This is a genomic window from Streptomyces soli, from assembly GCF_003999195.1.
Lineage (GTDB): Bacteria > Actinomycetota > Actinomycetes > Streptomycetales > Streptomycetaceae > Actinacidiphila > Actinacidiphila soli.
Genome location: NZ_RJVR01000274.1, coordinates 1 through 51,778, shown reverse-complemented (window position 1 = coordinate 51,778; position 51,778 = coordinate 1). Strand labels below are relative to the sequence as shown.

Annotated in this window: 44 protein-coding genes, 3 tRNA genes and 1 pseudogene; 28 read left to right on the top strand and 20 right to left on the bottom strand. The window is 70.7% G+C overall.

Annotated features, from left to right (window positions below; genetic code table 11):
- Positions 1-921, bottom strand: a 921-nt coding sequence (locus EFK10_RS29905; protein ID WP_127358776.1) for a tetratricopeptide repeat protein, incomplete at its 3' end; no start/stop codon positions are given.
- A 217-nt stretch (positions 922-1,138) separates the two neighbouring features.
- Here EFK10_RS29905 and EFK10_RS29900 point away from each other — a divergent pair.
- Together EFK10_RS29900 and EFK10_RS29895 are read left to right on the top strand one after the other, a co-directional pair.
- The gene (locus EFK10_RS29900) at positions 1,139-1,561 is read left to right on the top strand and encodes a hypothetical protein (protein WP_407647175.1); all 423 of its coding nucleotides are present in this window, start codon (positions 1,139-1,141) and stop codon (positions 1,559-1,561) included.
- A gap of 319 nt (positions 1,562-1,880) precedes the next feature.
- Positions 1,881-2,735, top strand: coding sequence for a spermidine synthase (locus EFK10_RS29895; RefSeq protein ID WP_127358774.1), 855 nt, complete (start codon positions 1,881-1,883; stop codon positions 2,733-2,735).
- Here EFK10_RS29895 and EFK10_RS29890 read toward each other — a convergent pair.
- A complete protein-coding gene (locus EFK10_RS29890; RefSeq protein WP_127358773.1) occupies positions 2,732-3,253 on the bottom strand; it encodes a hypothetical protein in 522 nt (173 codons plus the stop codon). The genes EFK10_RS29895 and EFK10_RS29890 overlap by 4 nt on opposite strands.
- A 61-nt stretch (positions 3,254-3,314) precedes the next feature.
- Here EFK10_RS29890 and EFK10_RS29885 point away from each other — a divergent pair, with 61 nt between their 5' ends.
- The 3 genes from EFK10_RS29885 to EFK10_RS29875 all read left to right on the top strand — a co-directional run bounded on the left by EFK10_RS29885 (position 3,315) and on the right by EFK10_RS29875 (position 7,282).
- Positions 3,315-4,001: a response regulator transcription factor gene (locus tag EFK10_RS29885; protein WP_127358772.1), complete on the top strand. Its 687-nt coding sequence runs from the start codon at positions 3,315-3,317 to the stop codon at positions 3,999-4,001.
- Positions 3,998-5,377, top strand: a complete 1,380-nt coding sequence (locus EFK10_RS29880) for a HAMP domain-containing sensor histidine kinase (protein WP_127358771.1) — start codon at positions 3,998-4,000, stop codon at positions 5,375-5,377. Before EFK10_RS29885 ends, EFK10_RS29880 begins: the two co-directional genes overlap by 4 nt.
- Positions 5,378-5,788: 411 nt before the next feature.
- On the top strand, positions 5,789-7,282 hold the full coding sequence (locus EFK10_RS29875; RefSeq protein WP_127358770.1) for a cellulose binding domain-containing protein: 1,494 nt from the start codon (positions 5,789-5,791) through the stop codon (positions 7,280-7,282).
- Positions 7,283-7,415: 133 nt separating this feature from the next.
- Here the strand turns inward: EFK10_RS29875 and EFK10_RS29870 are convergent, their stop codons facing one another.
- Together EFK10_RS29870 and EFK10_RS29865 are read right to left on the bottom strand one after the other, a co-directional pair.
- Positions 7,416-8,015, bottom strand: a complete 600-nt coding sequence (locus EFK10_RS29870) for a histidine phosphatase family protein (protein ID WP_127358769.1) — start codon at positions 8,013-8,015, stop codon at positions 7,416-7,418.
- A 47-nt stretch (positions 8,016-8,062) separates the two neighbouring features.
- A complete protein-coding gene (locus EFK10_RS29865) occupies positions 8,063-8,755 on the bottom strand; it encodes a TetR/AcrR family transcriptional regulator (protein WP_127358768.1) in 693 nt (230 codons plus the stop codon).
- Positions 8,756-9,047: 292 nt separating this feature from the next.
- Between EFK10_RS29865 and EFK10_RS29860 the strand changes: the two genes are divergently transcribed.
- The gene (locus EFK10_RS29860) at positions 9,048-9,926 is read left to right on the top strand and encodes a phosphatase PAP2 family protein (RefSeq protein ID WP_127358767.1); all 879 of its coding nucleotides are present in this window, start codon (positions 9,048-9,050) and stop codon (positions 9,924-9,926) included.
- 31 nt (positions 9,927-9,957) lie between these two features.
- Here EFK10_RS29860 and EFK10_RS29855 read toward each other — a convergent pair whose 3' ends face one another.
- From EFK10_RS29855 to EFK10_RS29845, 3 genes are read right to left on the bottom strand one after another with little or no spacing between them, the layout of a single operon-like run.
- Complete coding sequence (locus EFK10_RS29855) at positions 9,958-11,277, bottom strand: AAA domain-containing protein (protein ID WP_127358766.1); 1,320 nt, start codon at positions 11,275-11,277, stop codon at positions 9,958-9,960.
- The gene (locus EFK10_RS29850) at positions 11,274-12,905 is read right to left on the bottom strand and encodes a hypothetical protein (protein ID WP_127358765.1); all 1,632 of its coding nucleotides are present in this window, start codon (positions 12,903-12,905) and stop codon (positions 11,274-11,276) included. Before EFK10_RS29850 ends, EFK10_RS29855 begins: the two co-directional genes overlap by 4 nt.
- Positions 12,896-14,008 carry a hypothetical protein gene (locus tag EFK10_RS29845; RefSeq protein WP_407647172.1) on the bottom strand — a complete coding sequence of 371 codons (1,113 nt, stop codon included), beginning with the start codon at positions 14,006-14,008 and terminating at the stop codon, positions 12,896-12,898. Before EFK10_RS29845 ends, EFK10_RS29850 begins: the two co-directional genes overlap by 10 nt.
- 250 nt (positions 14,009-14,258) lie before the next feature.
- On the opposite strand from EFK10_RS29845, the gene EFK10_RS29835 reads away from it, so the two are divergent.
- The 3 genes from EFK10_RS29835 (at position 14,259) to EFK10_RS29825 (ending at position 15,398) form a co-directional block, all read left to right on the top strand.
- Positions 14,259-14,576, top strand: coding sequence for a hypothetical protein (locus EFK10_RS29835; protein WP_127358763.1), 318 nt, complete (start codon positions 14,259-14,261; stop codon positions 14,574-14,576).
- A gap of 170 nt (positions 14,577-14,746) precedes the next feature.
- A complete protein-coding gene (locus EFK10_RS29830; protein WP_127358762.1) occupies positions 14,747-15,307 on the top strand; it encodes a bifunctional DNA primase/polymerase in 561 nt (186 codons plus the stop codon).
- 18 nt (positions 15,308-15,325) lie between these two features.
- Positions 15,326-15,398, top strand: a tRNA-Lys gene (locus tag EFK10_RS29825).
- 87 nt (positions 15,399-15,485) lie between these two features.
- Here the strand turns inward: EFK10_RS29825 and EFK10_RS29820 are convergent.
- The 3 genes from EFK10_RS29820 to EFK10_RS29810 all read right to left on the bottom strand — a co-directional run bounded on the left by EFK10_RS29820 (position 15,486) and on the right by EFK10_RS29810 (position 18,389).
- Entirely contained in the window at positions 15,486-15,857 is a 372-nt protein-coding gene (locus EFK10_RS29820) for an STAS domain-containing protein (protein ID WP_127358761.1), read from the bottom strand.
- A gap of 106 nt (positions 15,858-15,963) precedes the next feature.
- Positions 15,964-17,184 carry a M6 family metalloprotease domain-containing protein gene (locus EFK10_RS29815; protein ID WP_127358760.1) on the bottom strand — a complete coding sequence of 407 codons (1,221 nt, stop codon included), beginning with the start codon at positions 17,182-17,184 and terminating at the stop codon, positions 15,964-15,966.
- 2 nt (positions 17,185-17,186) lie between these two features.
- Complete coding sequence (locus EFK10_RS29810; RefSeq protein ID WP_407647171.1) at positions 17,187-18,389, bottom strand: M6 family metalloprotease domain-containing protein; 1,203 nt, start codon at positions 18,387-18,389, stop codon at positions 17,187-17,189.
- A gap of 386 nt (positions 18,390-18,775) precedes the next feature.
- Between EFK10_RS29810 and EFK10_RS29805 the strand changes: the two genes are divergently transcribed.
- Positions 18,776-20,560, top strand: coding sequence for a putative bifunctional diguanylate cyclase/phosphodiesterase (locus EFK10_RS29805; protein ID WP_127358759.1), 1,785 nt, complete (start codon positions 18,776-18,778; stop codon positions 20,558-20,560).
- Here the strand turns inward: EFK10_RS29805 and EFK10_RS29800 are convergent.
- The 3 genes from EFK10_RS29800 to EFK10_RS29790 form a co-directional block, all read right to left on the bottom strand.
- Positions 20,557-22,239, bottom strand: coding sequence for a glycosyl hydrolase family 18 protein (locus EFK10_RS29800; RefSeq protein WP_127358758.1), 1,683 nt, complete (start codon positions 22,237-22,239; stop codon positions 20,557-20,559). The two genes, EFK10_RS29805 and EFK10_RS29800, sit on opposite strands and share 4 nt — an antisense overlap.
- Positions 22,240-22,457: 218 nt before the next feature.
- On the bottom strand, positions 22,458-23,522 hold the full coding sequence (locus EFK10_RS29795; RefSeq protein WP_127358757.1) for an LLM class flavin-dependent oxidoreductase: 1,065 nt from the start codon (positions 23,520-23,522) through the stop codon (positions 22,458-22,460).
- 400 nt (positions 23,523-23,922) lie between these two features.
- Positions 23,923-25,398: an NAD-dependent succinate-semialdehyde dehydrogenase gene (locus EFK10_RS29790; protein ID WP_127358756.1), complete on the bottom strand. Its 1,476-nt coding sequence runs from the start codon at positions 25,396-25,398 to the stop codon at positions 23,923-23,925.
- A gap of 115 nt (positions 25,399-25,513) precedes the next feature.
- Here EFK10_RS29790 and ehuB point away from each other — a divergent pair, with 115 nt between their 5' ends.
- From ehuB to EFK10_RS29765, 5 genes are all read left to right on the top strand, one after another.
- Positions 25,514-26,398: an ectoine/hydroxyectoine ABC transporter substrate-binding protein EhuB gene (gene ehuB / locus EFK10_RS29785; RefSeq protein WP_127358755.1), complete on the top strand. Its 885-nt coding sequence runs from the start codon at positions 25,514-25,516 to the stop codon at positions 26,396-26,398.
- Positions 26,399-26,402: 4 nt separating this feature from the next.
- The gene (gene ehuC / locus EFK10_RS29780; protein ID WP_127358754.1) at positions 26,403-27,071 is read left to right on the top strand and encodes an ectoine/hydroxyectoine ABC transporter permease subunit EhuC; all 669 of its coding nucleotides are present in this window, start codon (positions 26,403-26,405) and stop codon (positions 27,069-27,071) included.
- The gene (gene ehuD, locus EFK10_RS29775) at positions 27,071-27,706 is read left to right on the top strand and encodes an ectoine/hydroxyectoine ABC transporter permease subunit EhuD (RefSeq protein WP_127358753.1); all 636 of its coding nucleotides are present in this window, start codon (positions 27,071-27,073) and stop codon (positions 27,704-27,706) included. Before ehuC ends, ehuD begins: the two co-directional genes overlap by 1 nt.
- Positions 27,696-28,475 (top strand): ectoine/hydroxyectoine ABC transporter ATP-binding protein EhuA, encoded by a 780-nt coding sequence (gene ehuA, locus EFK10_RS29770; protein ID WP_127358752.1) that lies wholly within the window; start codon positions 27,696-27,698, stop codon positions 28,473-28,475. Before ehuD ends, ehuA begins: the two co-directional genes overlap by 11 nt.
- 216 nt (positions 28,476-28,691) lie before the next feature.
- Entirely contained in the window at positions 28,692-29,447 is a 756-nt protein-coding gene (locus EFK10_RS29765) for an IclR family transcriptional regulator (protein WP_127358751.1), read from the top strand.
- Positions 29,448-29,533: 86 nt separating this feature from the next.
- Here the strand turns inward: EFK10_RS29765 and EFK10_RS29760 are convergent.
- Together EFK10_RS29760 and EFK10_RS51065 are read right to left on the bottom strand one after the other, a co-directional pair.
- Positions 29,534-29,606 (bottom strand) — tRNA-Lys (locus EFK10_RS29760).
- Positions 29,569-29,949, bottom strand: a complete 381-nt coding sequence (locus EFK10_RS51065; RefSeq protein ID WP_240677556.1) for a helix-turn-helix domain-containing protein — start codon at positions 29,947-29,949, stop codon at positions 29,569-29,571. Before EFK10_RS51065 ends, EFK10_RS29760 begins: the two co-directional genes overlap by 38 nt.
- Here EFK10_RS51065 and EFK10_RS51060 point away from each other — a divergent pair.
- The 4 genes from EFK10_RS51060 (at position 29,917) to EFK10_RS29740 (ending at position 34,640) form a co-directional block, all read left to right on the top strand.
- The gene (locus tag EFK10_RS51060; protein ID WP_240677554.1) at positions 29,917-30,483 is read left to right on the top strand and encodes a hypothetical protein; all 567 of its coding nucleotides are present in this window, start codon (positions 29,917-29,919) and stop codon (positions 30,481-30,483) included. The two genes, EFK10_RS51065 and EFK10_RS51060, sit on opposite strands and share 33 nt — an antisense overlap.
- A gap of 1,556 nt (positions 30,484-32,039) precedes the next feature.
- Positions 32,040-32,255, top strand: a complete 216-nt coding sequence (locus EFK10_RS29750) for a hypothetical protein (RefSeq protein ID WP_127358750.1) — start codon at positions 32,040-32,042, stop codon at positions 32,253-32,255.
- 70 nt (positions 32,256-32,325) lie between these two features.
- Positions 32,326-32,398 (top strand) — tRNA-Lys (locus EFK10_RS29745).
- A 178-nt stretch (positions 32,399-32,576) separates the two neighbouring features.
- On the top strand, positions 32,577-34,640 hold the full coding sequence (locus EFK10_RS29740) for a SpoIIE family protein phosphatase (protein ID WP_127358749.1): 2,064 nt from the start codon (positions 32,577-32,579) through the stop codon (positions 34,638-34,640).
- Here EFK10_RS29740 and EFK10_RS29735 read toward each other — a convergent pair.
- From EFK10_RS29735 to EFK10_RS29725, 3 genes are all read right to left on the bottom strand, one after another.
- Positions 34,637-37,078: a beta-glucosidase family protein gene (locus tag EFK10_RS29735; RefSeq protein WP_127358748.1), complete on the bottom strand. Its 2,442-nt coding sequence runs from the start codon at positions 37,076-37,078 to the stop codon at positions 34,637-34,639. The genes EFK10_RS29740 and EFK10_RS29735 overlap by 4 nt on opposite strands.
- A gap of 89 nt (positions 37,079-37,167) precedes the next feature.
- Positions 37,168-38,649 carry a M1 family metallopeptidase gene (locus EFK10_RS29730; RefSeq protein WP_127358747.1) on the bottom strand — a complete coding sequence of 494 codons (1,482 nt, stop codon included), beginning with the start codon at positions 38,647-38,649 and terminating at the stop codon, positions 37,168-37,170.
- 134 nt (positions 38,650-38,783) lie between these two features.
- Positions 38,784-40,241 (bottom strand): peptidoglycan D,D-transpeptidase FtsI family protein, encoded by a 1,458-nt coding sequence (locus tag EFK10_RS29725; RefSeq protein WP_127358746.1) that lies wholly within the window; start codon positions 40,239-40,241, stop codon positions 38,784-38,786.
- 464 nt (positions 40,242-40,705) lie between these two features.
- Between EFK10_RS29725 and EFK10_RS29720 the strand changes: the two genes are divergently transcribed.
- The 7 genes and pseudogenes from EFK10_RS29720 to EFK10_RS29690 all read left to right on the top strand — a co-directional run.
- A complete protein-coding gene (locus tag EFK10_RS29720; RefSeq protein ID WP_127358745.1) occupies positions 40,706-42,487 on the top strand; it encodes a glycosyltransferase family 2 protein in 1,782 nt (593 codons plus the stop codon).
- Positions 42,484-44,412 (top strand): radical copper oxidase GlxA, encoded by a 1,929-nt coding sequence (gene glxA, locus EFK10_RS29715; protein WP_127358744.1) that lies wholly within the window; start codon positions 42,484-42,486, stop codon positions 44,410-44,412. The genes EFK10_RS29720 and glxA overlap by 4 nt, the downstream gene beginning before the upstream one ends.
- Positions 44,413-44,465: 53 nt before the next feature.
- On the top strand, positions 44,466-45,539 hold the full coding sequence (locus tag EFK10_RS29710; RefSeq protein ID WP_127358743.1) for a Gfo/Idh/MocA family oxidoreductase: 1,074 nt from the start codon (positions 44,466-44,468) through the stop codon (positions 45,537-45,539).
- Positions 45,536-46,003, top strand: coding sequence for a heme-degrading domain-containing protein (locus EFK10_RS29705; protein WP_127358742.1), 468 nt, complete (start codon positions 45,536-45,538; stop codon positions 46,001-46,003). Before EFK10_RS29710 ends, EFK10_RS29705 begins: the two co-directional genes overlap by 4 nt.
- Positions 46,004-46,407: 404 nt before the next feature.
- Positions 46,408-47,427, top strand: a complete 1,020-nt coding sequence (locus EFK10_RS29700) for a glycoside hydrolase family 6 protein (protein WP_127358741.1) — start codon at positions 46,408-46,410, stop codon at positions 47,425-47,427.
- A gap of 273 nt (positions 47,428-47,700) precedes the next feature.
- Positions 47,701-48,540 (top strand): LPXTG cell wall anchor domain-containing protein, encoded by an 840-nt coding sequence (locus tag EFK10_RS29695; RefSeq protein WP_127358740.1) that lies wholly within the window; start codon positions 47,701-47,703, stop codon positions 48,538-48,540.
- Between the two features lie 9 nt (positions 48,541-48,549).
- Positions 48,550-48,927 (top strand): annotated as a pseudogene (locus tag EFK10_RS29690) (TIGR01457 family HAD-type hydrolase); the annotation flags it as partial.
- Positions 48,928-49,050: 123 nt separating this feature from the next.
- Here EFK10_RS29690 and EFK10_RS29685 read toward each other — a convergent pair.
- A complete protein-coding gene (locus tag EFK10_RS29685) occupies positions 49,051-49,830 on the bottom strand; it encodes an HAD-IIA family hydrolase (RefSeq protein WP_127358739.1) in 780 nt (259 codons plus the stop codon).
- A 213-nt stretch (positions 49,831-50,043) separates the two neighbouring features.
- Between EFK10_RS29685 and EFK10_RS47875 the strand changes: the two genes are divergently transcribed.
- Both EFK10_RS47875 and EFK10_RS29675 read left to right on the top strand, forming a co-directional pair.
- The gene (locus tag EFK10_RS47875; protein ID WP_164836198.1) at positions 50,044-50,700 is read left to right on the top strand and encodes a site-specific integrase; all 657 of its coding nucleotides are present in this window, start codon (positions 50,044-50,046) and stop codon (positions 50,698-50,700) included.
- 132 nt (positions 50,701-50,832) lie between these two features.
- Entirely contained in the window at positions 50,833-51,174 is a 342-nt protein-coding gene (locus EFK10_RS29675; RefSeq protein ID WP_127358738.1) for a hypothetical protein, read from the top strand.
- A 120-nt stretch (positions 51,175-51,294) separates the two neighbouring features.
- Here the strand turns inward: EFK10_RS29675 and EFK10_RS29670 are convergent.
- The coding region (locus EFK10_RS29670) for a maleylpyruvate isomerase mycothiol-dependent enzyme family protein (protein ID WP_127358737.1) at positions 51,295-51,778 on the bottom strand (484 nt) is incomplete at its 5' end.

Here is a 51,778-nt window from a genome sequence, read left to right as displayed (position 1 = left end):
GCGCAACGCGAGCAGCGACAGCAACCGGGGCGATCCCAGCCGCCGGGCGGCCTGCTGGGCGGCCTGCGCCGCGCGCACCGCCTCGCGGGGGCGGCCGGCGTCGCGGGCGAGGAAGGCGGCGTTGCAGAAGGCGTGGGCCTCCAGCGCCGGGTCGCCCGCCATGCGGGCGGTGGCCAACGCCTCGGCGTAGTACGAACGGGCGTCGGCGAAGCGGCCCGAGTCGTGCGCCAGCCAGCCGACGGAGATGGCCAGTTCGCCCGCCCCTCCCTGTAGGTCGTCGGCGACGGACTGGCTGTAGGAGCCCTCGTCCAGCAGCCGGTAGGCGGTGCGCAGGGACTGGCCGGCCTGCTGGTAGAGGCCGTCGGCGCCGTGCCGGTCGTCGTGCAGCCGGATCGTGCGGACCGCCTCCTCGACGGCCCGCACCTCGGTCCTGCCCACCCGGTGCGCGGGCGCGGCCTGAGCGAGCGTGGGCGCCCCCAGGGCCAGGGTCGTTGCCACGGCGGCGGCCGGGCCGCCGGTCATGAACGCGCGACGCAGCACGTCGCTCTCCTCGTCGGTCGTGTCATCGGTCTGGTAAGTCTGGTACGTCAGCGGCGCACTGCTTGCACTGCTTGCACTGCTTGCACTGCTTGCACTGCTTGCACTGCTTGCGCCGCGCCGCCCCCGGACCGTCTCGCGGGGCTCGAAGCCCAGGTCGCCGAGCGAGTACCCGGGGAACATGTGCCGGAACACCCGCTCGTAGGCGTAGTTGGGACACCTGATCTCCCCGGACTCCACGCGCCCGATGTAACGGGCGTCGCAGCTGACCTGTTCGCCGATCTCGCGGGCCGCCCGGCGCACCGCGGCGGCGAACTCTCCGGGCGAGAGGCCGTCGCGCAGCTGCCGGAAGGCCGCGTTGGGAATGGAGGGTGGCGACGCCATGGCCGAACTCCCGGTGCACGGTGCGGTGGTGCGGTTGGTTCGGAGACCGTACTCGCTGTCATCGGGCCATCACCGGGAGTTTGGCTACAAAAGGGATATATCACCCTGCATTCGCCATGAAACGCCACCCATTGCGGCGTTAGGAGGGCGTAGCCGTTGACGCGGCGGCGCGTTGAACAACGTATCCGTGGTCCGGCTCCGAGGAGGACGTGCCGTGTTGGACACCAGTGGGACGCAGAGGTCGGCTTCCACCGGCCGGCACAGCCCCGGCGAGGATCGAAGCGCGCTCCCGCCGGGCGAACCCGAGCCCTGCGACCTCGTCACCGTCCCCTCCCGCCAGGGCCTCGAGGCCGTCGACATCCTCCGCCTCCGCACCGGCGTCGGCCCCGTCCTTCACGACTCCTCCGCCGACAGCCTCGGCTTCCTCGTCCCCCCCGGCACCGCCGACGCCTGGGACATGCCCGGCAGCGCCTGTACGCAGACCAACGCCCGCGGCCTCTCCCTGGCCGGCGAGCCCCCCGTCGACGGCACCGGCTGGCTCGTCCCCCCGCACACGGACACCCCGGTCACCGACCCCGCGGTGCTGCGCGCTGCGCTGGGCGAGGCCGCGCGCACCATCGAGCTGGTCGACGGGCTCTAGCCGGGGCCTGCGGCCCCGAACCCCGCTGGTGGGTTGGGCCGCTGTCCCCGCCGGTGGGTTGGGGGCAGTCGTCCCGCTGGGGCGAGCGAAGCGAGGTGGGGGTGCCCCCACGCGAAGCTGTGGGTGCGGGTGGGCCCAACCCACCCGCACCCGGCAACGGGCACGCACCCCCACGGCGCGTGGCCGGCGGTGCGTTGGCGGCCTCACGTCTGTGGCCGGGTTGGGCCAGCTTTCTCCCCCAAAACTTCCTTTGGGTGGGGGTCCCCCGGCCGAAGGCTGGGGGAGGACGGCCTACCCCCAACCCGGCGATACTTGTCGCATGGGCAAGCGACAAAGCAAAGCGCCGGAACCAGTGCGGCACACGATCGGTGGCGGCGTTGCCGAACTCGTGCCGGACCGGGAGCGGGCGCGGGCGTGGTCGCTGTTGATCGACGGGGCACCGCAGTCGCATGTGGACCTGGAGGACCCGGAGTATCTGGACTTCGCGTACCAGCGCAGGCTCGGCCACATCATCGACCTGGCCGCGCCCCCGGGCCGCCCACTGCAAGTGCTGCACCTCGGCGGAGGCGCGCTGACGCTCGCGCGGTACGTGGCGGCGACCCGGCCGCGGTCGACGCAGCAGGTCGTGGAGCTGGACACGGCGCTGGTGGAGCTGGTCCGGCGGGAGCTGCCGTGGGACCGTACGTGGCGGATCAAGGTGCGCGACGGTGACGCCCGGGCGGGGCTGGCGAAGGTGCCGGACGGCTGGGCGGACCTGGTGATCGCGGACGTCTTCAGTGGCGCCCGGACGCCGGCCCACCTGACCAGCACCGAATTCCTGGCCGAGGTACGGCGGGCGCTGCGCCCCGGCGGGCTCTACGCGGCGAACGCGGCAGACGGCGCACCGCTGGCGTTCCTGCGGTCGCAAATAGCCACGGTGCGGTCGGCCTTCCCGTACGCCTGCGTCGCCGCCGACCCGGCCATGCTGCGTGGTCGCCGCTTCGGCAACGCGATCCTGCTGGCCGGGGACACCGAGCTCCCGGTGGCCGAGCTGACCCGGCGGGTGGCCTCCGACCCGCACCCGGGGAGGGTCGAGCACGGGCGGGCGCTGGACGACTTCGCGGGCGGCGCGGCGCCGGTCACGGACGCGACGGCGGCGGCGTCCCCGGCGCCGCCGGAGTCGGTGTTCCGTTAGCCCCCGGCGACGTACGTCTGGACCGCCGGCGAGTGGCCGTTCCAGGTGCAGAAGACCGAGGACACAGTGGTGCCCGTGGGCGAGGTGAAGTCGACCCGGATCCACTCGGTCTGGGTCCAGACCTTCATCTGCCAGCCGGCCTCCGGGGTCGCCGACACCAGCGCGGCCGAGGTCTCGCCGAGGTCCAGGGTGACCCGGCCGCCCTGTACCGGGTAGCTGTGAACGTTGCCCGTGGTGCCGGTCGACGCCGTCGCCGGTGAGCTGCTGCCCTTCGGCGGCTCCGGCGTGCTCGACACGGTGGCCGAGGCGGACGGCGAGGCCTTCTTCCGTTGCGCCGGGCGGCTCGTGGACGACGCCGAGGGGGATGCCGAGGCCGCCGCCTGCTCGGTTATGGGCAGGGCTCGGGGCGGGTCGTACGCGGTGCCGGCCAGCACGTGGTGCACGCCGAACCACGACATCGCCACGGCGGCGCTCGTCGCCATGGTCCACGCGCCGGCGTGCGCCAGTCCCTTCAACACTTGGCCTATGGTGCCTTACGCGCCCCCGTGCGTGTCGGCCGAATGGGCTACCGTGCGGGCCATGGCAAGTGTGCTCGTCGTCGAGGACGACCAGTTCGTGCGGTCTGCGCTGATTCGTCATCTCTCAGAGGCCGCACACTCCGTACGCAGTGTGGGAACGGCGCTGGAGGCACTGCGCGAGGTGGCCCAAGTCGGCTTCGACGTCGTGATCCTGGACCTGGGGCTGCCCGACCTCGACGGGGCCGAGGCCCTGAAGATGCTGCGGGGCATCACGGACGTGCCGGTGATCATCGCCACCGCGCGGGACGACGAGACCGAAGTCGTACGGCTCCTGAACGCGGGCGCCGACGACTACCTGATCAAACCCTTCTCCGTGGAGCACCTTTCCGCGCGCATGTCGGCCGTACTGCGCCGGTCGCGGGCCCGAGAGGAGACCCAGGTGATGCGGGTCGGGGGGCTGCAGATCGACGTACTGCGGCGACAGGCCGCGCTGGACGGGGCCCGGCTGGACCTGACCCGGCGGGAGTTCGACCTGCTGTCCTTCCTCGCGGCCCGCCCCGGTGTGGTGGTGGCGCGGCGCGAACTGCTGTCAGAGGTCTGGCAGCAGTCGTACGGGGACGACCAGACGATAGACGTCCACCTGTCCTGGCTGCGCCGGAAGCTGGGCGAGACGGCCGCAAGACCCCGCTATCTGCACACTCTGCGGGGCGTGGGCGTGAAGCTGGAGCCACCGGAGCCGCAAGCATGAGATGGGCACTGGTCAAGGTGTGTGTGGCCGTGACCGCGATGGTCGTGGTGGCCTTCGCGGTGCCGCTGGCCCTGGTCGTGAAGGAGATGGCCCGTGACCGCGCCCTCACCAACGCCGAGCGTCAGGCGGCCGCGGTCGGCCCGGCGCTGGCGATCACCACGGACCGTACGGAGTTGGAGAGGGCCGTCGCGTCCACCCAGGCGGGGGCCGACGGGCAGCTCGCCGTCCGCATCCCCGCCACCGAGGGCTCCGCCGGGGTCGAGATCGGCAAACCGCACGCCACGGACGCCGCGATGGACACCGCGTCCGCTCTCGGCCGGGCCTCGACCGTCTCCGTACCCGGCGGATACGCGCTGCTGCAGCCGACCGCCGTCAGCTCGGGGTCGGTGGCCGTGGTCGAGGTCTTCGTGCCCGACGCGGACGTCACCCGCGGCGTCACCGCCTCCTGGCTCGTCCTGGGCGCGGTCGGCATCGGGCTCATCGTCGGCTCGGTGGCCGTCGCCGACCGGCTCGGTACGCGGATGGTCCGCCCGGCGAAGCGGCTCGCGGGCGCGGCCCACGACCTGGGGCGCGGCGACCTCGCGGTCCGCGTACCCGAGGAAGGGCCCACCGAACTGCGGTCCGCCGCCGTCGCCTTCAACGCCATGGCCGCCCAGGTCAACCAACTCCTCGCGAACGAGAGGGAGCTGGCTGCCGACCTCTCCCACCGGCTGCGTACGCCCCTGACCGTGCTCCGGCTCAACGCGGCCTCGCTCGGCGACGGCCCTGCGGGCGAGCAGACCCGGCAAGCGGTCGCCCAACTCGAGCGCGAGGTCGACCAGATCATCCGCACCGCGCGCGCCCAGCAGTCCGCGACCGGCGGGCCCCTGGCCGTTGGCTGCGACGCCGCCGAGGTCATCCGCGAGCGCATGGCCTTCTGGTCCGCCCTCGCGGAGGACCAGGGCCGCACGGCTCGGACGGCGGGCGTCGAGCGTCCGGTCCGCGTACCGGTCGCTCGCGCGGAGCTGGTCGCCGCGCTGGACGCCATGCTCGGCAACGTCTTCCGCCACACCCCGGAAGGCTCCGCCTTCGCGGTCGACGTCCACAGCAGCGACGACGCCGTCATCGTCCTCGTCTCCGACGCCGGCCCCGGCATCCGCGACCCTGCCACCGCTCTCCGCCGCGGCCAGGGCGACGGCGGCATCGGCTCCACCGGCCTCGGCCTCGACATCGTCCGCCGCGTCGCCGAATCCACCGGCGGCGACGTCCGCGTCGGCCCCTCCGTCCTCGGCGGCGCCGAAATCCGCGTCTGGCTAGCCCTCCGCGCCCCCTCCGGCGCCGGCCGCCGCGGCCACAAACTCGTCCGCGGCCGCCGAGCCCGCCTCGTCCGGGCCTGACGCAACTTCCGCCGTCGCGCTCCTGCTGGGTGAGTGGTCGTCTTGTGGGCCATTGGCGGCTGCGGGCCCGTGGGCGGGGTGGGCTTCCCCCACCCCGCCCCTTCCCGAAACCCGGGGGCTCCCACCCAAACCTTCGTTTGGGTGGGGGTCCTCCCCCAGCCTGGCGGCTGGGTGGGGGAGGCCGGCACAACCCGGCCACGGCCCCGCACCCGACAACGCACCCGCCCGGGGTCCAGGGGCAACGCCCCTGGTTTCGGGAAGGGGCGGGGTGGGGGAGAACAGGCCGGGAACCCCGGGAGTGGTCTGAACCTTTAAACGGTTCCGATGGGTTCCTTAAGCGCGGCATAAGGAGTTCGGGGCCCGCCCTGAACAGGACGTTTGTCCGAATCGGGGGCGCTAGCGTCCCGCTCCATGAGGAATTCACACCGTCACCGCACGGCCAGCCGTAAGACAAAGCTCATCGCCGGCCTCACCGCCGGCGCGGCCGTTGTCGGTGGCGGGTTCGCGCTCGCGGGCACCGCGCAGGCCGCGTCGGTCGGAGCCGCGTACAGCAAGACGAGTGACTGGACGAGCGGTTACACGGGCCAGTACGAGATCACGAACTCCACGGGTTCGGCCCTGTCCGGCTGGACGTTGAAGTTCGAGCTGCCGGCGGGTACGACACTGAGCTCGCTGTGGAACGGGACGTACACGACCTCCGGTCAGCAGGTCACCGTGAAGGCGGAGAGCTGGAACAAGGACATCGCCGCCGGGAAGTCGGTGAACGTCGGGTTTGTGACGTCCGCGTCCACGAAGGCGGCCGATCCGGTCAACTGCCTGATCAACGACGTGAAGTGCTCGGTGGACAGCGGCCCGACCGCGACGCCGAGCAGCCGCCCGACCGCCAGCGCGACGCCGACCGCGTCCACGACGCCGACCGCCAGCGCCACCCCCACCGCTTCAGCCACCCCCACCGCGTCGGCGACCCCCACCGCCACCGCGACCTCCACCCCGGGCTCGGGCTCCGCCTCCAACGCCGGGTTCGCCCCGTACGTGGACACGTCCCTGTACCCCGCCTTCGACCTGGTCGCCAACTCCAAGGCCACCGGCGTGAAGCAGTACAACCTGGCCTTCATCGTGGACGGCGGCAGCTGTACGCCGAAGTGGGGCGGGGTCACCGACCTGGGCAGCGACGCGGTGGCGGCGCAGATCGGGACGCTGCGAGCGGCCGGCGGTGATGTGCGGGTGTCGTTCGGCGGGGCGTCGGGCTCGGAGCTGGCGACGACGTGCTCGTCGGCCTCGGCGCTGGCCACGGCGTACGGCAAGGTGATCGACACGTACGGCCTGAAGAAGGTGGACTTCGACGTCGAGGGCGGCGCGATCGCGAACACCGCCGCCAACACGCTCCGCGCCAAGGCCATCGCGCAGCTCCAGGCGAGCCACAGCGGGCTCGATGTGTCGTACACGCTCCCGGCGATGCCGACCGGCCTGACGCAGGACGGCATCAACATCCTCTCCAACGCCAAGTCGAACGGCGTCGCCATCTCGGCCGTCAACATCATGGCGATGGACTACGGGGCCTCGTTCAGCGGGGACATGGGCGGCTACGCGATCGACGCCGCCACCGCGACGCAGGCACAGGTGAAGAGCGTGCTCGGACTGTCGGACTCGGCGGCGTGGAGGGCCGTGGCGGTGACGCCGATGCTCGGCGTCAATGACGTGAGCAGCGAGATCTTCACGGTGAGCGACGCGACGCAGCTGGTGGACTTCGCCAAGTCGAAGGGCCTGGGCTGGCTTTCGATGTGGTCCGCGACCCGCGACAAGCAGTGCTCCGGCGGCGCGAAGAACTACGCCGACGCGACCTGCAGCTCGATCGTCCAGGACGCGAACGCATTCTCGAAGGCCTTTGCCGCCTACACCGGCTGACCTGTCCGACCCGCTGCTGAGCTGGTACGCAATCAACGGGCACCTCACACTCGGGGGCCCTCCCGTTCCGTGCTCTACCTGCGTGAAATCTGCGCGTGAAGACCGTCATCACGTCGGACTCCGGTCGTAGCGCTCAGTCCAGGTGCCCCGTGTCGTTCCAGCGCTCCACGGCCGGGGCACCGTACGCCCACCCCAGCACCGACAGCGACGCCGGCTCGAGCCTGAACAGGGCGCCGGAGGCGGCCGGGAGGCCGAGCCAGCGGGCGGCGAGCATCCGCAGGAAATGGCCGTGGGCGAAGACGAGGACGTCGCGGTCGGCGGTGGAACGGGCCCAGTAGACGGCCTCGTCGGCGCGGGCGGCGAGGTCGTCGGGGGTCTCGCCGTCCGGGACGCCGTCGCGCCAGATGTTCCAGTCGGGGCGCTCGGCGCGGATCTCGTCAGGCTTGAGGCCCTCGTACGCGCCGTAGTCCCACTCCATCAGCGTGTCCCACTCCTTGGCCCGGTCGCCGAAGCCGGCCAGCTCGCAGGTCTCGCTCGCGCGCACCAGGGGGCTGGTCCGGACTTCGGCGTACGACAGCAGGTCCTCCCAGGGCGCTCGTTGCAGCCGCTCGCCGAGCCGTCGCACGGTGGCCCGTCCTGCGTCGGTGAGCGGAATGTCCGTACGGCCGGTGTGGCGGGCGGTGACCGACCACTCCGTCTGGCCGTGACGGACGAGCAGGATGCGGGGAGCCATGCGGGGGGGCCTTCCGGGATTCCGGGACGGGGGCCCTCCATCATCCCTTACGGGGGCAGCAGGCCGCTCAAGAGGCCGTTGAGCCCGTGCTCGAACTGCGCGATGCCGGTGTCCTGAGCCGCGAGCAGCTCCGGCACGAGGCCCCTGAGCGACGGATAGCGGTCCGGCGGCAGGTCGGAGAGCCGCTCGCGGAACTTCTCGCGCACGCCATGTCCCTCGCACTCACCGCTTTCCGCCTGCCGGCGGCGGACCGCCCACAGCGCCGCACCGACCGTGTAGTGCATGATCGCGGTCTGCGCGCGGGCGGCGTCCGCCGGGCTGAGGCCAGCGGCCAGCAGCAGCCCGAGTTGGCGGTCGATCACGGCTATGGCTTCGTCGACCCGCATGGGGCGGCTGGTGAGCAGCGGCAGAGCGGCGGGGTGCTCGCTGAAAAGTCGGTAGACGCTTCGGCACAGCTCGGTGATCTGCTCGCGGGGGGTGCTGCCGGCGGGGGCCGGCAATTCGATCTCGCTGAGCAGGCGTTCGTTCACCGCGTCGTTGATCTCGTCCTTGTTGCGGAAGTGCGAGTAGACCGCCATGGTGCCGACGCCCAGCTCGTTGGCGAGGGCGCGCATGGTGAAGGCCTCGGGGCCGTCGCGGTCCAGCAGGGCGACGGCTGCGTCGAGGATGCGGTCGGGGTTGAGCGTGTTGCGGGGGACGCGGCGTCGCCGCGGCGAGCGGGCCGGTTCGGTGACAGTCATGGGGGGTGTCCGGTCGATACGGGGACGTGTGGCGGTTGGACAGTGGGGCCGGGGACGCTGTTCTGGCGGGGCGTTCCTCCCTCGATTCTCTCGCTTCCGGGAGCAACCCGGGCAATGCCCCGGGCGTCCTCCTGCTCACATGCCCAAGCCCACAGCTTGTTGAACTTGGCACCAACGGTGGGTTGCCAGGAATAACCGGGGCGGTTGAGCGGTCCTCTACCGTACGGCGTACGGTAGAGCCTATGACACCGTCGATCACCTTCCACTCAGGAAGAACGGGGAAAACGGTCGCATGACGATCACCGCCACCGCGCCTCGCGCCTCGGCGTACCGGGGCCAGCTCCGCTGGTGGACCGAGCTACCGCTCATCGCGGTGGTCTACGGTCTCTACAGCACGGGCCGCCTGCTCGTACGCGGCGACGTGGACGACGCCCTCGCCCACGGCATCGACATCCTGCATCTCGAGGAGGCCCTCGACGTCGACCCCGAGCGGTGGCTCAACACCCTCTTCACCCAGTACCGGGCGCTCGGCCTCCCGGCCGACTTCTGGTACGCCTCCCTGCACTATCTGGTCACCCCGATCGTGCTGATCTGGCTCTGGCGGCGCCGCCCGACGGCCTACCGGTTCGCCCGCACCTGGCTCGTGATCGCCACCCTCATCGGGCTCATCGGCTTCACCCTCATGCCCACCGCCCCGCCGCGGCTGCTCTCCTCCGCGGACGGCTTCATCGACACCATGGCCCAGTACGGCTCGTACGGCTGGTGGGGCGACGACGGGAGCGCCCCGCGCGGGCTCGGCGGTCTCACCAACCAGTACGCGGCCATGCCCAGCCTCCATGTGGGCTGGTCCCTGTGGTGCGGCATCATTCTCTGGCGTTACGGGCGTACGCCGCTGGTGCGGGCGCTCGGCGTCCTATACCCCGTGGGCACCACCCTCGTCGTCATGGGCACCGCCAACCACTACCTGCTGGACGCAGTGGCCGGCGCCCTCGTCATGGGCATCGGTTACACCCTCACCCGGCCGGCGCTCCGGCGCGTCGACCTCGCCCACGACGCGCTGCGGAGCCGCCGTTCCGCACGCTCCGGCTCCCCGTCCGTGGTGGTCGCCAGCTCGCGCGACATCGCCCCTGCGGACCCGGCCGACGTGCAGATCCTGAGGCACAGGGCCTGAAACGTCCGACCGAAAGGCGTAAAGCCTTGGCCTAGGGTCGCCAGCGCACCGCGTGCTCGGCCAGATGCGCCAGCACCGCGTGGTTCGCCTCCCAGCCGTCCGGGAACTTCACCGTCACCCCGAGCTGCACAGGCTCGGTCGACGGATGCTCGTCCAGCAGCTCGGCCACCCCCGCCCGGCACACCACGATGCAGGCATGCCGGTGCCGCGAGGCCAGGACGCACAGGCGGCCGGTCTCCAGGTGGAAGGCCGTCGCATCGGGCCGCCCGGACAGCGGGTGCAGGACGACGGTGACGTCGAACTCCCGCCCCTGGAGCCGGTTCGCGGTGTCCACCGCGACCCCGCTCACCCCCACCTCGGCCAGAGCCGCCCGCACCGCCGCCGCCTGGTCGCGGTGGGCGGTGCCGACGGCAACGCGGTCGGCGGTGAGCGGCGACGTACCGCGCTCGGAGACAGCGACGCCGCCCCGGTCGAGGAGGCGGCGTACGACGAGGGCGACGGCCCGTACCGCCTCCGGGTCCGTACGCGGGGTGTGGCGGGCCGGAAGCTCCAGCAGCCCCCAGCCGGAGGCGGCGGCCTCGTCCAGGACCCGGTCGGGGCCAGAACCGTCCGACGGGACGCCGAAATACAGGCGGCGGTCCTCGGGCCCGGTGCCGCTGCGAAAGGGCGTGTACGGATAGAAGGCGTCGGAGACCAGCGGAGCCGCCGAGGCGGGGAGCCGCCAGGAGACGGGCAGCCGGTGCTGCGGAAGGCCGGGGTTGTGGGCGAGCAGGGTCACGACCGCGCTGGCAGACGGGTCGTAGCTGAGCCCCGCCCACTGGTCGGCACCCACGACGCTGAACGGGTCGAGCTGGCCGGGGTCGCCGACGAACAGCGCGCGCTCGAACAGCCCGGCGACCTGCAGCAACGCGTCCGAGCGCATCTGGTACGCCTCGTCGACGATGGCGTGCCGCCACGGCTCGACGTCCTTCACGAAGGCCCACTTCGCGGCGGTCGCGACCACCACCTTCTGCTGGGCCAGGTCCCCGGCCTTGGTGGACTTCATGACCGACGGATGGCCGTCCAGCACCGGGTCCGGGAGCGAGTCGCTGCCGTGCAGCCGCCCGATCGGCAGCTCGGGGTCGGCGGTGGCGAGCCGGTCGGCGAGGTCGTCGACCTGGGCGTTGGTCTGGGCGACCACCATCAGCGACTCGCCGGCCGCGACCAGTTCGCGGGCCGCGCGCACCACGAGGGTCGACTTGCCGGCGCCGGGCGGCGAGTCCACGACGACGCCGCGCGCCGTGCCGTACAGCGTGTCGTGGAGGATGCGCTCGGTGGCTGCGGCGGCGGCCTCGCCGGCGGCGGTCGTCACAGGTAATCCTCCGCGGTCACGGGATCGGGGCTGTCCAGGCTGTTCATGGCGTTCACGGTGTCCAGACTTGCCTCGCCGGGAGCCTGCGGCGGGCCGCCGTGCGTCCACGGCGTGTCCTCCGGGTCCGGCAGCTCCGCCCCGCCACGCGGGGAGTGCTCGAAGAGAGTCCAGCAGACCCGGTCGCCCTTCTCCGGGACCGACGCGGGCTCGGGCTCCCTGCCGCGCCCCATGCCGTTGACCAGCCGTACGACAGCCGCGCCGGGCCCGGCCCACTCCACGAACTGCCCCTGCTGCGTCTTGCCTTCCGGCAGCGCGCGGAACACCTTGCCGTCGGGGTCGAGATGCGGGCGGTCTCCGGTCAGGACGGTCACCAGCGGGCGCGGCTTGGGGATCTTCCCCTCGCTGTACGCCATCTCCACCTCCGCGACCTCGCCCGCGAAGGCCTCGCCGGCCAGCCGCCGCCCCGCCATCACCAGCGGGTCGTCCAGCGCCTCCGCCGCGGCGAGGCGCGCCTGCGCCGTCTCGCGCCCGGCCAGCTTCTGCGCCGCCGCCACGGCGTTGTCCCGGCGCGGCTGCGGCGGCTCCCCGGCCCGGACCCGGTCCCGGTGGCCGGTGTACGACCAGCGGTCCCGCTTCCAGCGCTCCTCGACCCGGCCCCCCTCGCCGAGCGCCCGCAGCAGGTCGAGGCCGTGCCATACGGCGTCCCAGGTCGGGCGCAGCTGGGAAGCGACCAGATCCCGTATCCGCTGCTCGGCGCCGGTCAGCCCGGCGTCGTAACGCTTCATCGCCGGGGCCAGCACCGTGTTGTCGAACACCGGGTCCGTGGCGGGCCCGGCGGGCGGGAAGAACAGCAGGCCGTCCGCACCGCGCCCGGACTCGGCGCGGCGGGCGGCGGCCGCCCCGCTCAGGCCCGGAGGTGGGGGTCCTCCCCCTGGCTTCGCCGGGGGGACCCCCACCGGCGAAGACAGGGGGAGGTCGATCCAGGCCAGCAGGGCGCCCAGGTGCTGGTCCTCCAGATCGCTCTGGCCGGTCGCCCAGTGCCGGGTGAGCAGCTCGGTCATCGCCAGCAGCAGCGACGAGCCGGGAGTACGGGCCCGCTCGCCGTAATGCGTCAGCCACCGCCCGAGCAGGGGCACCCGGGCCGGCACCGGGAAGGGCGTCTCGGGGTCCTCCTCGGCGGTGCGGCGGAAGCGGGTGGAGCGGCCGAGCAGCCGGACGTAATCGGCGGCCGCCGAATTCGGCACGATCAGCTGCGGGGCGTCGGCACAGACCTCGGACTCTCCCCCAGCCTGGCGGCTGGGAGGTGCCCCCACACGGTTGCGGGTCGCCGGCTCGACCTCGACCTCGTCGGCGTATCCCTCGACGTACGGGAGCACCACCTGCGCCAGCTCCGACAGGAAGGCGAAGCGCAGGTCGCGGTCGCGTGGCTGCGGCACCACCAGCAGCCGGGGCTCCTCCCGTACGGTGCCGACCAGGGCCCCCAGCGGTGCGCCGACCTCGCCGGCCGTGGTCAGCGGGACGAGGACGAGCGGCCGTTCGGAGAGGTAGCGGTGCCGGACCGTGGCCAGCGGCGTGGCCCGTCCCGTCGCCACGGCCTCGGCCCGGGCCAGTGTGGTGATCAGCGACATTCCAGGGCCCCCTCGATGGCCTCGGCACGGAGCGCCGCTGCCCGGCGCAGCGCCTCCACCGCCGGGTCGGCCGGGTCACCGTCCGTGCCGAGGGCGGCCGCCAGCACCTGCTCGACCGTGGTGAGGGAGCCCAGTTCGCCCCGCACGCCTCGGCCCAGCATCTCCACGGAGCCGCAGGCGCGAGCCCGGTCCCGGCAGTGGAAGGCCAGTTCGCACGCGGCCAGGCACTCCGGGGCGTACGCCGCCGGAACTGCGTTCACGGCCTCGTACAGCGTGTCCTGGCCGGCCCCCGGGTCGAAGGTCGTGCCCTCGGGAAGCGCGGCGGCGATCTCCTCGATCCGGGTCAGCCGGGACAACTGCCGCCGGGTCACGGACAGTTGCTTGCGTACGTCGACGAGCTGGGCGGTCGGCAGGTTAGAGAAGTCCTTCGGACAGACGAGCAGCACGTCGTGGGAGGGCCGCGCACCGCCGACCCCGAGCCCTTCCAGCGCCAGCACGTACACGGCGGCCTGCCGCGCGGCCGCGCCGACCTTCACCGAGTCGGCCGAACCGTCCAGTATCGGGAAGGACTTGATCTCGACGACCGTCCATGTGCCGTCCGGCCGCACGGCGACCGCGTCCGGCTCCAGGTACGCCGGCGAGCCCGCCACCTCCAGCTTCAGGAGGGGGTGGTCCAGCAGCGCCCAACGGTCTGTCGCGGTCGCTTCCTCCAGCGCCATCGTGGTGCGGGCCACGCGGCCCTCAGGGCCGGGCGCCGTCAGCTCGGGCAGCGCCACGTCGCCGCCTTCGGCATGCAGCAGGCGCAGCAGCTCGGCGTAGCCGTCCGCCTTCACCCGTGCCTCGAAGGCGTGCCCGCGCGCGAAGGCGAACTGCGACTGCCCGAACGGCGCCGGATTGCCCAGCGCCTGTGCCACCGCGCCCTTGTCGACGCCCGCCGCGTCCAGCAGCGCGCGCCGCCGGCAGCCGGGGTTCGCCGCCAGGGCTGCCAGGGCCCGCGCGTCCATCGCGCGCGGCGGCACCGCCGGGCCCCGTAGCCCGGCCAGCCGCTCCCGAAGATCCCGCGTATTGCTCACCCGGGAGAGTCTTGCATCCCGCGGTGACATTGCCTGTCCGAGCAGTGCTTTCCGCCTACTTGCGCGGGGCTGGACAATGGAAGGCGCTGACGAACCTGGAGGTACGTACATGTCCGAGCCGCACACGGCTCAAGGCGCCACCGGCGACCGCGCCGACCGCGCCGACCGCGCCGACCGTGCCGACCGTGCCGACCGTGCCGACCGTGCCGACCGTGCCGACCGTGCCGACCGTGCCGACCGTGCCGACCGTGCCGACCGTGCCGACCGTGCCGACCGCAGGATGAAACCGGCGCAGCTGCTCTTCGAGCCTGCCGCGACCGTCGAGGACGAGGAGCACTTCTTCAACCTGGAGTCGATGGACGACCCCCGGCAGCTGCTGGCCCGGTCGACGGAGCTGGCGCTGGCCTTCCGCGCGGCGGCGGACCGGGCGAGCGAGTACCAGGCCATAGCGGCGGCGCAGCTCGCGGACCCCAAGCGGTTCGACCGGCTGACCCCGGCGATGATCGGCGAGCGGGCCGGGTGGACCGAGGACTACGCCCGAAAGATGGTGGAGTTCGGCCAGAGCCTGCTGCGCGACGGCGGCCCGTCCCAGTCGTAGGGGTCCGGGCCTGAAAGCCAAGGCGTAAAGCTGCTCCCCGGCGTGCAAGCCACCGGAAACCCACCTCTGGCATATGCGTTCGGGTCAAGATACCCGCCTCTCGACCGCCGTGTACCGTATTCGTCCGATTCACAGTGACGACTCCCTCACACCCGGTAGTCGTATATGTCATGAGTGATTGGCAGTGGCACACATGGCCCGGTGACAGAACCGACTCCGATCCGCACCACACCGAGTACGTCACCCCCGAAGGCGCCGCCTGGCTGGCCTCCGCCAGCGCCTTCCCCCGCAGCGTCCAGGCGCTCTGGTCGGCACGCCCCACGGCGCCGAGCGTGCTGCCCTGCGGGACGGCCTTCGACGTCGTGAACCTGCCCGCGCTCTTCGGACGCCGCGTCCTCGAACAGCTCTGGGCGTCGGGCCCCGGCTCCGGCCCCGCCGCCCTCCACCGCGGCCGGGTGCTGCTGCTTGTCGCCCCGGGCTCGGCCCAGCGGCTGCCCTCTCTGCTGACCTGGGAGGAATGGGGCCCCCGTGTGCCGCCGCTGATGTGCCACGGCGCCGGGGACGCGGTGACCATACCCCCGCTCCAGGGCGCCGAACGCTCCCGCTGGATCGTCGCCCCCGACACCCGCCGCCCCTGGCTGCCGGGGCCCGACGTGCTGCTGTGGGCGTGCGTCCGGGCCGTCCGGGCCGAGGCGGAAACAGATTTTTCGCCAGCCGGGGCCGGATGCTAAGGTGTACGACGTCAGCGAGCGCCGCTAGCTCAACTGGCAGAGCAGCTGACTCTTAATCAGCGGGTTGGGGGTTCAAGTCCCTCGCGGCGCACTCACGGTGGACAAAGCCGTTGACCAGGGCGTTCTTCTTTCGGGAAGAACGCCCTGAGTCGTTTGCGGATCAGCCGAGCTCAGCGGGTCAGACGATCGCGTCGTTCGGCTGCTGGGCGATCGCCGACGTGAGGTCGTCGAAGAGCTCGAAGTCGCCGGTCAGCGAGGTCAGCCGCAGCAGCCGCCGGAAGGCGGGGGCGCAGCTGACGAGGCGCAGCCGGCCGCCGCTCCGTGCGGCGCGGGAGCGGACCCGGCAGAGGATGGACAGGCCGCAGCAGTCGATGAAGGTGACCTGGCGCAGGTCGAGGACCAGGTCGGGACGCGGGGCACGGGCGAGGGATTCGAGGCGGTCCGTGATCCGGGTCTTAGCGACGATGTCCAGCTCACCGTGCAGCTCGACCACCGTGATGGCGCCGACCAGTCTCTCGGCAACGACGAATCCCGGTTGGACATCGGACATGGCGGCCCCCACTCACGGCGCTGCGCGTATCTACCTGGCATACCCACTTGGCGCCGGACGAGTCAACATCCGTCTATTGAAAGGCAATTCACAGGCCCCGGGCGTTTCAGGAGTCGCGGCGCACCCGCACCCTCCAGCCGCCCGCCGCGTCCCGGCCCAGCACCTCCACCGTGAGTCCGGCGTCCGGGGCCCGGAAGCGCTCCCCGGTGCGGAAGGGCGCGTCGTTGAGAGAGTTGAAGGAGCCGCTGCTGAAGTCGCAGGCGCCGGTGCCCGGGTGGGCGTCCCGGACGGTGATCGGGCCCTGTCCGGTGCTGACGTCCGTACGCACCTCGTAGACGAGGACGCCCTCGCGGCAGGCCCGGCCGTCGTTGCCGCGGGCGGTCCGGGCCTCGAGCACGTAGGCGCGGGTGCGGCCGAAGGGCACGACGACGGCCTTGCGTCCACCGCGGGTCTCTATCGGGCTGAGCGCGTAGGTCTGCTCGCGCGGACCGGGCCGCAGGCAGGCGACCTGGGAGTCGAGCAGCCAGCCGAGGCGCCATTTGTGCCAGGCGAAGAGGTCGCCCTGCAGGCCCCAGTCGAGGGACATGCTGTCCCACTGGCCGGCGAGGGTGTCGGTGCGGGGGAAGTCGTCGGCGGCGTAGAGGTCGGGCAGTCCGAAGACGTGGCCGTTCTCGTGGCTGAGGACGCGGGCGCCGGACTGGTCGTGGCCGTATATGACCGACACCCGGGAGAGCCGGGCGCCCTCGTCGGTGGTGGCGGCCGACGCCCCGGTCCAGGTGACGGAGAGGACCGCTTCGTCGGCGGGCGGGCCCGCGTTGGGGGTGACCAGGATGTTGACGAGGTCGTAGCCCCGGAAGTCGACGTCCCGGTCGGCGGAGCGCAGCAGGTCCCGCATCATCGCGGTGTGCGCGCCCCATCCGTAGCCGCGCCGTCCTATTCCGTACGAGGAGAAGGGGCGCGGCATGCGTATGTAGTGCAGCACGGGCGTGGACTCGTACCGCAGCCGGCCGTAGCCGGCCCTCGCGAACCAGTCGCGGACGGCCGGGAAGAACTCCCCGTACCGCTCGCGGGCGCTGTACGGGGCCGGGGCGTCGGGGAAGTCCACCATCAGCGTCAGCGCGCGTACGACCCCGGTGGACCGGGCGTACTCCCGGTCCCGCCCGTCGGTGAACCCCTCCGACATCGAGGTGCCCGGCGTGGCCCGCAGCGCGCACGGCCGGGTGACCGGTGGCGGGGCGGCAGCGGGTTTGCCGGCCCCGACGCCGTTCAGGCCGCCGGTCGCCACGAGGGTGACGGCCGCCAGGGCGGCCACTTTGCGCCGGGGCACGGCTAGCCGCCGACCGTGACCTTGACGGTCCACGCGCCGTCGGGCGCATGGTCGGTGACGGTGACCCGGATCGTGCTGCCGGGGCCGGCGTAGCCGTCGTACGAGAAGGTCTCGCCGAGGCCGAGCGGCGCGTCCGCCAGTGGCGGGAAGACGGAGGTGTTGAGGCAGGCCTCGGTGCGCGGGTGGGCGTCGAGGACATCGATCGGGCCTTCGCCGGAGCCGACGTCGGACCGCACGCGGTAGAGCAGCACCCCGTGCGTGCAGGCGAGCCCGTCGTTGCCCTGGCTGCCGCGCGCCTCGATGGCGAGGACGGAGTCTGCGCCGGTCGGGACGACGAGCAGCTTGGTGCCGCCGCCCGGCACCTCCGAGGGGCTCAGTTCGTGCCAGCTGGTGCCGGACCGGGACACGCAGTGCACCTGGTCCGCGCCGAGCCAGCCGAGGCGCCATTTGTGCCAGGCGAAGGGGTCGGGGGCGAGGCCGAACTGGTTGCCCATGAGGTCCCAGTCGCCGACGTGGGTGTCCCAGTCGGCGGTGCTGCCGGCGGGCGGCCGGTAGTAGAGGTCGGGCAGGTCGAAGGCGTGGCCGGTCTCGTGGGCCAGCACATTGCGGTCGGCCGGGTGGTGTTCGAAGACCGTGACCAGCCGCCGCAGGGCCACTCCGTCGGCGTGGATGGGCGAGGCGAGGTTGACGACCTTGGTGGCGTCGGCGTCGACGCCGGGCGCGTCCGGGTCGGCGACCAGGTAGACGAGCGCGTACTTCGTGAAGTCCACGGCGCCGTCCGCCGCCGCGACGGCGTCATGCAGATAGCGGCTGCGGTCGGCGTCGTTCCAGTCCCGGCTTATCCCGTACGAGGTCGAGACCTGCGGCATGGCCAGCCAGCGCTCTACGGGGTGCACCCGCAGCCGGAACCGGCCGTAGGAGGCGCGCTCGAAGAAGCGGGTGGTCGCGGGGAAGTGGTCGGCCATCACCTGGCCGGTGCTCATCCGGGGCGTGGAGTCCGGGAAGGAGAGGAAGACCATCACCGCGTCGAGATCCTTGCGGGGGCGCGGATAGACGGAGTCCCAGCTGTTGACACCCTCGGAGTGGTGCACCGCGGTGTGGGTGAGCGCGCAGGGGCTGCCGGATGAGGCGGTGGCCGGGCCCATGACCAGGGTCCATGCCACGACGGCGGCGAAGACGCTCGCCGCCGCTGCCGCCGCGCGCACGACACGCCGAGGAAGCCGATGCGCACGTATGGGTACGCCTGGTCGTCGCACGTGGACCTCCCGGACGGAGTCGGGACACCCACATCACGTTGCTATGGTTCGCGGCGGTTTGCCCTGCTGTGTTGCTCCGGCCGGGTTACTCTCTGATCACCCTCCGATCACTACGGTACGTAATGAGCACCGAAGAATGCCCATTGGATTCAGAATTGGGCGCGAATCCGATCGTACGAAATCTCACGTGCCGAGAATCACCACTACGGCGGTGGTCCCGGCAATCCTCGAGCCTCTATGATCGGCGCATTTCCGGTATGAATACCGCCTCTTGGGCGGTCATTCGTTCCCTCGACGGCCAGGCGTACGAGACGACTTGTGATACGGGAGCAGCTATGGGCGGACCTATGGGCAGCCCTGGAGTGGGCCCCGAAATGCCGACGCCGACCGTCACTCACCGTAACGCTACGGCCCCGGAAAGGACCGGCGGGACCGAGGCCCGCGACTACCGCGCTGCCTTCGCCATCGCCCGGCTGCCGATGGCCCTGGTCGGCCGCGACGGCCGTGTCCTGGAGGCCAACCCGGCGCTCGGCGCGCTCCTCGGCGCCGACCCGGTGCGGCTCACCGCCCTGGCCGCTGCCGAGCTGACCGGGATCTCCGGCGACGAACGGCTCAGGGCCGAGTACGCCGACGTCCTGGACGGCCGGAGCGAGCAGCTGCGCTGCACGCGTCCCGTACGCACCCGGGACGGGCGCATGGTGCGGGCCGAGGTGATTGTCACGCGGGTGTCGGGGGCGGCCGGCGGGAATGTGCTGCTGTCCGTCGAGGACCTCGGCGAGCGGCACGAACTGCGCGAGCAACTACGGCACCTGCGGATGCACGACCCCGTGACCAAGCTCCCCAACCGCGCGCTGTTCTTCGAACGGCTGGCCGCCGCCCTGGAACGGGCCGGCGAGGGGACCGGCCGGGTCGGTCTGTGCTACCTGGACCTGGACGGCTTCAAGGCCATCAACGACACCCTCGGCCACCGCACCGGCGACCGGCTGCTGGCCGCCGTCGCCGGCCGGCTGGACGACTGCGCGGCCCGGCTCGGACGCGGCCGGCACCTCGTGGCCCGGCTCGGCGGCGACGAGTTCGCCATCCTGGTCGAGGGTTCCACCGGCACCGGCCAGGCCACCGCACTGGCCGAATCCGTACTCGCCGCCCTGCAGCGCCCGTTCGACCTCTCCGGGCAGCGGCTCACTGTCTCCGCCAGCATCGGCGTCGTCGAGCGCGAGGCCTCCGGGACCACGGCCACCGGCGTCATGCAGGCCGCCGACACGACCCTCTACTGGGCCAAGGCCGACGGCAAGGCCCGCTGGACGCTCTTCGACCCCGAGCGCAACGCCCACCGGATGACCCGGCAAGCCCTGTCCAGCACCCTGCGACAGGCCGTGGAACGCGGGGAGTTCGTGCTGGAGTACCAGCCGCTCGTGGCCATGGGCAGCGGGAGCGTACGGGGCGTCGAAGCACTCGTACGGTGGCACCATCCGCACTTCGGACTGCTCGGGCCGAATCGGTTCATCTCCCTTGCGGAGGAGAACGGTTCCATCGTCCAGCTCGGGCGCTGGGTCCTTGCCGAATCGTGCCGCCAGGCCCGGCAGTGGCAGAAGGACTACCCCGACGACCCGCTGTTCGTGAGCGTCAACGTGGCCGTCCGCCAGGTCTGGGACTCCGACCTGGTCGCCGATGTCGCCGAGATCCTCGACGACACCGGCCTCCCGCCCGAACTGCTCCAGCTCGAACTCACCGAGTCCGCCGTGATGGGCTCCGCCGGGCGCCCCCTGCAGGCACTGCACGCCCTGCACGAGATGGGCGTACGGATCGCGATCGACGATTTCGGCACCGGCTACTCCAACCTGGCCTACCTCAGCCGCCTCCCGGTCTCCACGCTCAAGCTCGACGGCTCCTTCGTCCACGGCTTCCGGGCCGACCAGCACCCGAATCCGGCCGACGAGACGATCGTGGAAGCCCTGGTCCAGCTCGCGCACCGGCTCGGCCTGACCGTGACGGCGGAGTGCGTCGAGAACGCGGAACAGGCCGAGCGACTACGCCGCATCGGCTGCGACACGGGCCAGGGATGGTTGTACTCCCGCCCGGTCGCAGCCGAACGCATCGCGGCGCTGCGGCGGGATCGCTAGCCGCAGGCCCCCAGGTCCTGCCAGACGCCCCATTCACCGGTGGTGCCGGGAACCTCGTTCTGAGTCCACCACTTGGCGTTCCAGTTGTGGCCGGCGTAGGAGACGTGGTTGCCCGCGACGTAGATGGCCGAGCTGCTCCAGGCGGTGGCGCAGGTGCCGCCGGTGGGCGTCGGCGTCGGGGTGGGCGTCGGAGTGGGAGTGGGGGTCGCCGTCGGCGTGGGGGTGGGGGTCGCCGTCGGCGTGGGCGTCGAGCCGGAGCAGCTGGACGCGGAGCCGTGGACGGCCGTAGTGATCGCGTTGAGCAGGGTCGTGCCGGTGTCCAGGTCCAGCAGGGAGTACATCATCGCGCCGCCGAGCCCGTGGCAGTGGGCGTAATCAGCCCGCGCCTGGATGGACTTGGCGTTCAGGCCGGTCCAGAACTCGGTGCCGTTGTAGAAGTACGAGGCCTTGGCCGTGTCGTCCCAGTAGGTGTAACTCGGGTTGTCGACAAGGCCGGTGAGTTCCTTGTAGTAGGCGATGCCGGCGGTCGCGCTGAGGCTTCTTGCCGGGGCGGCGCCGGTCGCGGACTGGGCGAGGCCGTGGTTGCTGCCCGCCGAGACGCCGGTCCAGCCGCGGTAGTAGAGCTCATAGCCCAGCGTCATCTTGGATGGCGACAGGCCGCCGTTCGTGTAGGCGGTGACGGCGGCGTCGATGTTGTACTTCGTGGTCGTCGGGTCGCCCGCCGAGGCGTAGAGCGGCGACTGGTGGTAGGTCGGGCCGGTGGTGGCCCAGGCGCCGTTCATGTCGTACGTCATGAGGTTCGCGTAGTCGAGGTAGGAGCCGATCTTGCTGGTCTCGAGGTTCGCGATCTTGTCCCCACCGGCCGGGAGGGCGGCGGTGAGGAGCATCTTGCGGCCGTTGGCGGAGCCGTACGCGTCGAGCTGCTTCCTGAACTCGGCAAGCAGGAGCGTGAAGTTGGCCTTGTCGGCGGTGCTGTAGTGGTTGCCGGTGTGGCCGCCGGCGGAGCCGGGGTACTCCCAGTCGATGTCGATGCCGTCGAAGAGGCCGGCGGCGGAGCCGGTGCCGCCGAAGCCGTTGGCGACCGGCAGGTTGCCCTTGATGAAGGTGTCGATGCAGGAGGTGACGAACTTCGTGCGCGATGTGGCGCTGGCGGCGACGTCCGAGAAGTACTTGGAGTACGTCCAGCCGCCGATGGAGATGTTGATCTTCAGGTTCGGGTACTTCGCCTTGAGCTTCTTCAGCTGGTTGAAGTTGCCGACCAGCGGCTGGTTCCAGGTGTCGGCGACCCCGTCGACGCTGTCAGCGGCCGCGTAGCTCTTCCCGTAGTCCGCGTAGGCGTCACCGGCTCCGTCGCCCGCGCTCGCGTTGGTCTCGTCCTGCGAGGCGGCCTTGTCGACGCCCTCGAGGCAGGTGAGGTTCGTCGGGTCGATGTTCGCGAACGAGTAGTTGAGGACGTCGAGCTTACCCGCGATGCCCCGGGTGTCCAGCTGCTTGGGGTAGAAGGCGTTGCCGTAGGTGCTCCACTGGTCGTAGTACGCGATGTTGACACCGCCGGTGGAGGTGGCGGCCTCGGCCGTGTCCGGGCCAACGCTCGCCAGCCCGGTGAACGCGCCGATGGCCAGGGCGGCGCTGGCGAATGCCGCGACTATGGGTCTATGGCTGAACCTGATGAACTGCACACGGCCCTCCGGTGGGGGGAAGCGGGAGAAGCAGGGGGTCGTTGCATGAATAGCGCCGCGATCATGGGCAGGTCAATGGTCTGTACCAAAATCAGGACTAGACCAATTTGCCGCGCCAGGCTCCGCCCGGCAGCACAAAGCCGCTCGCCACGGGTGTGACGAGCGGCTTTGCCTCGGTCCAGGGGCGAACGAACCACTCCCGGCCGGGGAACGAGGCTTTAACCGGCGGAGCCGAGGCCGTACGCGTCCGCAATCAACTCATAGGAGCGCAGCCGGGCCTGCGGCGTATGCCCGTTGGCCGTCAGCATCAGCTCATCGGCGCCGGTGCGGGCCGCGAGAGCGTCCAGACCCTCCCGTACGGCGTCGGGCGTCCCATGGACGACATTCGCCATCCACGACTCCACGAACTCCTGCTCCGCGGGGCTGAATTCGTACGCCTCCGCCTCCTCCGGCGAAGGGATCAGCCCCGGCCGCCCGGTGCGCAGCCGCAGCATCGCCACCGCCCCGCTCAGCACCTGGCGGCGGGCGTCCTTCTCCTCGTCGGCGGCCAGCGCCGATACGCCGATCAGCGCGTACGGCTCCGCCAGCACGTCGGAGGGGCGGAACGACTCGCGGTAGAGGTCCAGCGCGGGGATCGTGTTCACCGCGCTGAAGTGATGCGCGAAGGCGAACGGCAGGCCCAGCACCCCCGCGAGGCGCGCGCTGAAGCCACTCGACCCCAGAAGCCAGATCGCCGGCCGCGCCGAGCTCTGCACCCCGCCGGGCACGCTGCCCTGGATCGGGCCCGGCACCGCGTGAATACGGCTGTACGGGTGCCCCTGCGGGAAGTCGTCGTCCAGGAACCGTGTCAGCTCCGCCAGCTGCTGCGGGAAGTCCTCCGCCCCCTCCGCCCGGTCACTGCGCCGCAGCGCCGCCGCCGTCGCCCCGTCCGTCCCCGGCGCCCGCCCCAGACCCAGGTCGATCCGCCCCGGCGCCAGTGCCTCCAGCGTGCCGAACTGCTCCGCGATCACCAGCGGCGCGTGATTCGGCAGCATCACCCCGCCCGAGCCGAGCCGGATCCGCTCCGTATGCGCCGCGATATGCCCCAGGATCACCGCCGGTGACGAGCTCGCCACCCCCGGCATCGAATGATGCTCCGCCACCCAATACCGGCGAAACCCCCGCCTCTCCGCCAACCTCGCCAGCTCTACGCTCGCGCGTAGCGCGTCGCTCGCCGTCAGCCCGCTTCCCACCTGCGCCAGGTCCAGCACGGACAGCGTCGGCGGCGTGGTGTCGTTGCCCACTCGGGGTTCCTCCTCAGGTTCGTTCTCCTGCACCCAAAGCGAACCGGAGCCATTCTCCGCTTATTCCCCTTTTTGACGCCGCGCTCGCGCCGATCGGCCCCCGGGGGCCTCACGGGCTCCGCCCGTCGGTCCGGGGCGCCGGGCGGGTGCGCCGTTGGCTGCGGGGCCGTGGCCGGGTTGTGCCGGCCTCCCCCACCCAGCCGCCAAGCTGGGGGAGGGTCTGGGGGCCGGAGCCCCCAGCGGGTCCGGAGCCCGGTTTCGGGAAGGGGCGGGGTGGGGAAACAAACCCAGCCCCCGGGCCGGCAGCCCCGGCACGGCGGGCGGAGTCCGCCGCAGCCGTCCCGAAGCCTGGGAGGCCCGGGCCGAGCAGTTCGAGGGCGGCGTCGAAGAATCGCGCCCGTCAGACGTCGAGGGCGACGTATTTGAGCTCGAGGTATTCGTCGATGCCGACGGTGCCGCCCTCCCGGCCGAGGCCGGATTGTTTGACGCCGCCGAAGGGGGCGGCGGGGGTGGAGACGACGCCTTTGTTGAGGCCGACCATGCCGGCCTCGAGGGACTCCGCGTAGCGGACGCCACGCCGGAGGCTCTCCGTGAAGACGTAGGCGACGAGGCCGAAGACGGTGTCGTTGGCGAGGGCGATCGCCTGGTCGTCGTTGTCGAAGGTGACGACGGGGGCGACTGGCCCGAAGATCTCCTCCTTGAGGAGCCGCGCGCTGAGCGGGACGTCGGCGAGGACGGTCGGCGGGTAGAAGTACCCGGGCCGGTCGTGGAGCGGCGCGCCGCCGATGACGACCCGGGCGCCCGCGGCGACGGCGTCGCGCACGAGTTCGTCGACCTTGGAGCGACCGGCCTCGTCGATGAGGGGGCCGACCTGGACGCCGTCCTCGGAGCCGCGGCCCACGACCATGGAGCCGAGCTTTTCGGCGAGGCGCCCGGTGAAGGCCTCGGCGACCGAGGCGTGGACGTACATGCGGTTGGCCGCGGTGCAGGCTTCCCCGATGTTGCGCATCTTCGCGATGGCGGCGCCCTCGACGGCCCGTTCCAGGTCCGCGTCCTCGCAGACGATGAGCGGGGCATTGCCGCCGAGCTCCATGGACGTACGCAGAACGTTGCCCGCGCTCTGCTCGATGAGCTTGCGCCCGACCTGCGTGGACCCGGTGAAGGAGAGCTTGCGCAGCCGCTCGTCCGACAGCAGCGGCCCGCACACATCCCCCGGCCGGGTGGTGGTGAGGACGCTGAGGACGCCGTCCGGGAGCCCGGCCTGGCCGAGGATCTCGGCGAGGGCCAGCATGGACAGCGGGGTCTGGTGGGCGGGCTTGACGATCATCGTGCAGCCGGCGGCCACCGCCGGGCCGATCTTGCGCGTGCCCATGGCCGTGGGGAAGTTCCACGGAGTGATCAGCAGCGCGGGCCCGACCGGCTGCCGCATGACCCAGATGCGGCCGTTGCCGTCGGGGGCGGTCTTCCAGCCGCCGTCGATACGGACGGCCTCCTCCGCGAACCAGCGGAAGAACTCGGCGGCGTAAAGGATCTCCGAGCGCGATTCGGCGACCGGCTTGCCCATTTCCAGGGTCATCAGCACGGCGAGGTCGTCCTGCCGCTCGACGATCAGTTCGAAGGCGTTGCGCAGGATCTCGCCGCGCTCGCGCGGGGCGGTGGCGGCCCACGCGGCCTGGGCGCCGGCGGCCGCGTCCATCGCGGCGTGGGCGTCCTCGGCCCCGGCGTCCGGCACGGCGCACAGCGGCTGGGCGGTTGAGGGATCCTCGACCTCGTACTCGCGGCCACCGCTCGCCGGGCGCCACTTTCCGCCGATCAGCAGCCCCTTGGGCACGCGTTCGACGACCAGTTGCTCACGCTTGTCACTCAAGTCGCTCATGGCAGCTCCCTGCCTGTCGCGGACATTCCCACCCTCCAGATTCGCATGAATGGCCCCGGGGCGCCGGGGTAGGAGCGGCCCTCGTACGCGAACCGCACCACCGGAGGACTGGTTTATGTCGACGCTCTCCCGCAGGGGATTCCTCGCCGCAGCGGCCGTGGCAGCGGCCACCGGCTGCAGCCGCACGGAAGTGGGGACCGGTGCCCCGACGGGGGATTCCGATCTTCTCGCGAAGCTACGAAAGCAGGGGTACGTACGGGTCGGTTTCGCCGGCGAGGCACCGTACGGCTTCAAGGACGGCAACACGCTCGCGGGCGAGGCGCCGACCCTGCACAAGGAGATCTTCAAGGCGCTCGGCGTGCCGGAACTGCGGCCCACGCTCACCGATTTCAGCTCGCTCATACCCGGCTTGGCGGCCGACCGGTTCGACGTGGTCAGCGCGGGGATGGCGATCACCCCGGACCGCTGCGCGAAGGTGATCTTCTCGGAGCCGGAGTTCGTTTCGCCGACCGCGCTGATGGTGCGCAAGGGCAACCCGAAGCAGCTCACCGACCTGAAGTCGGCTGCCGCCAAGGGCAGCACCGTCGGTGTGCTGACGGCGGCCGTCGAGGCGGACTACGCGACCGCGGCGGGCGTCCCCGGCGCGAAGGTCAGGGCGCTGGCCAAGCAGCAGGACGGGCTGGACGCCCTGGTCGCCGGGCGGATCGACGCCTTCGCGCTGACCAGCATCTCGCTGCGCTGGCTGGCGAAGACCAACAGCGGCGCCGACGTGCAGGTCCTGGACCCCTTCCTGCCGGTCCTGCACGGAACGAAGCAGTACAGCCCGGGTGGCGCGGTCTTCCGCAAGGACACCGACTCCCTCCGGGACGCCTTCAACACCCAGCTCAAGAAGATCACCGCCGATCCGGCCCGCTACACCTCGCTGATCGGCAGGTACGGCTTCACCAAGGCCGAGGTCCCGCCTGCCTCCCTCAGGACGGCCGAGCTGTGCAAGGCGTGAGCGCATGAGCTTCCTCACCGCTTTCGTCCGGTCCCTGCCCAGCATCTGGGACGGCATTCAGATCACCGTCCTGGCCACTCTCCTGGGCGCGCTCCTCGCCCTGGTCCTCTCCTTCGTCCTCGGGCTGGCCGCGCGCTCCCGCCACCTCCTCGTACGCGGGCTGGCGCGGGCCGTGGTCGAGTTCTTCCGGGGCACCTCTCTGTACGTACAGCTCTTCTGGCTGTTCTTCGCGCTGCCCATCCTCGGCTTCAAGCTCGTGCCGCTGGCCTGCGCGGTGCTGGCCTTCGGGCTCAACTACGGGGCGTACGGCTCGGAGGTCGTACGGGGTGCGCTGGCCGCGGTGCCGCGCGCGCAGTGGGAGGCGACGGTGGCGCTCAACATGACGCCGTGGCAGCGGATGCGGAAGGTGATCCTGCCGCAGGCGTGGCCGCAGATGATCCCGCCGTTCAACAACCTCCTGATCCAGTTGCTGAAGTCCACTCCCCTGCTGTCGCTGATCACGGTCTCCGACATCACCTTCCAGATGGACCAGTTGCGCTCGGCGACCGGTGACACCAAGGCCGCGTATCTCGTCCTGCTGGTCATCTACTTCGTCCTCGCCTACGCGCTGACGCTCTGCATGAACGGCCTCGAGGCCCTGGGCAAGGCCCGCCTCGGACAAGGGCGTGCCTGATGTGGGACTGGCACACCGCACGCGAGGGCCTGCCGCTCATCCTTCACGGTTTCGGCATCACCCTCCTGGCCACCGCCCTCGGCTCGCTGGTCGCGATCGTCCTCGGGCTGGTGATCGCGGTCCTGGGCCGTGCGCCGACCCGCTGGGTGCGGCTCCCGCTGCGCGCGGTGGTGGAGTTCGTACGCTCCACGCCGGTGATGATCCAGCTCTTCGCGGTCTGGGTGCTGGCCCCCGGGCTCGATCCGCTGACCATCGGCATCGTGGTGCTCGGCCTCCACTACGCGATGTACACCTCCGAGGTGTACCGCGCGGGCATCGACGCCGTGCCCAGGGGGCAGTGGGAGGCGGCGGTCGCGCTGTCCCTGCCGCCGATCCGTACGTGGTGGGGGGTGGTGCTGCCGCAGGCGGTGCGGAAGGTGATTCCGGCGCTGGGGAATTACGTGATCTCGATGTTCAAGGAGACGCCGTTCCTCTCGGTGATCACGGTGAACGAGATGGTCCACGAGGCGAACCAGTTCGGCAGCGACAACTTCGCGTACATGGAGGCCTTCACCATCGCAGCGGCGATCTTCCTGATCGCGAGTTACCCGACGTCCATGCTGATGAGGAAGCTGGAGAAGCGCCTTGCTCACTGACAACCCCGCCCGGAAGACCTCTGTGTCACCCGTATCGACCGCCGTGACCTTCGACCAGGTCGTCAAGCGCTACGGCGACCACACCGTCCTGGACCACCTCGACTTCGAGGTCCGCCAGGGCGAACGCGTCACCCTCATCGGCCCCAGTGGCTCCGGCAAGACCACCATCCTGCGGCTGCTGATGACCCTGGAACGCGTCACCGAGGGCGTCATCCAGGTCAACGGGCAGCCGTTCTCCGGGCTGCCCGAGAAGCAGCTCCGCCGCGCCCGTCGCCACATCGGCATGGTCTTCCAGCAGTTCAACCTCTTCCCCAACATGAAGGTCCTCGACAACATCACCGAGGCCCCGGTCCAGGTCCTCGGCCTGAGCCGTGACGAAGCCGCCGAGCGCGCACGCGACCTCCTCGACCTGGTGGGCCTGGCCGACAAGGCCGACGTACACCCCACCCGGCTCTCCGGCGGCCAGCAGCAACGCGTCGCGATCGCCCGCGCCCTGGCGATGCGGCCCGACATCCTGTTGCTGGACGAGGTCACCTCCGCCCTCGACCCCGAACTGGTGCAGGGCGTCCTGGACGTACTGCGGGACATCGCCCAGGCCACCGACATCACCATGCTGTGTGTCACGCACGAGATGGGCTTCGCCCGGGACATCTCCGACCGGGTCCTGATGTTCGACGGCGGCCGGGTGATCGAGTCCGGGCCCCCGGAGCGGATGTTCAGCGAACCCGAGCACGAAAGGACCCGGGATTTCCTCGGCGCGGTGCTCTGAATGAGATTGGTCCGTGCCATGGGCATATGCCAGTGTGGCGCGTTCCTGCATATACGCCTGGAGGGCCCCACTTAAGTCCCCAACTCGCTCTACCTGAAAGCCTATCCGGGCTATCGTTGATTCCGGCCCTGCTGCCGGGCCCGGTCCGCCGCGTTCGGCGACCGTGACCAGCAGCTACAGCAAGGACGCAAACGGTCACACCTGTAGGGGGACACCGTGGCGCTTGAGCACGGACAGATCGCGCCGGTCTACGCGGTCCAGTACGCACTGCGCGTACTGGAAGCCGTCGACAGCCATCGGCACGGCGTCACCGCCCAACAGCTCGCCCGTGAAATCGGCGTGCCGATCGAATATCTCACCCAGGTCCTGACCATGCTCAAGCGGGAGCGCTATCTGCACTCACTGCCGGGCGGTGGGTACGCGGTCGGGGAGTCGCTCGTCCTGCTCGGCAGCGCCAGCCGGGACAAGGCGCTCGGCGACAAGATCAAGAGCGTGCTGATGGCGCTCCGCGACGAGGTGGGCGCGGCGGTCTACTTCAGCCGTTACGACGAGGGCGAGGTCAAGATCGTCGACTTCGCCGACAGCCCGAACGCGCCGAAGGTGAACGAGTGGGTCGACTTCCGCTCCGCCGCCCACGCCAGCGCGGTCGGCAAGTGCCTGCTCACCCAGCTCGACCACGACGGCCGCCGCGACCACCTCTCCCGGCACAAGGTCGTACGGCTCACATCCCGTACGACCATCAGCGAGAAGGTGCTCCTCACCAAGCTGGAGAGCCAGCCGGCCTCCTCGCCGACCCTGGATCTCCAGGAGTACGCGGTGGGCACGGTCTGCGCCGCCATCCCCATCACCGTCGGCAAGACTGTCGGCTGCCTCGCGCTCTCGCTTCCGGTCACCGAGGCGCACCGCCTGCGCCCGGCAGCCGACACGCTCAACGAGCGGGCGGCGCCGGTGCTGCTGTCGCTGGCCTTCTGACGCTTTTCGCACGCACGAGCCGCACGAGCCGCGCGAGCAAATGAGGAAGGGCCCCTCACCGGAGTGAGGGGCCCTTCCTACGTTTGTGCGCCGCGAGGGACTTGAACCCCCAACCCGCTGATTAAGAGTCAGCTGCTCTGCCAGTTGAGCTAGCGGCGCTCACCGACAGAGAAGATCCTACCTGACCTGCGGGGGTGTTCCCGACCACGTCCTCGAACGGCCCCAGATCATCGTCCAGCCACCCCAGCCGCACCATCTTCACCCCGGCCTGGAAACGGCTCTCGGCGCCTATCTGCTGCATCAACTCCGCGACGATCCGGCGGACCGTACGGTCCGACAGGCCGAGCTTGCGCGCGATCGCCTCGTCCGTCAGGCCGGAGGCGAGCAGGCGCACGACCTCCCGGTGGCGGGTCCCGGCGACCGTTGCTCCACCCTCGTCGGAGACCAAGTCGGAGGACGTGGCCCAGAAGTGTTCGAAGAACTGGCGGAGCACCGCCACCATCGCGGGGCTGCGGAGCACCATGGCGGGAGGCGCGGCTTCATCGCCCGACGTTGTGTCCGAGTCAAAGGAGGGCACAACGGCCACATTGTGGTCAATGACGATCAGCCGCATCGGAAGCGTTGTGGCGGTGCGCACCTCGGCGCCGTCGCGCACCAGTTGCCTGAGGTGCGCGCGCATATAGGGGACCGCCGCCGACGTGGCGAGCTGAATCGAACGCATCGCCACCCCACGCTGCAATGTCTCGCGGTTGCGTGCGTCGCCGGCGGTGAGCCGCTCCGCGGGGAGCGGACGCCCTGGGTGCATCGAGAGGATTTCGACCCGGGAACTACGGGAGGCCTCGTCCAGGATGGACGCGATCTGGGCCGGCTGGACCGCGACCTCGATCCGGCCCTCGGCGAGCTGCCGGAAGTGCACTGGCTGGAACTCGGTCACCACCTGCGCCAGGGCTGTGTGCGCGCGGTTGACGTCGGCCAGCAACTCCTCGGTTCCGCGACGGCTGGCCTCGAGCATCTGGGCCATGGCGGTGGCCGGTGAATGAACCGACCAGCCACTGATCACCCCGGGGAACGGTGCCGCCAGGCCCAGTTCCTCGAGCCAGCCTATCGCATCAGCGAGTTCCTGACTGGTCCAGCCAAGGCGGACACAGACCTCTTCCGGGACCCAGTCGGCATCGCTGAGCGCCAGCGCATAAAGCTCCCTCGCTCGCCCGCGCACCAGGTCGTCGCTCACTCCGCACCCCCTGCGCTCATCATGTCCACCCCGGCTCGCTCAGAGTAAACGCCGCAGCTGGACAATGGACCCTTCGGGTCCCATCCGGTCCCATGTGTCCGCATAGGGCCATGTCCGTTTCCGGACCTCGGAATCTGAAGACCACTGCCTTGTTGTCCGACAGAATTCAGTCAGCCGTACGGTTCCTGGAGCCGCTCCGGCAAGCCAGATCCGTCGCATCCCTGCTCACACCCCCGGACAGGTCGGTCATGACTTCGATACGCCGCACTGCCCTCCGCATTCTGGCGGGCTTCGCCGCTGCCACCTTGATGGCTCTTGGCGGCGCGTCCGCTGCTTCGGCACATCCTGCCGCTGCAGCGTCGTCCCAGGCCACAGCGTCACCTAGCGACATCGTCTGGTAGGTACCCCAAAGACCACTCCCCTCCCCCCACGCTGATGGGCCCGGCATCCTCCCCCCCTCTTGCCGGGCCCCTCAGCATGCCCGCGTACCGGCGGGCACCGGGCCGCGGCGGGAAGCCGCCAAGGCGGCTTCCCGCCGCGGCCCGGTGATGCGTGGGCCCTTTCGTGGGAGGTACGCCTCCTGTGCCTGACATGTGCGCAACCACAGAGGTCCCGTAATGCAAGACGTTTCCGGGCCAGACGTCGTGTCCTGGTGACGGCGACCGCCACAGCGTTCGTCGTCACTTTCGGCTCACTGCTGAAACGTACGACCTCACCCTGATCACCGGGGACGTCGTGCACTTCACGGACGGCCCGGGCACCCGGGACCTCGTCACCGTGGACCGCCCCGAGGGGCGACTGACGGGGTGAAGATCCAGCAGAGCGGCGCGGATGTGTACGTCGTGCCGGACGAGGCGGAGCCGCTGCTGACCGCCGGGAGCACCGTCAGCGCCGCTTCACCAGCATCCGGGGCTCGGCGCTGAAGGCGAGCAAGATGGCGGCCCGCAGTTTCTGGAAGGACGCGACGGCCGGGCGGCAGCGGGATCGCCAAGCTGTGGCTGGACGGCCGGGTCGAGGCGAGCCTCGAGGAGTCGGTGCCGCAGATCAACGCACCGCAGGCCTGGGCGGAGGGACACCCTGCTGAAGAAGTCCGACGGCCAGGCCTTCGGCGTCTGGGACCAGCCCGCGCAGACGCTCCCGTACCGCCTTGTCCTGGACGCCTCTGGATCGCGCCGGAGCTGAAGCCCCACGCGGTGTGGGTGCGGACCGGGGTCCGCCACTCGGCGGGACGGCTCCTGGCAGCAGGACACCAGGCTCCTGCAGCTCGACTACGGCGTCGCCACCGACCTCGCCGGTGATGTGCGGGCCGCAGCCGGGTGAGCCTCGGTCTGTCCTCCGCCACGCAGGAGTGGCTGGACAGTGTGACGAAGGTGATAACGGCCACGCTGTCGGTCTCGTACGACGGCGGAAAGACCTGGCGGCCGGTGTCGCTGCACAACCGGCACGGCGGGCGCCGGACCGCCGACATCCGGACTCCGCGCACGTCAGGGGGGTTCGTGTCGCTGAGAGCCACCGCCGCGGATGGGGCCGGCGACAGCGTGAGTCAGGAGATCATCCGGGCCTTCGGGCTGAGCTGAGGGGGACGTGGTCGGAGGGGTGGTGGTCAGCAGCACCCCCTCCGACCACGTATGATTGTCCCGTTGGTGAGCGCCGTTAGCTCAATTGGCAGAGCAGCTGACTCTTAATCAGCGGGTTCGGGGTTCAAGTCCCTGACGGCGCACCTCCACGAAGCGTTCTTCCTCCGGGAAGGGCGCTTCTGCCTATTCCGCTGTGTCTTCCGCTCGCATGAGAAAATAGGGCGAATAGGACCTGTCTTCACTGCGGCCCGTACGGAGGGCGGGTGGCGGCTACGCTCCCGTACACCGTTTCGGGGGTAGGCGGCAGGAAAGAGGACCGGTATGCGTACGCACGACCTCGGGTCCAGGGTCGGCGAGGCAGACGGCGTCAGCGCCGCACCTGGCGGGCTGCTGGACTTGCTGCGGGTCGCCGCGTTCGTCCTGGACTACGACGGACGCGTCACCCTGTGGAGCCCCGAGGCCGAACAGCTGTTCGGGTACACGGCGGACGAGATCCTCGGGCACAGCGGCGCGAGGCTGGTCGCCCCGGAGAACTACACCCTGGTCACGGAGCTGTTCGAGCAGGTCAAGGCAGGCGCGTCCTGGGCGGGCGTCTTCCCGGTTCGGCACAAGGACGGCACCGACCAGTACGTGGAATTCCGCAACATGCGGCTGGACGACGCCGACGGGCGGATCTACGCCCTCGGTATGGGCGCCGACGTCACCACCGTACGGAGCGTCGAGACCGACCTGGCCATCTCCAACAGCCTGGTCGAGCAGTCGCCGATCGCGATCGCGGTCTTCGACCCCGACCTGCGGCTGGTGCGGGCCAACCAGGCCGAGGTGGAGATGACCGGGATACCGGAGGCCGCCATGCTGGGCCTGCGCGCCGGCGAGATCGCGCCCGACGTCGACTCCGAGGCGATCGAGGCCGCGATGGGCGAGGTGCTGGCGACCGGGAGGCCGCTGATCGACCGCCAGCACACCGGCCGGACCGCAGCCGACCCGGACCACGATCACGCCTGGTCGGTCTCGTACTACCGGCTCGACGATCCCGCGGGGCAGGTGGTGGGGCTGGCGGCCTCGGCCATCGACGTGTCGGAGCGCGTACGGCAGACCAACGAGATCGCCGAGGCCCGTGGCCGCCTCACCCTGATCGCCGAGGCCGGTACGCGGATCGGCACCACCCTGGACCTCAGCCAGACCGCCCGCGAGCTGGCCGACGTGGCCGTTCCCCGGCTCGCCGACATGGCCGCCGTCGATGTCCTCGACTCCGTCCTGCGGGGGCGTACCTCCGCCGACGAGGCCATGGCCGACGACGGCTCCGCGCAGTTCCGGGCGCTGGCTGTCGCCGCCGAAAGCCCCACCGACGCCATCCACGCCGCCGACCCGGTCGGGGAGCTCGCCTCCTACGGACCGACCCGGCTGATCACCAAGAGCGTCCGGCAGGGCAAGCCGGTCCTGGTACGCCAGGTGGACGCCCGCATGATGCGGCGCATCGCCCGAAACGACGAGGCCGCGGGGGTGCTGCTGGCCTCCGGAGCCCACTCGTATCTGGCGGCGCCCCTGATCGCCCGCGGCGATGTGCTGGGCACGCTCAGCCTCTTCCGTACGACGAACCAGCGCCCCTTCAACGACGAGGACCGCACCCTGGCCTGCGAGCTGGCCGCCCGCGCCGCGATATCCATCGACAACGCCCGGCTCTACGCCGCCGAGCGCGAGACCGCCCTCGCCCTGCAGCGCAGCCTGCTCCCGCAGGCGCCGCCGGAGATCGACGGCATGGAGATCGCCTTCCGGTATCTCCCGGCGGTGAGCGACGTCGGCGGGGACTGGTTCGACGTCCTGCCGCTCAAGGACGGGAAGGTCGGGCTCATCGTCGGCGACGTCATGGGCAAGGGCGTGCAGGCCGCCGCCATCATGGGCCAGCTCCGCACCGCCACCCGGGCCTTCGCCCAGCTCGGCCTCGCCCCCGACGAGCTGCTGCGGCACCTCGACGACATCCCGGTCACCCTGGGCAGCGAGTCGATCGCGACCTGCATGTACGCGGTATGCGACCCCCACACGGGGCGCTGCGTCTTCTCCAGCGCCGGACATCTGCCCCCGGTGATGATCCCGCCCGAGGGACGCGCCCAGCTGCTCGACGTCCCTGTCGGCGCACCGCTCGGCGTGGGCGGCGTTCCTTTCCGCACCGCCGAGTACACGCTGGAGGAGGGCGCCCTGCTCGCCCTCTTCACCGACGGGCTGGTCGAGGACCGCCGCCAGGACATCGACGTCGGGCTGCAGCTCCTGCTGGGCCTCCTCGAAGGTGACCAACGCCCCCTCGAACAGACCTGCGACCTGGTGCTCGACGCCCTCCACCGCGCCCCCGACGACGATGTGGCGCTGCTGCTGGCGCGGCTGGGCTAGCGCACCACCGCTGTCCGACTCAGCCGCAGATCCGTCGCCGACGCGGCCAGATGCACCGCCCGCCGGCCCGTCCCCAGCACCCAGCGGTGGGCCCGGGGGTCCCAGGAGGAGAGCAGGCGGGCCGGGATGCGCAGGGTGAGTGTGCGGGAGCGGCCGGGGGCGAGGTCGATCCGCTGGTAGGCGGCGAGGGTCCTGCGGGCCTGCGGGAGGGCGAGGTCCGGCGATGGCCCGAGGTAGATCTGGGGGACGTCGCTGCCGCGCCGGTGCCCGGTGTTACGTACGGTGAAGCGCACCCGCAGGCCATGTCCCTCGGGCTCGGCGGCCAGGCCCGAGTAGGCGAACGTCGTGTACGACAGCCCGTGGCCGAAGGGGAAGAGCGGCTCGACGCCCTCCTCGTCGTACCAGCGGTAGCCGATGCGGATGCCCTCGGCGTAACGCTCCTCGCCGCCCACCCCGGGATAGCGGCGGCGGTCACCGGAGAGCGGGTGCCGGTCGTCGCCGGCCGGGAAGGTCTGGCTGAGGCGGCCGCCGGGGTTGGCGTCGCCGAAGAGCAGGGCGGCGGTGGCGGCGGCGCCCTCCTGGCCCGGGTAGTACATCTGGAGCACGGCGGCGGTGCGGTCCAGCCAGGGCATGGCTGTGCTGGAGGAGGTGTTGAGGACCACCACGGTCCGGGGGTTGGCCGCGGTGACCGCCTCGATCAGTGCGTCCTGGTTGCCGGGCAGCCGGATCGTCGTACGGTCATGGCCCTCGGTGGCGTCCTCGTACGCGAAGACCACGGCCGCCCGGGCGGCACGCGCCGCCTTCGCCGCCGCCGCGACGTCCTGGGCACGCGAGGCTCTGGTGATCTTCGCGAGGCGGAAGGTCCGGCCTCCGGTACCGCCGGTGCCGCCTTTGCCGGTGACGGTGAGCCGGTGGGTGCCTGCCGTCAGCTTCAGGGTCCTGCGGCGGACGGACAGGCCGTCGGTGGTCGTGGAGATCAGCCCGCCGCTGAAGTTCTCCGCCCATCCAGCGGCCTGGGGGAACAGTTCGGCGCCGCCGTCCAGGACGACCTTGGGGCGGTCGGCGTGCGCGCCGGTGTAGTGGATGAGGAGGGTCCACGCCTCGTCGTCCCGGTCGGCCGTCACATCGATGTCGTGGGTGTAGGCGGCGCCGGGTGCGATGGTGTGCTCGTGGAAGACCCTGCCGTAGATGTCCTCCCCCAGCGCGTACGTGACCTCGCTGCCCCGCCCGGCCCGGGCCCGGATCGCCTTCAGGGGGCTGTCCGCCCGGTCCGGCGCGACATGCGCGCTGCCGCCGCCGCTCACGAACGGCACCGAGCCGGTCGGGCCGATCACGGCGATGCTGCTGGCCGCCGCCCCGGTCAGCGGGAGCGCCGCGCCCTGGTTGCGGAGCAGCACCCCGCCGCGCGTGGCGACCTTCAGCGCGGTACGTGCCCCGGCGGAGGAGCCCCGGGCCGGGCGGTGCGGCACGGCGCCGCCGAGCAGCCCGAAGCGGTCCATGACGGTCAGGACGCGCCGCACCGAGCGGTCGACCAGCGCCTCGGGGACCGTGCCGTCGGTGACCGCCTTCCTGAGCGCGGCCCCGAAGTACGTACCGCCGGGCATCTCCATGTCCAGGCCCGCCCGGATCGCCGGGGCCGTGCTGTGGGCGGCGGACCAGTCCGTCATCACCCAGCCCCCGAAGCCCCACTGCTCGCGCAGCACCGTGTCCAGCAGGTACGGGCTCTCGCAGGCGAAGGTGCCGTTGACCTTGTTGTACGCCCCCATCACCGCGCCCACCCCGGCGCGGACGGCGGCCTCGAAACCGCGCAGCTCGGTCTCGTGCATCGTCTGCTCGTCGGCCACGACGTTGATCGACTCGCGCTCGTACTCCTGGTTGTTGAGCGCGAAGTGCTTCACCGTCGCGATCAGCCCCTGGCTCTGGATCCCGCGCACCTCGGCACCGACCAGGTCGGCCGCCAGTAGCGGATCCTCGCTGAAGGTCTCGAAGTTGCGGCCCCCGTACGGCGTCCTGATCAGGTTGACCATCGGCGACAGCAGTACGTCCTGGCCCAGGGCCCGGCCCTCCCGGCCGATCACCCTTCCGTACTCCCGCGCCAGCCCCGGATCGAAGGCCGACGCCAGCAGCGCGGGCGCCGGCAACGCCGTGGCGGGCGCGGTCACCCTCACCCCGGCCGGGCCGTCGGACAGCCGCAGCGGCGGAATCCGCAGCCGCGCCACGCCCGGGATGTACCCAGCCTGCCCGAGCGGCGCCGGGTCGGTCGCCCCGTGGAGGAGGCTCAGCTTCTCGTCGAGCGTGAGCTGCCCGAGCAGCCGCTCGACCCGTCTCCCGTCGGCCGGCCTGGGCCGTCCGGTCGTGGCGGCGACGACGGCCACGGCTCCGCCGAGGATGCGGAGAGCGGTACGGCGGGAGACGGACGCGGACGCGGGTGCGGGCATTCCGGGACTCCTTCCCTGAAGCTGACCCCCCATCAGCTACCAGGGAAGGAGCCCGAAGTCACGCCTACCGCGCCGGGCCCGCGGGGCCGTCAGTCGCCGTGGACGTCGTTCGTCGCGGCGATCTGCTTCCAGGACTTGGGCTGCTGCACGTCGGCGCGTACGCCCAGGGCCGTCGCGGCGGGGTCGGCGGGCTTGGCCGTGGCGTAGAGCCAGGTCCGGAAGAGGGCGCCGAGGTCCTGGCCGGAGATCTGCTCGGCGAGGGCCTGGAAGTCGGCGATGGTGCCGTTGCCGTAGCGGCGCTCGGTGGGCCAGGTCTTGAGGAGCCGGAAGAAGTCGTTGTCGCCGATGGCGTTGCGCAGGGCCTGGATGGCGAGGGCGCCACGGTCGTACACGGCGATGTCGAACTGGTTGTCGGGGCCGGGGTCGCCGGGGGCGACGGTCCAGAAGGAGTCGGTGGCGGGGTGGAGGGCGTAGACGTAGTCGGCGAGTTCCTGCGCGGTGCCCTCGTCCTCGTGCTCGGACCAGAGCCACTGGGCGTAGCGGGCGAAGCCCTCGTTGAGCCAGATGTCGGACCAGCGTTCCAGGGAGACGCTGTCGCCCCACCACTGGTGGGCCAGTTCGTGGACGACGACCGAGGTGTTGGAGCCGTTGGCGAACTGCTTGGGGCTGTAGAAGACCCGGGTCTGGGTCTCGAGCGCGAAGCCGCTCTTCACGTTGGGGACGTAACCGCCCGCCGTGCTGAAGGGGTAGGGGCCGAAGTAGCCGCTGAGCCAGTCGACGATCTCGCCGGTGCGCTCGACGCTGGCGCGGGCGGCGCCGTCGTTGTCGCCGAGGTCGGTGGAGTAGGCGTTGATGACGGGGACGCCGCCGTCGCTGGTGCTGGTGGTGATGTCGAAGTGGCCTATGGCCAGGGTCGCGAGATAGGTCGCCTGCGGCTTGTTCTCGCGCCAGTTGTAGCGGGTCCAGCCGAGCTTGGAGCTGCTGGAGACGAGCACCCCGTTGCTGATCGCCTGGGTGCCGTCGGGGACGGACACCGACACGTCGTACGTGGCCTTGTCGAGGGGGTGGTCGTTGCTGGGGAACCACCACCAGGCGGCTTCGGGCTCGTTGGCGTTGACGCCGCCGTCGGGAGTGCGCTGGTACGAGGTGAAGCCGTAGCGCTGAACGGCGGAGGGGACGCCGTGGTAGCGGACGACGACCGTGGCCTGTTTGCCCTGCTCGAGCGGCTTGGCCGGGGTGATCTCCAGCTCCTGCTCACCGGAGGCCGCGAAGGCGGCCTTGTTGCCGTTGACCCGGACCTCGTCCACGTCGAGGGCGAAGTCGAGGTTGAAGCGGGTCAGACCCTGGGTGGGCGTGGCGAGGATGGTCGCCGTGCCCTCCAGCTCGTCGGTGGCGGGCTGGTACTTCAGGCGCAGGTCGTAGTGGGAGACGTCGTAGCCGCCGTTGCCGTACGTGGGGTAGTACGGATCGCCGATGCCGGCGGCGCCGGGTCCGGCGTCGGCGGCCGATGCCGGGACGGCCAGCAGCAGGGCGGCGGTTCCGGCGGTGAGGGCGAGCAGTCTCTTGCGCACAGGGGTCCTCCGGTGCGGTGGGGAGAAGGGACACTCGGACCCTAGGGAGTCCCACCCGCCCCGGGAACCACATTCCCGGCCGTTGCCACAGGGATTTCACAGGGGGAAATACAGGGGACAACCCGCCCGCCGGATCACTTCAGGCCCAGCGCCGCCTTCATCATCGACGTCGCGATCGGCGCCGCCAGCCCGTTGCCGCTGACTTCCGAGCGCGCCGCGTCGGACTGCTCGACCACGACCGCGACGGCGACCTCCTTGCCGTTGCTGCCCTTGGCGTAGGAGGCGAACCAGGCATAGGGCGTGCCGCTGTTGTTCTCGCCGTGCTGCGCGGTGCCGGTCTTGCCGCCGACCTCGACGCCGCTGATCTTCGCGTTCGTACCCGTGCCGTTCTGGACGACGTTGACCATGGCCTGCTGGAGCTGGGTGGCGGTGCGCTGGCTGACCACGCGGGTGGTGGCCGAGTCCGGGAACGAGGTGATGGTCTTGCCGTTGCCGTCGGTCACCTTGGACACCATGTGCGGGCTGGCGAGTTGGCCACCGTTGGCGAGTGCCGCGACGACCATCGCCATCTGCAGCGGGGTCGCAGTGTCGCTGAACTGACCGATGCCGGACAGGGCGGTCTGCGGCTGGTCCATGCCGGAGGGGTAGACGCTCGTGGCGGCGCGGACCGGGATGTCGAGCTTGGCGGCGTTGAAGCCGAACTTCTCGGCGGTCGCCTTCACCTTGGCCTGACCGAGCTGGACCGCGAGCTTGGCGAAGACTGTGTTGCAGCTGTACTGCAGGGCCGTCTGGATGCTGGCGTTCTTGCAGGGGGCCGAGGTGTTCTCGTTCGTGATCGGGGTGCTCGTGCCGGGCGCGGTGTACGGGGCCGGGGAGTTGGTGTTCTGCGTCACCGAGCTGTAGAGCCCGTTCTCCAGCGCGGCCGCCGCGACGACCAGCTTGAAGGTCGAGCCCGGCGGATAGGTCTGGCGCAGAGCGCGGTTCAGCATGGGGCTCGCGCTGTCGGCCTGGAGCTTGCTGAAGGCCTTGCCATCGGCGGTGGAGCTGCCGCTGAAGGTGGACGGGTCGTACGAGGGTGTGGAGGCGACCGCCAGGATCTCGCCGGTGGCCGGGTCGATCGCGACGGCGGCGCCCTTCTTGGCGCCGAGCCCGGTGTAGGCGGCCTTCTGCACGGCCGGGTCGATGGTCGTGACGACGTCGCCGGGCTTGGCGGGGGTGTCGGTGAGGGTGTCCTTGACGCTCTTGAGCCGGGTGTCGGTGCCGTCGAGGACGTCCTGGTAGATGCCCTCCAGCTGGGTCGCACCGTAGACCTGCGAGCTGTAGCCGGTGACGGCGGAGTACAGCGACCCGTCGGGGTAGGTGCGCTTGTACTTCAGGTCACCGCCGGTGGTGGCCTTGGAGCCGGTGACCGGCTTGCCGGCCACGATGATGTCGCCCAGCGGATTCGCGTACTGCGCGATGATCTTCCGCCGGTTGTGCGTCTGGTCCGCGAGGGCCTTGGAGTCCACGGCCTGCACCCAGGTGGCCCGCACGAGCAGCGAGAGCACCAGGAGCAGACAGAAGACCGAGGCACGCCTGATCGTCGTATTCATCCCACTGGTAGGACGGGTGAACCGGATGGGATGGTTCCGACCGATGCGCACAGGTTTCCCACAGCGGCGGCTGCGCGGGAGCCGAACCCGTACCCCTACCCCTGTCACGGCGGTAGTGCCCCGCGCATTAGTGGGGCGCACGGGGCAACGCACAGCTGTCTCAAAGAGCACATACGCCCTGTTTCCAAGGGGTTTCGTCCTTGCGATCAAGAAGGGCGTTCCTGGACGCTTGGGATCAAGGACGCGTATGCACCAATCTGGCCTTCAACAAGGCGAGTTGAGAAAGAAGGGAGTGCGTTCAAGGCGTGACCGAGCGATGGCACGGTCGTTGATGAGTCATAGCCAGCCTCATCCGGACCGACCACCACCTCACCTGTACGTATACCCGGGCGGCGGGGGGCCGCAGCTGCCCGGGAACGTGATGCCGTAAGAGATACGGCACACATGCTTCGGGGGGAGCATTCATGACGCCGACACCGACCGGCGCCCAGCAGTACACGACCACCGAACGTCCCGCCATTCCGCAGCAGTGGCAGCGCGACCCTGCCACACGGGGCCCACGGTACGACTACGAGCATTACAGCCGACTCGCCGGGCCCATGACCGAGGCGCCCGTCGACCGTCCCTATCGAGTCAAATACCGCAGCCTGCTGTCCGACGAACCCCACCGCATACGCGCGGCCCTGCTGCTCGGCGCCGCGCCCGTGCTCTCCGCGATCCTGCTGGCCTGGCTGATGCAGCCCGGACACTGGACCCGCAGAGCCGGCGCCCCGGCCTGGATGACGGTGTGCGACACCGTGATGCTGGTCTCGATCGGGCTCATCGAGCTCTTCCGACTGATCAACGTCAGCTCGAACGCCCACGCGACACTCGTCGCCCGCGACCCCATACCCGTGGTCCCGGAGGTGGGCACGAAGGTCGCCTTCCTCACCACCTTCGTCCCGGGCAAGGAGCCACTGGCCATGGTGGGAGCCACCCTGGAGGCGGCCACCAGGCTCCGGCACCGCGGTGTGCTCCACATATGGCTCCTCGACGAGGGCGACGACCCGGCCGTCAGGGAGCTGTGCGACCGGCTCGGCGTACGGCACTTCAGCCGCAAGGGCGTCGAGAGGTGGAACCAGTCCAAGGGCGCCTTCCGCGCGAAGACCAAGCACGGCAACTACAACGCCTGGCTCGACGCCCACGGCGACGACTACGAGTTCTTCGCCTCCGTCGACACCGACCACATACCGCTCGCCAACTTCCTCGATCGGATGCTCGGTTACTTCCGCGACCCCGACACGGCCTTCGTCGTCGGCCCCCAGGTCTACGGCAACTACGAGAACGCCGTGACCAAGGCCGCCGAAAGCCAGCAGTTCCTCTTCCACGCCCTCATCCAGCGGGCCGGCAACGCCTACGGCGCCCCGATGTTCGTCGGCACCAACAACGCCGTCCGGATATCCGCCCTCAAGAGCATCGGCGGCCTCGTCGACTCCATCACCGAGGACATGGCCACCGGCCTCGAACTCCACCGCCACCGCAATCCCCGCACCGGCCGCAAATGGCGCTCCGTCTACACCCCGGACGTCCTGGCCGTCGGCGAGGGCCCGGCCTCGTGGACCGACTTCTTCACCCAGCAGCTGCGCTGGAGCCGTGGGACGTACGAGACCGTGCTCAAGCAGTTCTGGAAGGCGCCCTTCACCCTGTCACCGGGCCGGTTCCTCAACTACGGCCTGATGCTCGTCTACTACCCGATGACGGCCTTCAACTGGCTTCTGGGCGCCCTGAGCTGCGCCCTGTTCCTCGGCCTCGGCGCCTCGGGCATCCAGATCAACTCCGAGGTCTGGATGATGCTCTACAGCGACGCCGCCGCCCTCCAGATAGGCCTCTACATCTGGAACCGGCGCCACAACGTCAGTCCCCACGAGCCCGAGGGTTCCTCCGGCGCCGCCGGAATGGTGATGTCGGCCCTGTCCGCGCCGATCTACGCCCGCTCGCTGCTGGACACCCTGCTCCGCCGGAAAAGCAACTTCGTGGTCACCCCGAAGGGCGACTCGGCCAGCCCGGACCGGCTGCTGTCGACCTTCCGGATCCACATCTTCTGGACGCTGGTCTTCGGCGGCTCGCTCGCCGCCAGCTTCTTCAACCGCCACACCCACGTCGCGATGCGCACCTGGGCGACGCTGGCGCTGATCATCACCACCGCGCCGATCGTCGTCTGGTCCCTGTCGCTGATCCGGGCCAAGTCCAGGAGTGACGGCCGATGAGATACCGACCCAGCCGGCGACTGAAGAAAATGGTCGCCGGAGGCGCCGCCGTGGGCGTACTCGCCGGTATGAACACCCCCGCGATCTACGCCTACACCACCGAGAAGTACCACGAGTACAAGATCAACCAGCCCGCGTACAAGGCGAAGTACGGCCACTGGGACTTCGTCGACGTCCCCGCGAAGTACCGCATCAACTCCATCCACGCGGCCATGCTGCACACCGGCAAGGTCCTGCTCATCGCCGGCTCCGGCAACGACGAGAAGAACTTCAAGGCCAAGACCTTCCAGAGCGTCCTGTGGGATCCGGTCAAGAACACCTTCGAGGAGATCGACACCCCGAAGGACATGTTCTGCTCCGGCCACGTCCAGCTCGCCAACGGCAATCTACTGGTCGCCGGCGGCACCGCCCGCTACGAGAAGCTCAAGGGCGACGTCACCAGAGCCGGCGGCGAGATGATCATCAAGAACGAGGACCCGGACAAGCCCCGGGCCTTCCCCAAGGGCACAATCTTCGTCAACAGCGAGAACGGGAAGAAGTTCCACGCCGACTTCCCGATCAACGTGCCGCGGGCGAAGAAGACGGTGGACAAGAAGACCGGCAAGGTCACTGTCACCGCCAGCAGCGCCCGGGTCTTCGTCGAGTCCGAGGTCAAGGGCGACAAGGGCATCGTCAACACCGCGGCCCAGTACGAGATCCAGGGCCTGACCGGCGATGACAAGAACAACCTGTACGGCCTCGCCACGAAGCTCGGCATGGACAAGAAGGACTTCCAGGGCATCAAGAACGCCTACGAGTTCGACCCCATCGCCGAGAAGTACATCCCGGTAGACCCCATGAACGAGGCCCGCTGGTACCCCACCCTGGTCACCCTCGAGGACGGCAAGGTGCTCGCCGTCTCCGGCCTCGACGACATCGGCCAGGTCGTGCCCGGCAAGAACGAGATCTTCGACCCCAAGACGAAGAAGTGGACCTACACCAAGACCCGCTACTTCCCGACCTACCCCGCCCTCTTCCTCACCCAGGGCGGCAAGATCTTCTACTCCGGCGCCAACGCGGGCTACGGCCCCGCCACCGAGGGCCGCGTCCCCGGCATCTGGAACCTGAAGACCAACAGCTTCAAGCCAGTCCCCGGCATCAGCGACGCCAAGGACCTCGAGACCGCCAGCTCCGTGCTGCTGCCACCGGCCCAGGACCAGAAGGTCATGGTGCTCGGCGGTGGCGGCGTCGGCGAGTCCAAGTCCTCCACCGACCGCACCGCGATCGTCGACCTCACCAAGGACAACCCCACCTTCACGGCCGGACCCGACCTGTCCGAGCCCACCCGCTACCTCAACAGTGTCCTCCTCCCCGACGACACCGTCCTCACCACCGGCGGCTCCCGGGACTACCGAGGCCGCAGCGCCAGCGACATCCTCAAGGCTCAGATCTACGACCCCGCCTCCAACGCCTTCCTCAAAGCCGCCGACCCCGCCGTCGGCCGCGACTACCACTCCGAGGCCCTGCTCCTCCCCGACGGCCGCGTCGCCGTCCTCGGCTCCAACCCCCTCTACGGCGACAAGGACAACACCACCGCCGGCTTCTTCGAACAGCGCATCGAGATCTACACCCCCGCCTACCGCTACCGCGACACCAAGCCCGCCCTCTCCGGCGGCCCGAGCACCATCGACCGCGGCGGCTCCGCCACCTTCCTTACGACGCAGGCCGCCGGCATCAAAACAGCCCGGCTCATGCGGCCCAGCGCCGTCACCCACGCCACGGACGTCGAGCAGCGCTCCATCGCCCTCGACGTGAAAAAACAGAAAGGCGCCATCACCGTCACCATCCCCAAGGACCCGTCGCTGGTCCCCTCCGGCTGGTACATGCTCGTCGTGACGGACGGTGCCGGTACGCCTTCGAAGGCGGTATGGGTGCGGGTTCCCTAGCCAGGGAGGGGGCGGGTTTGCGCCCTGGTGACCACGTTGCTTAGGTGGACGCCATGAGCAATCCCGCCCTTCCCCTCCGCGTCGGACTCGTCGGCTACGGCCTGGCCGGATCCGTGTTCCATGCCCCCCTGATCGCCGGCACCGACGACCTGACCCTTGACACCGTCGTCACCGCCAACCCCGAGCGCCAGGCGCAGGCCCGCGCCGAGCATCCGGGGGTACGGGTCGCGGCGGCGCCGGAGGAGTTGTGGGCGCGGGCGGATGAGCTCGACCTGATCGTGCTGGCGTCGCCGAACCGTACGCACGTCCCGCTCGCGGAGGCCGCGCTCAAGGCGGGCCTGCCCGTGGTGGTCGACAAGCCGATCGCGGGGACCGCAGCCGAGGCCCGGGCGCTCGCCGCACTGGCCGAGGGGCGCGGGCTGCTGCTGTCGGTCTTCCAGAACCGCCGCTGGGACAACGACTACCTCACCCTGGTCCACCTCATCCACGCCGGCGAGCTGGGTACCGTACAGCGCTTCGAGTCCCGCTTCGAGCGGTGGCGGCCACAGCCCAAGGGCGGCTGGCGGGAATCCGGCGACCCGGCGGAGATCGGCGGGCTGCTCTACGACCTGGGCAGCCACCTGGTCGACCAGGCCCTGACCCTGTTCGGGCCGGTGGCCACGGTCTACGCCGAGTCCGACATCCGCCGCCCGGGCGCGCAGGTGGACGACGACACCTTCATCGCGCTGACCCACACCGGCGGCGTCCGCTCCCACCTGTGGATGAGCGCCACGGCCGCCCGCCTCGGCCCCCGCTTCCGCGTGCTGGGCAGCACCGCCGGCTACGTCAAGTACGGCCTCGACCCCCAGGAGGCAGCCCTGCGCGACGGCGCGCGCCCCGGCCCCGGCTGGGGCACCGAGCCCGAGTCCGCCTGGGGCACGGTCGGCGCCGGCGACGACACCCGCCCGGTCCCCACCCTCCCGGGCGACTACCCGGCGTACTACGCCACCATCGCCGCCGCCCTCCGCGACGGCACGCCCTCGCCCGTCACGGCCGCGCAGGCCGCCGACGCCCTGGACGTCCTGGAGGCGGCGCGGCTGTCCGCCCGCGAGGGCCGTACGGTCACGATCAATGGGGACAAGGGATGACCGTGGAAGCCACCGCGCTCATCGCGGAGATCGAGGCCCAGGAGCGAGGCCTCATCCTCACCCGCTTCACCAACGACGACGCCTGGCGGCTCGGCGCCCTGCTGGTCGACCTCGCCCGCGAGCGCGAGGCCGCGGTCGTGGCGGACATCCGCCGCGGCGGCCACCAGCTCTTCCACTACGCCCTGCCGGGCACCGCCCCGGACAACGACGCGTGGCTGGACCGCAAGTGCCGCGTCGTCGACCGCTACCTGGAGAGCTCCTACCTCGTCGGGACTCGCTTCCGCGCCAAGGGCACGACCTTCGAGGCCTCCTCCCGTCTCGACCCGGACCGCTATGCCGCGCACGGCGGCGCGTTCCCGCTGCGCGTCGAGGGGGTCGGTGTCATCGGTACCGTCGCCGTCTCGGGCCTGCCGCAGGCCGAGGACCACGCCCTGGTCGTCGAGGCCCTGACCCGGTTCATGTAACCCCGCGTCCGGCCGGCGGATCCGCTCCCCCTGGAGGCCGCCGGCCGGACGCCCCTCACCGTGGGCGGCCGGACTGCGGGAGAGGTCGGGCGGCCTGGGGAGGCAGGAAAAAAAACTCGGGTGACGGTGGCTGACGGTTACGGCACACGACCGGCCTCGCACCGACGGCGTCGTGCTCATCGGGCGCTGTTCGTCCAGGCTGGGAAGAAAACAGGGGAAGCCACAAAAGGCCGCATACCCAGCGTAGAACAGACGAGCGGCGGCACGGTAGGGCGACTTGACGCCACGTCACGCCCACGACGTCCGATCCGGCCCCGTTCGGCCGCATCTACACCACCTTCTGACGGTGTGGTATGTCAGGATTGGTGCTGACCGGTCTCGTCCCGCCATCCAAGGGGGAGTGGATGCACGGCACCAACACCGGCCCGGTGCGCAGGGCCGCCTGCGCCGTCTTCGCGTTCGGCCTGCTGGCCGCGCTGCTCGGGGGCTGCCTCAGCACAGGGAAGGGCCGCGGCGTCGCGCCCGCCCCGTCGGCCGCCATGTCCGGCGCGCCCTTCTGGGTCAACCCGGACTCCGAGGCCGCCCACCAGGTCGCCAAGTGGAAGAAGGACGGCCGAGCCGACGACGCCCGGCTGCTCGAACGGATCGCCTCCGAACCCGTCGCCGAATGGATCGACGTCGACGACCCCGAGGGCCAGGCCCGCGGCTTCACCGAGGCCGCAGCCGCCGCCGGCCGCCGCGCCCTGCTCGTCCTCTACAACATCCCGCACCGCGACTGCGGCCAGTACTCCAAGGGCGGCGCCGCCGACGGCAACACGTACCGGGCCTGGCTCAACGAGGTCGCCGCCGGCATCGGCAACCGCGAAGCCACGGTGATACTGGAGCCGGACGCGCTCACGCACATCGTCGACGGCTGCACCCCGGCCCGCTACCACGAGGAGCGTTACGCCCTCCTCATGTACGCCATCGACACCCTCAAGACCCTCCCCCACACCAAGGTCTACCTCGACGCCGGCAACGCCGGCTGGGTCCGCGACCCGCGCAGTCTCGTCGGGCCCCTGCAACGGGCCGACATCGCCCGGGCCGACGGCTTCGCCCTCAACACGTCCAACTTCTACACAACCGAGGCCAACAAGGCCTACGGCATGGAGCTCTCCACCGACCTCGGCGGCAAGCACTTCGTCATCGACACCAGCCGCAACGGCCGCGGCCCCCTCCCCGGCGGCCACGACGAAGCCTGGTGCAACCCCCCTGGCCGTGGCCTCGGCGTCCCCCCCACCACCCACACCGCCGACCGCCACATCGACGCCTACCTCTGGATCAAACGCCCCGGCGACTCCGACGGCCCCTGCAAAGGCGGCCCCGCCGCCGGCACCTGGTGGCCCGAATACGCCCTCGGCCTAGCCCGCAACGCGGCGCCCTAGCAAATTCAGCCGGTCCAGCGTTTGAGGACACGCCCGAAGGGCGTTCAGGGGTCCAGGGGGTGGGCACTCCCCCAGCCTTCGGCCGGGGGGACCCCCACCCAAACGAAGGTTTGGGTGAGAGCCCCCTGGTTTCGGGAAGGGACGGGGTGGGGGGGAGGTAACTGGCCGTACTGCGAACGGGTGGATGCGGTGGGGGGTGGCCGCGTCGAGGCGGGAGGCGGACGCGGGGGCGTGAGAGGTTCCGGTCATATGAGATGCCGGAAGAGACTGCTTGTGAGCGCCGCGACCCTGGTGGGCACCGTGGCCTGCCTGCCGCAGGCGCAGGCACCCGCGAGGGCCGAGGACTTCCCGATCCGGACGTGGCTGACCGGGGGGCCGGCACGATACGAGGCCGGCAGCGGGCCGCACCGCTTCGACGTGGTGCTGCGGAACGCCAGCGGCGCCGAGCGCAGCGACCTGCATCCGGTGATCGTGCTGGTCGACCGCGAGCGGGCCCTGACGCCGCGTCGCGTTCGCCTCGACTACGAGGACCCGGAGACGGGGGCATGGCGGGCGGTGCACCTCGACCATACGGACAACGACGAGAACGTCGGGGTCGTGGGCGGTGAGAACGGCCCGGGCACGACGATCGCGCCGCACGGGAGCCTGACCGTGCGGTTGAGGTTGCGCTTCGAGCGGGGGACGGCGCGGGGCCATGTCACGGCGTCGGCGACGGTGATGCAGCGCAGGGGGACGGACGGCGACTGGGTGGGCGAGTCGGCACCGTACGAGTTCGACGTCATGCCGACGGCCGCGACGCCGGCGCCGACTGACGCACCGGCCCAGACGCCGGCACCGGCCCAAACATCGGCACCGGCACCGGCACCGGCCCAAACATCGGCACCGGCACCGGCACCGGCCCAAACACCGGCACCGGCACCGGCCCAAACATCGGCACCGGCACCGGCCCAAACACCGGCACCGGCACCGGCGGCCGTCCCGCCGCGACGCGACCCCGTGGCCGGGCCGCCGCAGCTCGCCGCCACGGGGAGCACCGGCCGCACGGCCCTCGCCGCGCTGGGCCTGATCGCCGTGGGCGCAGCCCTCCTCACGGCGGCGCGGCGCCGCCATTAGGCTGAGATCATGTCGACACGCAAGCCGATCGAATCGTGGCTCACCGACATGGACGGGGTGCTGATCCACGAAGGGATTCCGATCCCGGGCGCCGACGCCTTCCTCAACCGGCTGAAGGAGTCCGGGAAGCCCTTCCTGGTGCTGACCAACAACTCCATCTACACGCCGCGCGACCTGCACGCTCGCCTCGCCCGCATGGGCCTGAACGTGCCGGTCGAGAACATCTGGACCTCCGCCCTCGCCACCGCCAAGTTCCTGTCCGACCAGCGCCCCAACGGCACTGCGTACGTGATCGGCGAGGCCGGGCTGACCACCGCGCTGCACGACATCGGCTATGTCCTCACCGACGTCGACCCGGATTACGTCGTCCTCGGCGAGACCCGCACTACCAAAACATACTTCGCCCTGGCCTGCTGATGTCGCCTACGGTGATGGTCCGTGCACGGAACGCGCGCGTTGCCACACGGAGACCTTCACGCTAGATCGTATCGGGGCGCGCAGGGTGCGGGGTCAGATCTCGTCGACGAGATCCGCGATGGAGTTCACGACCCGGGTCGGCCGGTAAGGGAAGCGCTCCACATCGCTCGCCTGGGTCAGACCGGTAAGCACCAGCACCGTTTCCATGCCGGCCTCCGTGCCCGACACGATGTCGGTGTCCATTCGGTCGCCGATCATCGCGCTGGTCTCGGAGTGGGCCCCGATCGCGTTCAGCCCGGCCCGCATCATCAGCGGGTTCGGCTTGCCCACGAAGTAGGGGTCCACACCCGTCGCCTTGGTTATCAGCGCCGCGACCGCGCCAGTGGCCGGCAGTGCGCCCTCGGCTGACGGCCCGGTCTCGTCCGGGTTCGTGGCGACGAAGCGGGCACCCGCATTGATGAGCCGCACTGCCTTTGTCATGGCCTCGAAGGAGTACGTCCGAGTTTCGCCGAGGATAACGAAGTCCGGGTCTGTATCGGTCAGGACGTACCCGATGTCGTGCAGGGCGGTCGTCAGGCCCGCCTCACCGATGACGTACGCGGTGCCACCGGGACGCTGGTCGGCAAGGAACTTCGCGGTGGCCAGCGCCGACGTCCAGATGTTCTCCACCGGCACGTCCAGACCCATCCGCGCCAGCCGGGCGTGCAGGTCACGCTGGGTGTAGATGGAGTTGTTCGTCAGCACCAGGAAGGGCTTCCCGGACTCCCTCAGCCGCTTGATGAAGGCGTCCGCGCCCGGGATCGGAATCCCTTCGTGGATCAGTACGCCGTCCATGTCGGTGAGCCAGGACTCGATGGACTTGCGCTCTGCCATGGTGAGACTCTCCTGCGGGCACGGGGCTTACGGTGTGGCTCAAGGGTAACGATCGCGAATGAACCGCACCTGGTTCGGAGGAGATCTCAGTCGGTAGGTGTGAGCCTCTCAGCCCCGTTCAACCGCCGGCTCCGCCAGAAACGGGCTGGGATCGCCGTGCCAGGTGATGCTGAGGGCGTCACGGGCGCGCGTGGCGGCGACAAACAGCGGGGCATGGTGCCGCATGCCGCTCGCCCCGGCGACATCCGCCGACTCCAACTCGACGACGTAGATCTCGGCGACCGGCGCATCACCGTCGCCAGCCACGTCCGCCAGCTCGACGACCTGTCCCTCAAAGTCATCAAGGACTACCTCGTCCACCGCAGAGGCCGCTGGCCATCCACCGCCAACCCCCACCTGTTCGTCTCCGGACGCACCGCCTACGACACCCGGCCCGTCACCAGCTACTACATCAACAACCTGTTCCGCGGCCACAAGGCCACCCTCGACCGGCTCCGCGTGGACCGCTGGCCGGAGGAAGCCCTCAACCGCGGCCCCGACTCCCTGCACCTTGCCGCCGTCTTCGGAATCAGCACCGCCAGCCCGATACGCGCAGGCGGCTCGCCTGATCCTCGAAGACGACGCGTCACCACCATGACTGGCTCTGTCCACCAGATCGAGCAGCGCCTCGACAGCGGTTTGGGAGCCGCTCAGACCCTGACGCGGCATCGAATTGTCCACGAGTTTCGGCAGCAACTGAGCCGAGGTCCTGAGAGGTGCGGCGATCGGCTCGCCCATGACAGGACAGGGTATCCACGATGGTTCGGCGATCACGTTTTTGAGACAGCCCGTGGAGCCAACGCCCGCGCACTCGTGGCAGAGGCGAGCTGAGGTGCCCGGCGCGGACGAGCGCCCCGCCGGCGCCCGCCCAAGGCGTCGGCCGCCGCTGCCACGGCGGTAGCGAAGGCCACCGAGACCGCGTCGAACGCGACGCGCGCTTCGGCGGCCGACAGCAAGACGCTGATGGCGCTGGCCCAGACGCAGGCGCACGCCTCTCAGGCGGAGTTCCGCCGGGCCGCCGCGCAGGAGGCCGCCGACCAGGCCAAGGCCGCCGCCGATGGTGCCGCGGTGCAGGCCACCAAGGCCGCGGAGAACGCCACCATGGCCAAGCCCGCCCAGGCCAAGGCGGAGGCAGCGGAGCAGACGGCGAAGACCGCCGCGGCCGATGCCAAGGCGCAGCGCGCCATCGCCGAGGTCGAGCGGGACAAGGCCAAGACACAGGGCGACATCGCCGCATCCGAGCGCGCCAAGGCCGCCACCGCCGAAACAGTGGTCAGGTGTGAGCCCGCAGGATGCGGGCCGTGATCATTTGCTCTGATCATCCGTCGGTTCTCGTGGGGTACTGGTTGGGGTGGTTGTCGGGGTTCTCGCTGTGGTGCGAGGCGGGTGTCTCCTACTCCGGCTGTACGGCGTCCGGGCGCCGGCTCAAGGGGTCCCGCAGCGGTCGCGCAGGGTCGTGACACCGTCGCCGTGGAGTTCGTCGCAGTACGTCGTGCGTCCGGTCATCGCCATTGTCAGCGCCAGGGTGGTGCCGGACAAGAGCAGTCCGGAGCCGGCGGTGAAGGGTCCGTCGGTCGCGACGAGTCGTAGGCCGCCGATCCGCCCTTTGGTGAGGACGGGGAGGTCGGAGCCCTGGTAGTACTCGGCCACCTGCGTGACCGTTTCGATCGGGTAGTCGTGGCGGATGCCCAGCGGCCGCCGGATGTCCTCCCCGTGCACGATCGATTCGCCGAGCATCGCCACGGTCGGGAGGGGTGGTTTGGTCGTGCTCGTGACGACTCGGCGGAACCTCTCGAGTGTCTCGGCCGGGGTTGCGCCCATCTGCTCGGCCAGCCGCATGGCCACCTGTTTGTCGAAGTCGAACCGGCAGCGGATCACGCCCGCCAGCCACCGCACGGGGTTGAGGCTT

What these genes read in the sequence shown, in the direction of transcription:
- glxA (WP_127358744.1), top strand. Translation starts at nt 42,484, where the DNA reads ATGAGATACCGACCCAGCCGGCGACTGAAGAAAATGGTCGCCGGAGGC.
- EFK10_RS29720 (WP_127358745.1), top strand. Translation starts at nt 40,706, where the DNA reads ATGACGCCGACACCGACCGGCGCCCAGCAGTACACGACCACCGAACGT.
- EFK10_RS29805 (WP_127358759.1), top strand. Translation starts at nt 18,776, where the DNA reads ATGGGCGGACCTATGGGCAGCCCTGGAGTGGGCCCCGAAATGCCGACG.
- EFK10_RS29710 (WP_127358743.1), top strand. Translation starts at nt 44,466, where the DNA reads ATGAGCAATCCCGCCCTTCCCCTCCGCGTCGGACTCGTCGGCTACGGC.
- ehuD (WP_127358753.1), top strand. Translation starts at nt 27,071, where the DNA reads ATGTGGGACTGGCACACCGCACGCGAGGGCCTGCCGCTCATCCTTCAC.
- EFK10_RS29675 (WP_127358738.1), top strand. Translation starts at nt 50,833, where the DNA reads ATGGCGCTGGCCCAGACGCAGGCGCACGCCTCTCAGGCGGAGTTCCGC.
- EFK10_RS29860 (WP_127358767.1), top strand. Translation starts at nt 9,048, where the DNA reads ATGACGATCACCGCCACCGCGCCTCGCGCCTCGGCGTACCGGGGCCAG.
- EFK10_RS29725 (WP_127358746.1), bottom strand. Translation starts at nt 40,241, where the DNA reads ATGAATACGACGATCAGGCGTGCCTCGGTCTTCTGTCTGCTCCTGGTG.
- EFK10_RS29685 (WP_127358739.1), bottom strand. Translation starts at nt 49,830, where the DNA reads ATGGCAGAGCGCAAGTCCATCGAGTCCTGGCTCACCGACATGGACGGC.
- EFK10_RS29835 (WP_127358763.1), top strand. Translation starts at nt 14,259, where the DNA reads ATGAAACCGGCGCAGCTGCTCTTCGAGCCTGCCGCGACCGTCGAGGAC.
- EFK10_RS29735 (WP_127358748.1), bottom strand. Translation starts at nt 37,078, where the DNA reads ATGCCCGCACCCGCGTCCGCGTCCGTCTCCCGCCGTACCGCTCTCCGC.
- EFK10_RS29850 (WP_127358765.1), bottom strand. Translation starts at nt 12,905, where the DNA reads ATGTCGCTGATCACCACACTGGCCCGGGCCGAGGCCGTGGCGACGGGA.
- EFK10_RS51065 (WP_240677556.1), bottom strand. Translation starts at nt 29,949, where the DNA reads ATGGTGGCGGTGCTCCGCCAGTTCTTCGAACACTTCTGGGCCACGTCC.
- ehuC (WP_127358754.1), top strand. Translation starts at nt 26,403, where the DNA reads ATGAGCTTCCTCACCGCTTTCGTCCGGTCCCTGCCCAGCATCTGGGAC.
- EFK10_RS29895 (WP_127358774.1), top strand. Translation starts at nt 1,881, where the DNA reads ATGGGCAAGCGACAAAGCAAAGCGCCGGAACCAGTGCGGCACACGATC.
- EFK10_RS47875 (WP_164836198.1), top strand. Translation starts at nt 50,044, where the DNA reads ATGGTGCCGCATGCCGCTCGCCCCGGCGACATCCGCCGACTCCAACTC.
- EFK10_RS29820 (WP_127358761.1), bottom strand. Translation starts at nt 15,857, where the DNA reads ATGTCCGATGTCCAACCGGGATTCGTCGTTGCCGAGAGACTGGTCGGC.
- EFK10_RS29700 (WP_127358741.1), top strand. Translation starts at nt 46,408, where the DNA reads ATGCACGGCACCAACACCGGCCCGGTGCGCAGGGCCGCCTGCGCCGTC.
- EFK10_RS29865 (WP_127358768.1), bottom strand. Translation starts at nt 8,755, where the DNA reads ATGACTGTCACCGAACCGGCCCGCTCGCCGCGGCGACGCCGCGTCCCC.
- EFK10_RS29830 (WP_127358762.1), top strand. Translation starts at nt 14,747, where the DNA reads ATGAGTGATTGGCAGTGGCACACATGGCCCGGTGACAGAACCGACTCC.
- ehuB (WP_127358755.1), top strand. Translation starts at nt 25,514, where the DNA reads ATGTCGACGCTCTCCCGCAGGGGATTCCTCGCCGCAGCGGCCGTGGCA.
- EFK10_RS29845 (WP_407647172.1), bottom strand. Translation starts at nt 14,008, where the DNA reads ATGTCACCGCGGGATGCAAGACTCTCCCGGGTGAGCAATACGCGGGAT.
- EFK10_RS29740 (WP_127358749.1), top strand. Translation starts at nt 32,577, where the DNA reads ATGCGTACGCACGACCTCGGGTCCAGGGTCGGCGAGGCAGACGGCGTC.
- EFK10_RS29880 (WP_127358771.1), top strand. Translation starts at nt 3,998, where the DNA reads ATGAGATGGGCACTGGTCAAGGTGTGTGTGGCCGTGACCGCGATGGTC.
- EFK10_RS29705 (WP_127358742.1), top strand. Translation starts at nt 45,536, where the DNA reads ATGACCGTGGAAGCCACCGCGCTCATCGCGGAGATCGAGGCCCAGGAG.
- EFK10_RS29885 (WP_127358772.1), top strand. Translation starts at nt 3,315, where the DNA reads ATGGCAAGTGTGCTCGTCGTCGAGGACGACCAGTTCGTGCGGTCTGCG.
- EFK10_RS29870 (WP_127358769.1), bottom strand. Translation starts at nt 8,015, where the DNA reads ATGGCTCCCCGCATCCTGCTCGTCCGTCACGGCCAGACGGAGTGGTCG.
- EFK10_RS29875 (WP_127358770.1), top strand. Translation starts at nt 5,789, where the DNA reads ATGAGGAATTCACACCGTCACCGCACGGCCAGCCGTAAGACAAAGCTC.
- EFK10_RS29790 (WP_127358756.1), bottom strand. Translation starts at nt 25,398, where the DNA reads ATGAGCGACTTGAGTGACAAGCGTGAGCAACTGGTCGTCGAACGCGTG.